Raw genomic sequence first — 46126 nt, forward strand, 5'->3', positions numbered from 1 at the left:
AACCTGGCGGCAGCCGGGGTGGACGGCACCGACGTGCTCATGGTGGGCAACAACACCGTGGAGGATCTCTCCTTCATGCACCTGGGGGCCGACGGCTACCTCGTGACCGACTGGCTGCTCGACCCGGTAGACTTCGACCTGGGCTCGGTGAAGCACGGCACCATGGCCGACTTCGCCGCCTTCGCCGCCGCCCTGCCCCCCTGCGCCCATCCGGCCGGGTCCGTGGAGACGGGGGCCATCGACCCGGCCGAGGCCGCGGCGGTGCTCGCCGCCAACGACGGCGGCACTCTGGACGGGGGCGACGCCGCGGCCCACGCCGCTGCGGCCACTGACGACGTGCTGGCCGCCCAGGCGCCCGGCTCTCGGGAGGTGTAGCCGTGGCACTGTTCGATTGCACCTGCGAGGCCACCTCCGGCCACGCCCGGGCCCTGGCCTACGAGACGGCCCACGGCACCTTCCACACCCCCATGTTCATGCCCGTGGGCACCTCGGCCACGGTAAAGGGCGTCACCACCGACCAGCTGCGCGCTCTGGGCAGCCAGGTGGTGCTCGCCAACACCTATCATTTGGCCATGCGCCCCGGGGCCGACCTGGTGGAAGAGGCCGGCGGTATCCACCGCTTCATGAACTACGACGGCCCCATGCTCACCGATTCCGGCGGCTTCCAGGTGTTCAGCCTGGCCGACACCGTGAAGCTGTCCGATGACGGCGTCACCTTCAAATCCATCTACGACGGGTCCAACATCCACTGGACGCCCGAGGAGAACATGGTCATCCAGCAGAAGATCGGCGCCGACATCGCCATGCAGCTGGACCAGTGCGCCCCCTACCCAGCCGAGCGCGCGTTCGTGGCGAAGGCCGTGGACTACTCGAGCGCCTGGGCGCGCCGCTGCCTGGCGGCCCACACGCGCCCCGACCAGACCCTGTTCGGCATCGTCCAGGGCGGCATGCACCTCGACCTGCGCCTGGAATCTATCCGCCGGCTGCGGGAGATCGAGGACGAGTCGCTGGCGGCCGGAGGCCGGCGCTTCGGCGGCTTCGGCATCGGGGGCTACTCGGTCGGTGAGGATCACGAGGTGATGTTCGAGACCTTGGGCGATGTGGCCCGGGCCTGCCCCGAAGATCGCCCCCGCTACCTCATGGGCGTGGGCAACCCCACCACGCTGGTGCGCGCCGTGCGCGAGGGCGTGGACATGTTCGACTGCGTGCTGCCCACCCGCACGGCCCGCATGGGCACGGCGTTCTCCAGCACGGGGCGCATGAACATGCGCAACGCGAAGTTCGCCCGTGACTTTACGCCGCTCGATCCCGCCTGCACCTGCCCCACCTGCACCAACTACACCCGCGCCTACATCCGCCACCTGGTGAAGCAGAACGAGATGCTCGGCGCCATGCTGCTGTCGGTGCACAACCTGCACTTCCTGCTGGACCTGATGCGCCGGGCCCGCGAGGCGGTGCTGGCCGATGCCTACGAGGACTTCTACCAGGCGTGGATGAACTCGCCGGCCGCCGCCGACTACTAGGCGGGGTAGCAGGGCCGAAAGCATTTGCACCCCTGCGGGCAGCCTCCCGCGCCCCTTCCCCACTCCCGCTTCGCCGCCAACCAGGGGGCGAAATAGGGTGTCCGCAATCAGCATACCGCGGAAGTCGCGGCTGCGCTCAGGGATACCGCGAGGGAGGGTCTTCCACCGTCCCGACCCATTCCGCTCCTCAAGCGTCAATAGCACCCCGTTTCCCCACCTCGGGAAACGGGGCGCTATTCCGTTCTATACCACCTTTCCGTCAATGAGGTGCCGTGATTTTCCATCCGTTTCGTTACAGCTTGTCAACAAGTACCCACGGGAAGGAAACGAGTGCGGCCGAACGCTGACAGCCCCATTACGAGACGTTAAACTGAACTCAATGTCACGGGCTCGCACACCGCCAGAGATGAAGGGGAAGCAGGCAGCGGTCCGCGGCGACGACCTTCGACGCAGTCTGAAAGGACTTGATGATTATGACCGCAACGCTTGCCGATCAGTTGGCCCCCTACGGGATCGACTACGTGGACGCCATGGACCGCTTCGGCGACAACGCCGACCTCTACGAGCGCCTGGCCCTGAAGTACCTGGACGACGAACACCTCGTGGCCCTCAAGGCCGCCATGGAGGCCGCCGACTACTCCGAGGGCTACAGCCAGGCCCACGCGCTCAAGGGCGTGGCCGGCAACCTCTCCTTCAAGGACCTGTTCCAGTGCGCGGCGCTGGTGTCCGACGCTCTCTACGCCGGCGAGTACGAGGCCGCCGCGGCGCACATGCCCGAGGTGGAGCGCACCCACGAGCTCGTCATCAAGGGCCTCGCCGCCTGGCAGAACAACCAGCTGTAAGCCGTTTCGCGAACAGAGCGCGAGAATCAAGAGGGGCCGGCGAAGCGAATCGCCGGCCCCTCTTGCGTTGCGGGAGAAATTCTCCCCTACAGCTCCACGCGCTCGAACATGTCGGGGCCGGCGCCGCAGATGGGGCAGCGGTAGTCGGCGGGCAGGCCGTCGGGATAGCCCTCCTCCACGTAGCCGCAGAGCATGCAGCGCCAGGCGACGCGCTTGCCGGCCTCGGCGCCAGCAGCACCCTCCCCCGTCGCGGGCGTGGCCGGAACCTCGTCGCCGCCGTTGTAGGTGGCAGCCTTCGGCGGCGTCTTGCCGCCCTTCACCGCATGGTAGTGGGCGTAGGTCAGCGCCGAGCCCTCGGCCAGTACGTCGGCCTCTTCCACCACGCCCACGAACAAGTAGTGGCTGCCCACGTCGATGGTCTCAGTGAGACGCACCGAGAAGCGGGCCAGAGCGTGATCGAGCACGTAGGGAATCTCGGCGCCGTCCTCGCGGTAGCTACAGAACGAGAACTTGTCGGTATCGAGCGAGCTGTGGAACCCGAAGGCGCCGATGAGCTCCATAGGGGCCTCCTCGGCCAGCACCGTAGCGGCGAAGCGTCCAGAGGCGATCACGCCGGCCGTGGTGGCGTTCTCCTTGTTGAGGGACACCGCCAGCGTCGGCGGCTCACTGGCCACCTGCACGAGCGTGTTCACCACGCAGCCGCAGCGCCGCTCCCCCTCCCGAGCCGTAATGAGGTACAACCCCGAGGACAACGAGCGAAATGCCTTGCGATCAATCATGGAAGTTCCTTTCCCCCTGGCGCACTGGTCTGTGTCGGAAATCATTGTAAGTCACGACCCGCAGCCCGTGCGCCGAAGATAGGGGCAGTTGCCAATTCGTTGGGGCGCCTCGCAAGAACGCCCCAACGAATCGCACGGGAATTCGCTACCCGCAGTTGCTGCACACGCGCTTCTTGCCCGACTGGGCAATAGTGCCGCTGAGAATGCTCTTCGAGCGCTTGAGCGAGACGCAATCCCTCGTGGTGTGGTAAACCTCGCCGCCGGCCACCCAGTAAACGGTGCGGGCCACGTTGGGCCGCTCCGCGCTCACGGGACCGGTGGTCTTATAGGTAGTCGGATCGAAATAATAGCGCTTCCCGCCGATGACATGCCAGCCCGACAGAGCGCGACCGTTGCCGTCGAAGTAGCTCTTCGTACCATCCTTCCAGCTAATCCAGCCCTTCTGCATGACGCTCTTGCCGTCGAAGTAGTACCAGTAGCCGCCAATGGTCTGGCTCCAGCGCAGACTCTGGGCGGTCGAAGGGCTGAAGTAGTACTTCACGCCGTTGAAGCTGCGCCAGCCGGTGAGGGCGCGGCCGTCCCAGTCGAAGAAGCTCTTCGAGCCGTTGCTCCAGGTGACCCAGCCCCGCTTCATGCGGGAGGCGCTGTCGAAGTAGTACCACTGGCCGCCCAGCTTCTGGCTCCAGCGCAGGCTCATGGCCGTGGCTGGGTCGAAGTAGTACTTCACGCCGTTGAAGCTGCGCCAGCCGGTGAGGGCGTGGCCGTCCCAGTCGAAGTAGCTCTTCGAGCCGTTGCCCCAGGTGACCCAGCCCCGCTTCATACGGGAGGCGCTGTCGAAGTAGTACCACTGACCGCCCAGCTTCTGGCTCCAGCGCTTGGAGATACCCGTCGCCTCATCGAAGTAGTACTTCACGCCGTTGAAGCTGCGCCAGCCGAGAAGGGCGGCGGCATGGCCCTTAGCATCGGGGTGGAAGTAGCTCTTGGTACCGTCCTTCCAGGTGACCCAGCCCTTCTGCATGACGCTCTTGCCATCGAAGTAGTACCACTGGCCGTCGATCTTCTGGCTCCAGCGCTTGGAGATGGCCGTGGCCGGGTCGAAGTAGTACTTCACGCCGTTGAAGCTGCGCCAGCCGGTGAGGGCGTGGCCATCCCAGTCGAAGTAGCTCTTGGTGCCGTTCTTCCAGGTGACCCAACCGGTCTGCATGGCGCCGGAACCGTCGAAGTAGTACCACTGGTCGTCGATCTTCTGGCTCCACTTCACTGGCTGCCCATCGCCGCCGTAATAGCGCGTAACGCCCCGGTCGGTGCGCCACCCGGAGAACTTCTTATCCCGAGCTGCAGCCACGGCCTTGGCCGCATCGACGACACCGTAGCCGGACTCGACATCCTTGCCCGCAGTGTTCACGTCTTTCGCCGTCTCGCACAGCACCGTGCGCACGTCCGCAGCGCAGAAGTCGGGGCGAGCGGCGCGCACGAGGGCGGCACTCGCAGCCACGACAGGACAGGCCATGGAGGTGCCGCTCAGGTAGCCATAGCCGTTCGTCACTTTGTCGTCTTCCAGAACGGTGCTGAGAATGTGCTCGCCCGGTGCCGCGATGTCGCACCAGGAACCGTAATTGGAGAAGTCGGAGCGCATGTAGCCGTCCGTCTCCCACGTCTTGCTCCCATAGGTCGGAGAGTTGGGGGGAATGCATCCGCGCTTCGACACGCTGATGACGCCGATGGCGTCATCGCAGGCAGCCGGATAACTCGGCACAGCCGTGTCCTCGTTACCGGCTGCGCACACGAGCACCATATCTTCATCGCGCGTCAGCTCCGTGCACACCTCGTTCATGAAGTCGGCCAGATCTCCCGTGCTCTCGATGAATCCCAAGCTCATATTCACGACTTGACACCCGATGTCGCGAGCGTATTCCAAGCCCACGAGCACGTCGTAGAGGGTCGCGTTGGGCTCCAAGCTCCCATTCACATATACGTTCTCGGAGAAGATATCCACCGCCACCAGATCGACGAGCTTGTTGGCGTTCGCCGTCGCGCCACCACTCGCCACCCCCAAGGAACCGCCGTTGTTCGCCTGGGCGGCGATGATGCCGGCTACGTGGGTGCCATGGGTGCTCGGAATCGCCATAGAGGCACTGCCGTTCGTGTAGCCGTCGCCACGCAGGGGCCTGAGATCATAGCGGCTGTGATCGGCCGCCAGCCATACTACCTCTCGGCTCAGGGAGCGGTTGACCGTATTCGCCAGATCGGGATGGCTCAGGGACGCGCCCGTATCGAGCACTGCCACCCTTACCGGAGCATTCGTACCGCGGTTCGGGAGCGCCTCCCACGCCTCGGAGGCCCGGACGGCATCGAGATACCACTGATCAGCGGCATAGGGATCCTTGGCGCTGGCCATGGCCGGAGCGGCATTGGCCTCTTCAACGCCGGAGCCCTTCTCGAAGAGCCGGGCAACGTAATTGGGCACTGCGTATTTGACGCCCTCCTGGGCCTGAACCTCCGCCACAGCCTCCTCTACCGAGGTGCCGTCGTCGATCTCGATGAGGACCGCCTCGCCGCTGGCGAAGGACACCGCATCCGAGCCCCCATCGGCGCCGAGCAGCCCAGCCACAGCCGCACGCTGGCCCGCAGAGGCCCCGCGCTCGTACATGACAACGATCTGGTCGGCGCGGAAATCCGAGGACTCGCCATCGGCAGAGGCCACAATCGCCGCGGGATCCATCGCGTCGCCATCGGCGACAGGCTGCCCGTCGGCCTCATCCGCCACCGCCGCCTCGTCCGGCACGTCGGAAGCCGTCGGGGAATCGCCATCAGCCGAAACGGCACCCTCGCCCTCGGCACCCTCGGCGCCATCGACCGGCGAGGCATCCCGCTCCTCGTCGGGAACGGCCTCCGTTGCAGCCCCCTCTTCGGCGGCCCGCTTCTCGGCGATGGTCACCGGTGGCTCATCGGCGGCGGCCGAAGCGGCCCCGAGGGCCCAACCTCCCGGCACGCTGCACGCCAACGTTGCCGCCAGCAAACAGGACAATCCCGCGCGCGCCGCGCGCGCCAGGGTGAAACTGCTTCGTTCCATGGGACGCTCTCCTCACTCCCGTCATGCCTCATCGGCACCAAACGGTGCGGGACATCCCCCATCGCCCCATCCCGTGAAGCCGATCTCCTCAAGACATCATTTTACTGCATGCACGGGGAAAATACCGCGGCAACGGACCCTTATCTCGTGCCCAGGTGGAAACGTGCGCCAGGACGCACCTAGGCGAAATAGGCCCGAACCGTCTCGATGACCTTCGCGCGGTCGGCCTCGTCCATGGCGTAGTACATGGGCAGGCGCACCAAACGCTCGCTCACCTCGGTCGTGTGCACGTCCTCGCCGTCGAAGCGGCCGAAACGCGCCCCGGCCGGAGCGCTGTGCAGGGGCACGTAATGGAAGCACGCCTGCACGCCCCGATCCTTCAGGAAGGCGATGAAGGCAGTGCGGTCGGTGAGCGAGGGCAACAGCAAGTAGTACATATGGGCGTTCTGGACGCAATCCTCGGGAACGACCGGGCGCTGCACCTTGCCCGCCGCCTCCAAGGACGCGAAGGCCTCGTGGTAGGCGCGCCAGGTGGCCATGCGATCGTCGTAGATGGCATCGGCTGCTTCCAGCTGCCCCCACAGGTAGGCGGCATTCAGGTCGCCGGGCAGATAGCTGGAGCCCTTGTCCACCCAGGTGTACTTGTCCACCTGCCCGCGCAGGAAGCGAGAGCGGTTGGTGCCCTTCTCGCGGATGATGTCGGCGCGCTCGCGATAGGCCGGGTTGTTGACGAGCACAGCGCCCCCCTCGCCCATGGAGTAGTTCTTCGTCTCATGGAAGGAGTAGCAGCCGAAATCGCCAATGGTACCGAGGGCACGGCCCTTGTAGCTGCTCATGACACCCTGGGCGGCATCTTCCACCACCAGCAGGTTATGGCGGCGGGCAATGGCCATGATGGCGTCCATGTCGCAGCCCACCCCAGCGTAGTGCACCGGCACGATGACCCGGGTCCGCTCGGTGATGGCCGCCTCGATAGCGGCCGGATCGATGTTCTTCGTATCGGGCAGAATATCCACGAACACGAGGCTGGCCCCCATGAGCACGAAGGCCGTCGCCGTGGAAGAGAAGGTGAAGCTCGGCAGAATGACCTCGTCGCCCGGCCGCAGGTCGCAGAGCATGGCCGCCATCTCCAGGGCCGTCGTGCCGCTCGTCGTCAGCAGCACCTTTTCGGCGCCGGTGCGTTCCTCGAGCCATGCCTGGCACTGCTTGGTGAAGGGGCCGTCGCCGCATATCTTATGGTTCACCTCCGCTGCCTGGCGCACGTATTCCATCTCGGTGCCCACGCAGGGAGGAACGTTAAAATCGATCATCGGACAAGCTCCTTTTCAGATACACCCTCTCGGCCCGACCGCGCCTTTCGACGACGGGCCCACCCTATCTCGAACGCGGCAATGAACGCCAGCGCGGCCCCTGAGCACAGAAGCCCCGCATCGAGCCCCGGCGTTCGGTACGAAAACCGGATCTCGTGACGCCCGCCATCGGCCTCGACGGCCATGAAGCCGACGTTCGCCCTCAGTATCTCAACGGGCTTCCCGTCCATTGTAGCGCTCCAGCCTGCCGAATAGGGAACGGATACGAAGACGTAGCGGGAATTTCCCTGATTTTCATCGGCGACGGCATCGTCTGCGGCCGACAGCGTTACGTCCATGGCGTTGTCCTCGAAAGCGATGGCGGCGGCGTTCTCGCCCTGAAGCTGCGCCGCATTGCCAGCCATGGCCGCCACCGACTGGGTATCGGCATAGAAATCGGCGAACTCATAGGCCCCCACCGCCCCGAAAGTCACGGTGAGCGTCGTCACCGGCTCGGCGCCAAAACCCAGGTTCACCGCCCAGTCCTCCTTGCCCGCGTACTTGGGGCTCGCGCTCGTGACCATCTCGAAGGAGCGCTCCCGCTCGCCGTCGCCCACGGTTACCCAAGCGGTGCGGCCGGGCGTGAACGAGGGATCCTCTGGCAGGTCGTCCACGGTAGTGGCAGGGTTTTCCGTCAACTGCCCCACGGCCGCAGCGGAAAGGGAATGGAAGCGGAACCCCTCGAAGCAGAGGTAGGTCTCGCAGTCGGGGCACCCCGCCAGGGTGAAGGTGGCCGTAGCCCCCTTCTTCGCCGCAAGGAAGCGCCCCTCCTGAACCGTCACCCCGTCGCTGGCGGCCAGGGTCAAGGTCTCGCGCCGGGTCTCCAGGGCCGGTGCCTCCCCCTCGGCCTCGTCCACCCCCAGCACGAGGGCCCGGGTCAGCAGCTCCTGGCGCTGCACGAGATCGAGGCCGTCGTAGACGGCCTGGGAGACCGCCGTGTCGTAGGTGAAGGCCAACGGGAGGGCTCGATCGGTCTCATAGAGCGCGTAGGTGAGCCCGTTGTGGGCGCGGCCGAGATCGGCCACTTTCTCGTAGCCCTCGGGCAGCAAATCGACCGCCTCCGAGGAGGAGATGTAGTACTTGGCCCCGAGCACATAATCGAGGGCGGCCCGCTCACGGGTGCCGTCGAACATCGTGCTCTTCACGTCATCGGACAGCCCCAGGGACTGGCGGAAGTCGTCTACCGCCTGGTTGTAGAAGCTCGAGTAGAAGTCCATGCCCTTGTAGCCGTGGACGAAGCTCCCGTTGCGCCCGTGGGTCGTGTCGGTGCGATTGATGCGGTAGTCGCCGTCCACGGTCTCCAGGACCGGGGCTAGATCGAGCTGCTCGCGGGTGGAGAGCCCGTGCCCCGCCCGAAGGAACTCCTGGTAATAGGAGCTCCCCAGCGGGCTCAGGAACAGCCCCACGTGCACCGTGGCATTGGCCACAAGGGCCAGGGCCAGCAGGAGGCAGAGGGACCGGGAGCGCAGCAGGGGCGGCAGTGCCCGATCGGCAAAAGCCACCCCCGCGCGACGGCATCGGGCCGCCCACAGCGCCAGGGCCCCGAAGATCACCGCGAACATGGCCACCACGGCCAGGGAGAGCAGCGTGGGCTCGACCCAGGCATATCCAAGGGCCCACACGGCCACGAGGGCGGCCAGAATGCCGAGCCGCCTCCACTGGCGCACCGAGAGCCGCGGCACCGCCGGCACGAGGAGCACCACGGCATAGGCGGCACAGAAGCCGAGGATCAGCTCCCAGCGGTCCGTCGGGTACCCGAAGCCGTTCATGACCGAGCCCACCTTCGCGAGCAGCGCGCCCCCAAGGCACAGGGCCGCACCGCAGCCCCAGGCCCTCCGCTCGCGCTCGTCCATGGCACCGCGGGCCACCGCCAGGGCCAGCAGGGCGATCACCGGCACGGCGCCCAGCACCGAGGCATTCTGGGCCGTATGGTTTCCCAACAGCACGCTGGTGAAGCTTCCGTAGAAATCCGGCGTCTGGAAGAAGGGGATCTCGCGCACAATGCCCACGCGTCCCATGGAGGTCAGCGTGATGAACATCGGGATGGTAGAGAAACCCACCACGGCGAACGCGGCCACCAGGCACAGAGCGAACCTCCCCACGAGCCGAGCGAAATCGGCCACGGATCGCGCCCGGGGATAGGCAAAGTAGGCAATCAGGCAGTAGAAGAGCAGGAAGAGACAGGCCATGTAGCCGAAGTAGAGGGAGTACACGAAGATACCCGCCATGGACGCGACGAACAGCAGCGGGTTCTTGCCCGCGAACAGCTTGTCGGCCCCCATGAACACAAGGGGCAGCAGCACGGCGAAATCAACGAAATTCGGGTGGCGCAGCACACCCCAGAACAGCACGTAACCGCAGAGCACATAGGAGAGCGCCCCCACAAGAGTGGGCCCCTTGCCCTTGCCGCGGCTGAAGCAGTACAGCGAGAAGGTCAGCGCCGCCAAATAGAATCGCAGGAACGTGAGGAAGCCGTAGAAGTACTCGGCCAGCGCCGGCGGGCAGAACACGGAGAGCAGGTTGAGCGGCTCGTTGGAATTGCCCGAGGCCGAGACGAGCCAATCGGCCCCGAAACCCAGGTTGAAGGAGTACAGGGGCACCGAGGGCTCCCCTGCAAGCACCGAGGCGACAATGCCGCGCAGCCACTCCCCCTCCGCCACCATGAACGGGAAGTACAGCAAGCGCCCATCGGTCTCCCAAATCAGGGACCGACCGGCCACCACGAGCACCAGTACCACCCCAAGGAAGGCCACGGCGCAGGCAGCCAAGAGCCCCAGGCTGTAGCGCCCCTTCCCCGCCGTTTCCGAGAGGGACCGGGCGAAGGGAGCCTTCGGTGCGCCCTCCGTCTCCGTCGTCTTCCGTGCCATACACTCATCCGTTCCGCGCCTGCTGGCGCCTGACAAAAAGAAACCGGGAGATCGCGTCGATCTCCCGGAGTGCAGTGACCTTGCTGCTCTTCCCGAGGGAATCCCTAATAGGATACCACGCGCGTGCCCCGGGGAATATTGTTGTAGATCCAACGGGCGCATTCAATATCGAGGCGCACGCAGCCGTGGGAAGCCGAGATGCCCAAACGGCCGTCCTGGATACGGGACATGCTGCCCGGCTGATACAGCACCGAGTGGAACAGGTAATTGCCGTAGAACTGGGTCCAGTACCAGCAGGTGTAGCCCGAGCCGAACGACAGACCGCGAGAACCCACCGTATAGGTACCCTTCACCGTCGGCGAACCGGGCGCACCCGTGGTGCAGCTCCAATACCACACCGGCTCCCAGTTGTAGCTGCTGCCGCGGAACACACCCACCTTGTGGGTGCTGCTGTTCACCATGATGATGTAGTTAGTGTTGCTGTAATAATTCTGGGCCTTGTTCCACATGGCCAGCTGGCCGGCCGGGAGCACAACGGGCTTCGTGCTCGTCTCGCCGTTGCTGTCGAAAGTGTAGCGATAACCGCCGATCACCTGGGAGCCAAAGGCCTGACGGCCACTCTCGTAGAAATAGGACCACTTCTGCACGCCACTCCACTTTAGCCAACCGGTGTGCATCTGGTAATCGGAGTCGAAGTAGTACCAGTGGCCGCCGATCTTCTGGTGCCAGCGAACGGCCTTCCCGTCCGACCAATTGAAGTAGTACCAGGCGCCGCCCGACTGCACCCAGCCGCCCGTCTCGCGGCCCTGGGCATCGTAGTAGCTCTTGGTGCCGTCCTTCCAGGTAACGATCCCCTTCACCATCTGCGAGGACGAGTTGAAGTAATACCAGCGGCCGCCCAGCTTCTGGCTCCAGCGCAGGCTCATGGCCGTGGCCGGGTCGAAGTAGTACTTCACGCCGTTGAAGCTGCGCCAGCCGGTGAGGGCCCTGCCGTCCCAGTCGAAGAAGCTCTTGGTGCCGTTCTTCCACGTGACCCAGCCCTTGACCATCTTCGAGTCGGAGTCGAAGTAGTACCAGGACCCGCCCAGCTTCTGGCTCCAGCGCAGGCTCATGGCCGTGGCCGGGTCGAAGTAGTACTTCACGCCGTTGAAGCTGCGCCAGCCGGTGAGGGCCCTGCCGTCCCAGTCGAAGAAGCTCTTGGTGCCGTTCTTCCACGTGACCCAGCCCTTGACCATCTTCGAGTCGGAGTCGAAGTAGTACCAGGACCCGCCCAGCTTCTGGCTCCAGCGCAGGCTCATGGCCGTGGCCGGGTCGAAGTAGTACTTCACGCCGTTGAAGCTGCGCCAGCCGGTGAGGGCGCGGCCGTCCCAGTCGAAGAAGCTCTTGGTGCCGTTGCCCCAGATGGCCCAGCCCGTCCGCATACGGCAGTCATCGCCGAACCAGTACCACGCCCCATCAATCTTCTGACGCCCGCTCACTGCCAGACCATCGCTACCGAAATAATAGCGCTCACCGCTTTCGGTCACCCACGCGGAGGCCGCATAGGTGCCGTCCTCGTACCGGTATCGAAACGACGCCCCTTCCGGCTGCAGGCCCGGCGCGGGCTCGTCGGCATCGTCATCGGCGATGCCTGCGTCATCAACGCCATTGCCGGCATCGGTCGTCGGAGCCACCGCGGGCAGAGCCGGCTCCAGATCGGCCGCAGGCCGATCCGCATCAGGGCCAGCCTCGTCGTCCACGCCTTCGGGAGCCGGCGGTTCGGGCGCCTCCTGGGCGACGTCGCCGCCCGCAGAATCCTCGGCGAGGCCATCGGCCGCCAGAGCGTCCTCGACGGCAACCGGCGCCGGCGATGCGGCAGCCTCTTCCCCGTCGGCCTCCGCGGCCTGGGCCGCCGCAGGAACCGATAGGCAGAGCAGGGCGGCCAAAAGAAGGCTCACGCCCGTTCGCGACAAGGGCGCCGCAATGCTACGTTCCCATTTCTCCATACTGATACATCCTCCTGCATCGTCTCTCGATAATGCACCAGTATACCCCTCGGCAGGGAAAATGGCACCCCTGACAAGGCCTAACGGCTAGGTAAAACGCGGCACGAGAAACGTAAGCCCCGCCTGCTGCTGGTTCACACCCGCCCAGGCGTAGATGGCCCCCATCTGGGTGCCGATCTTCGCAGCCCAATCTCGATCGGTGGCGTACTGGTGGCTCACCGAGCCGTAGCGCGCATACTCGTTGTAGTTCCACCGCATCTTGTACAGCGTGTTCTGGCCGAACCCGTTGTTGAGGTAATTGGTGGCTATCCAGCGGGCCGCGCCATCGATGGCCTTCTCGGGACTGTCCCACCCGTTCTTGATGGCCAGGGCCCGACCGCCCGACAGCGGACTGGAATCGTAGGCGCCGATGCCGTAGAAGTTGTAGTACGTCCCCTTCGGCCACACCTTACCGCCCACGAGTGTCTTGCCATCGTAAGCGTAGCCCTTGGCGAGGGTGGAAGTACCCCAGCCGCTTTCCAGCAGCGCATGGGCCAGCAGGTACACCTCGTTCACCCCATAGCGGCGCGCGGCATCGATGAAGGCCTGGCCCATGCCGGCCAGCTTGCCCGAGCGTCCATTGGCTGTGGAGGCGATGAACGAGTTCAGCTGAGAGGCGGATACCCTCCCGGAGTACCCGCGATTGAGCTGTGCGAACTGGTAGTAGTTCCGGTCTCCCGCCTTGTACGTACTCGGTGTCATGGAGGAGGTGACCTGGGCCAGACTGTAGCCCAGAGACGTCGGGCAGGCCTTGTGCTCCTTGGCTGCCATGCTGGCGAGAGAGACATTGGCGGCCTCGGCCTTGGTATCGGACGCCGTGCTCTGCAATTCCGACTTGTCATTGAAGAAATAGGGCTGCCCGTCAATGGTGTGCAGGCCCCGCAACGACTGGCCGTTGGAGGGATCGAAGTAATAGGTCTTGCCGCCGATGACCTGCCATTCCATAAGCGCGCGCCCCTGGGCATCGAAGTAGCTCTTCGAGCCGTCGGCCTTCCAGGTGACCCAGCCGGTCACCATCTCGGAGTCGCCGTTGAAGTAATAGAGCGACCCGTCGATCCACTGGCTCCAGCGCAGGCTCTTGCCGTCGGACCAGTCGAAGTAGTAGCGCTTCCCGTTCACTGTCTGCCAACCGCCCTGGAGTTTCCCGTCGGCGGCATAGTAGCTCTTGCGCCCGTCGGCGTGCCAGGTGAGCAGTCCCTTGTACATGAAGCTATCGCTGCTGAAGTAATACCACGAGCCGTCGATCTTCTGGCTGTAACGCCGGGAGATGCCCGTGGCCGGGTCGAAGTAGCACTTGCGCCCCTGGAAGCTGCGCCAGCCGAGGAGAGCCTTGCCGTCCCAGTCGAAGAAGCTCTTGGTGCCGTCCTTCCAGGTGATCCAGCCGGTCTGCATGACGCTGTCGCCGTTGAAGTAGTACCACGAGCCGTCGATCTTCTGGCTCCAGCGCTTGGAAATGCCGTTGGCGGGGTTGAAATAGCACTTCTTCCCGCCAATGGTCTGCCACCCCAGCCACGCGCGCCCGGAACTGGGATCGAAGTAGCTCTTCGTTCCATCGGCGCTCCAAGTGACCCAGCCGGTCTTCATCTGGGACTCGCCGTTGAAGTAGAACCAGTTCCCGTTGATCTTTTGGCTCCAGCGCAGACTTATACCGTTGGAGGGATTGAAGTAGTACCACTCCCCATCTATCTCGTGCCAGCCAGTCAGCGCGGCGGCGCGGCCATCGTCCCCTTGCTGGAAATAGCTCTTGGTGCCGTCGGCACTCCACGTGACCCAGCCGGTCTGCATCCGGCATTGGCCGTCGAAGTAATACCACTTCCCATCGATCTTCTGGCTCCACTTCACCGCCTTGCCGTTGGAGCCGTAATAGTAAGCGTAGCCGTTCATCCAGGCCCAGGTGTTCGGTTCGCCGGTCAGCTCCACCTCCTGGGGCTTGCTGGCGAAGGACACGTAGGAGAAGTTCACGTCGCAGTACTTCCGGTACTGGCCGTTCACCTTGCCGATGGAGGTGAACTGCCAGATGTCGGTGTTGGCGATGCCGCAGGACGAGGCCCCGTAGGAATAGCGGGCCACCCAGCGCGACCACCCGTTGCGCTTCATGACGTCGGCCTTGAACACGTCGGCCGTGAGCACGTTGTTGTACCAGTCCTGGTTGGCGTAGATACCCACCTGGTAGCCGGCGGCGCGGATGGCGTTGCAGTAGGCTGTGGCGATCTTGCCGATCATATCCTTGCCGAGCTTGCGCTGGTTGGCGTCTTCCATATCCAGGTACACCGGCAGCGCGAGATCGGAAGGTTTGATGCCCGCGTCCTTCAGCTGGGCGAGGGTCTGTTCCACCTCCTTCGCCGCCGAGTAGGTGGCACCAGTGAGATAACGGGCCCGGGAGTACACATAGACACCCACCTTGATGCCGGCGGCACGGGCCCCCTGGATATTGCGCTTGAACCACGGATCCACGAAGAACTTGCCGTTGGTACCGCCGTCGCCGATGCGGATGATGGCAAAGGTGATGCCGTCGGCCTTCATCTTGGCCCAGTCGATGGCCTTGTAGGTGCCGCCGCTCTCGTTGTTGTAATAGGAGATGTCGACGCCCACCTCTTTGGCGCCGGGCACCTGGATCTTCTGGAAGGGGTCGGAGGGGTCCACCCGGTAGCTGTACCAGCCCACCCCGTCGCTCTTCGACCACGTGGACCGCTCGCCGTTCGCATCGGGAAAGGCGTCGATGGGGGCGATGCCAGCCGCTTCGTTCCACTCGAGGAGCACGTTGTTGGGTACGCCGTCGGTGACGCGCCAGCTCTGGGCCAGGTCGTCGGCCTCTTCCTCGGCCGCCGGCTCTTCGGCTATCTCTTCCGAGGAGACAGCTGGTTCGGCCACGGCATACCCGTTCGCGCCGGCATCATCGGCCTCCGCGGGTGGCACTCCCGCATCCTCGGGATCGTCAAGCTCGTCCTTCTCGGGCAGAGACGGCTGAGCGGAGTCGTCGGGCGCGGACTCGCTCACCCCGGGCGCGGCTCCTGTGTCCGGCACGTCGGCCACCGCCTCGTCGGACCCCCCTACTTCGGGCGCGGGAGGGTCGACCGCCTCGATGTCATCAATCTCGGCATCGAAGTCGTCGCCGAGGGCCGGAGATACGGGCGCGAGGCTGGCGGCAAGGGCTACCGCGAGAACAGAAGAACTCGACTTCGCCCAATACCCCTTGTGCACAGCGGGCTTGGCATGCTTCGCGCGCTGAGCGACCGACCGATAGACCATGGTGAAACCTCCTCGAGTACGGCTCGTCGGACTTCTACTCCCTTCCAAGGGAATCTAATACAGTACAATATCCTTCAGAATTGCAAGCAGCTTCTTCCCGTACTGTCTATCGGCCGCCCACGTACCGCTCAAATTGGCCACATAGGGCGCGCACCCTCTCTTCACGTAGTGAAAGCGAGAGTCGACACAGGGGTTGTTGAGTTCGGCGGTCGAACCATACGCCTTCAGGTGCTGGGCCTGAGCCCGAAGCCCGGTGCGAACATCGGGAAACACTTCGCCGCGCACACCGTTGCCAGTAGCGCCAAGGCCGCCGAAATTGCATTGCTCCGCTTTAACGTCGCCGCCAAATTGCAGATAGCCCGTCTCGTGCATCACCTGGCTGTAGAGAACCTCCGGCCTTACCCCCTCGGAGACCGCCTCATCGTAGATGATCCCACAGAACTGCTGCAGGGTGGCAGCCCCCTTAGAGGCGTACGAATCTGCGGGGTAGGAACGGCCCGAGGCCTGGAAGTGGCGAACCATGAGGGCCACTGTCGTTTTGGGAGCCCCCATGATGGCCTCGCGAATACGTCCATCGGACTCAAATTCATAGACTACCCCGTCGATCATCTGGGTGCCATGCACCATGGCCCCATTGTCGCGCGGGTCGAAATAGCTCCTCGAGCCGTCGTTGTTCCACGTGATCCAGCCGGTCTGGCGCACCCCCTCCCCGTCGAAATAGTACTCTTTGCCGTCAATCACCCGGCTCCATCGCACGCTTATGCCGTTCGCCGGGTTGAAATAGAACTTCTTCCCGTTGAGGCTGGCCCAGCCGAGCAGCGCCGGTGCCCGACCCGAGGAGTCGGCCTGGAAATAGCTTTTCGTTCCATCTTTCCAGGTGATCCAGCCCTTCTGCATGACGCTCTTTCCGTCGAAGTAGTACCACGAGCCGTCGATTTTCTGGCTCCAGCGCTTTGAGATGCCGGTGGCCCGGTCGAAGTAGTACTTCACGCCGTTGAAGCTGCGCCAGCCGAGCAGCGCCCTGCCATCCCAGTCGAAGAAGCTCTTGGTGCCGTCCTTCCAGGTGATCCAGCCGGTCTGCATAACGCCGGACCCATTGAAGTAGTACCACGAGCCGTCGATTTTCTGGCTCCAGCGCAGGCTCTTGCCGTCGGACCAGTCGAAGTAGTAGCGCTTCCCGTTCACCGTCTGCCAGCCGCCCTGCAGCTTCCCGTCTGAGGCGTAGTAGCTCCTGCGACCGTCCGAGGACCACGTCAGCAGACCCTTGTGCATGACGCTGTCACCGTCGAAGTAGTACCACGAGCCGTCGATTTTCTGGCTCCAGCGCTTTGAGATGCCGGTGGCCCGGTCGAAGTAGTACTTCACGCCGTTGAAGCTGCGCCAGCCGAGCAGCGCCCTGCCATCCCAGTCGAAGAAGCTCTTGGTTCCGTCCTTCCAGGTGATCCAGCCCGTCTGCATGACGCCGGACCCATTGAAGTAGTACCAGGAGCCGCCTATCTTCTGACTCCACTTCAGCGCATACCCGTCGGAGCCGAAGTAATACTGGCGCCCGCCCTCTTTGATCCACTGGCTCTTAGCATCAATACCGTCGCCCCTGAGGTAGCGGTAGCCTTTTCCGTCGTAGTAGACTCCGCCTTTGCCCTTGATCGTTCCGGCCGCAATGGCCTCGATAATGCCCTGAGCATCGGCCTCTCCCAACTTCTTGAGGAAGGCGGCGCTTTTCATCTTCACCGCTTCACCGGGATTGGTGATGAAGGCGTGCTCGATGATGATGCCGGGAATGCCGTTCTTGCGAGCGCCATTGATAACCGAATAATAGTCGGCAACGCTCCCATCGCTGTACTTCGATCCGTTGGCCGAATCCTTCGTCTTCACCCCGCGATTCTTCAGGCCGAGGGCGGCGAGCTTGGCCACCACCTTTTTGCCCAAATCGTAGCCGGCCTCATGGGTATCGTAGTTGTAGCTGCTATCGTTGGGAACCCACACCTCGCAGCCTTCCGCCGCCGGAGTGGCGGAATTGATGTGAATGCTCACGAAAACCGAGGCCTTAGCAGCGACGGCCTTCTGCACGCGCTCGGAAAGGCCCACATACACGTCAGAAGAGCGCGTCATGAACACGTTGACGCCGTTCCGCTGAAGCGCCGCCTGGCAGTACTTCGCAATGGAGAGGTTGATGTCCTTCTCTTTGAGCCCGTTGGCAACCGCACCCGAGTCGCTGCCGCCGTGACCCGGATCAAGGGCCACCATGATGTTGGAGGAGGCGCGGGGAGTCGCGGCCAACCGGGCGGAGGCGGCCATCGGAGCCGCGGCCCGGGCGACAGCCCCCTCCTCGAGAGCGTCCTCAATCACATTCTCGGTCTCAACGTCGGCCTCCAGCTGGCCGCTGCCGTCAAGGGACAAGGCCGTCACCTCAATGGCACCCCCCGCAGGCCCCTGAACTTCAAAGGCGTAAGCATCGGCAGAGAACTCCTCGCGAAACTCCGCGTCGCAGCCCTCGATTGCATAGGCGAAGCCCGTAATCTGATATTCGCCCGACTCGAGATTCTCCAGCTCGAAGAGGGCGGCGTTGCCGTCCACGGCCGACGCGGCAACCTCATGATCGCCCGTCAAGGTGAAATAGCGCAGCACGGCGTGGGTGAGGGAGAACCCCTCATCGGAGAGAGCCACGACGATGTTCTGGACCGACCCGACCGCGGGGGACTGCTCGTCGATGTAAACGAATCCCAGCAGGGGCTTCTCAACCTGTCCGCCCTCCGGCTCACCGGAAAGCGCCGTCGCGTCCTCAGACTCCTCCTCGGAAGAACCCTCGGAGACACCAGCGGCATCGGAGAGGGCCCCAGGCCGCCCATTCTCCGCCTCGGAAGAAGCGGCGGAAGCGTCTCCAGCGGCCTCAGAAGACCCCTCGCCGGGCTCTTTACTGCTCGGCTCGCCCTGGCAGACAGCCTCCCCCTCTTCCCCGACCGGCTGCTTTCCCGCAGTCTCCCCCTCGGCCAGCGCCTCACGTTCGTCCGACAGCTCCCCTTGCGCCGACGGCGCATCCGGCAGGACCTCGGCGAAAGCCACCGAGGGCACAGACGAGAGGCCCAGCAGAACCGCCAGGGCCACAGCCGTCATCTTACGAAGATAGGAAGAAGTCACTCCAACAAACATGCTCTCGCTCCTACTGCCATTGATGTTACGTTATCGAGCGTCAACCACCGGTTAACCTAGTGTCAACTTTGGGTAAAACGGCATATTAGCATGCCTCGGCAAACAATTAAACCTGATCGAGAGGGTATTCCGTGAGCGCGTCACCAAACCCCCACGCTCGCAGACAACTCTTGATCGTTTAGGGGGAAACCCGCGCACATCCCCATAAAACCCGAAAAATGCAATAGACTATATACTAAAGGTATTTGCAGGCTGTTTTAAGGAGCCCACGAACATGGCAGACCAGTTCAACCACATCATCGTCACCGGCGGGGCCGGGTTCATCGGATCGAACTTCGTCCACTGGATGCTCGACAACCAGCCCGACACCCGCGTCACGGTGCTCGACGCCCTCACCTACGCGGGCAACCGCGAGAACCTGGCCGGCTGCGACCCCGAACGCGTGACCTTCGTGCACGGGAACATCTGCGATGCCGACCTGGTGGGCCGCCTGTTCGCCGATGCCGATGCCTGCGTGCACTTCGCCGCCGAGAGCCACAACGACAACTCCATCGCCGATCCCACCCCCTTCCTGCGCACCAACGTGGAGGGCACCTTCACGCTGCTGCAGGCCGCCCGCGACCACGGCGTACGCTTCCACCACATCTCTACCGACGAGGTGTACGGCGACCTGGCGCTGGACGATCCGGCCCGCTTCACCGAGGAAACGCCGTACCGCCCCTCGAGCCCCTACAGCTCCACCAAGGCGGCCTCGGACATGCTCGTGCGGGCGTGGCACCGCACTTACGGCGTGCCGGCGACCATCTCCAACTGCTCGAACAACTACGGCCCCTACCAGCACATCGAGAAGTTCATTCCCCGACAGATCACGAACATCCTCTGTGGCGCGCGCCCCAAGCTCTACGGCGACGGCCTGAACGTGCGCGACTGGATTCACACCGAGGACCACTCCTCGGCCGTGTGGGCCATCCTCACCGCGGGCCGTCTCGGCGAGACCTACCTCATCGGCGCCGACGGCGAGCGTAATAACATCGACGTGCTGCGTGCCATCCTGGCGGCCATGGGCCGCGACGCCGACGACTTCGACTGGGTGCGCGACCGCCCCGGCCACGACCGCCGCTACGCCATCGACTCCGCGAAGCTGCGCCGCGAGCTGGGCTGGCAGCCCAAGCACACCGACTTCGCCGAGGGGCTGGCCGACACCATCGCCTGGTACACCGCCAACGAGGACTGGTGGCGCCCGGCCAAGGAGGCCACCGAGGCCAAATACCGCGCCCAGGGCCAGTAGAAGCAGGACGAACCCGCACCGCGATTCAACACCCCAGCAACACAGAAGGAGCTCACTTTCATGACCACCGATCAGCACCGCCTCGTTATCCTGGGATCCATGGACGAGTTCGTCGACCTCGTAAAACGCGCCCGTGCCCGCGGCATCTACACCATCGTCTGCGACGGCTACGAGAACGGGCCGGCCAAGGCCCATGCGGACAAGGCCTACTTGGAAGACGTGCGCCACACCGACGCCATTGCCGACATCTGCCGCGATGAGCGGGCCGACGGCATCATCGCCTCGTTCTCCGACCTGCTCGCCGAGTGCATGATCGACATCGCCGACGCGGCGGGGCTTCCCGCCTACCTCAAGCCCGAAGGCGAGCGGTACCTGCGGGAGAAGCCCCTCATGAAGCAGATGTTCGCCGAGCTGGCCATTCCCTCGCCGCGTTACGAGAAGATCCACCTCGACACGCTGGAGGACGACTTCGCCGCTATGACGTTCCCCTGCGTCGTTAAGCCGGTGAACGGCTACGGCTCCCACGGCGTGTTCGTTGCCAGCTCTCTGGACGAGGTGCGGGAGCGCTTTGCCGACACGGCGGCTCAATCGTCATTCGATTACCTCATGGCCGAAGAGTACAACGACGGTCGGGAATTCAACATCATGACCTGGATCGTAGACGGCGAAGCCCACATCATCAGCATCGCCGACCGCGAGAAGGTGCCCTTTGAAAAGGGAGAGATACCCCAAGTGGTGCGCTGCGCCTACCCGAGCCCCCTCACCCGCGCGCTGCACGATGAGGCTGCGGCCATAGCCACCAAGATCGCCCGCTACGTCGGTCTTGAGAACGGCCCTCTGTGCATGCAGGCCTTCTACCGAGAGGGCGAAGGCCTCGCCCTTTGCGAAGCCGCCGGGCGCATCTTCGGCTACGAGCACGAGCTCGTAGCCCTCGCGAGCGGCCTTTCCATCGAAGAGTTGCTGCTCGACCTGGTGTACGAGCCCGAAGCGGCCAAGGCCCGCGTTCTCGCCCATAGCCCGCTCCTTCCCCGCCATGCCGCCGGCCTGTACTTTCACGGGCACGATGGGGAGGTAGCCGACATCTCCGCTATGGATGCCTTGGGCGAGCTGCCCCAGGTGGTGGAGTACCTTCCCTTCTACCAGCCTGGCGAGGCCATCTCCCATGCCACCGGGGCCAAGCCCTATGTGACGCGCTACTACGTAACGGGGGCTGACCGCCAGGAGGTTGATGCCGTAACCGAGAAGATCTTCTCGGAGGCGTCGGTGCGCGATCCCGAGGGCCGCGAGTTGCTGCTGAAAGCCCCGGAAGGCACTTGCTAGCCATGGGTGCACCCAAAGCCCCCAACAAGCGCGCTGTCACGCTCATCGCGCTGCACCTGCTCTTGCTGGTGTACTCGCTCTCGGGCATTTTCAGCAAGAACGCGGCTCACGAGCCCTTCATGAGCCTGCCGTTCATCCTGCTGTACGGGGGCATGCTCGTCATCCTGTTCATCTACGCCATCGGCTGGCAGCAGATATTGAAGCGCCTCTCCCTCTCGGCGGCCTTCGCCAACAAGGCGGTCACGGTGGTCTGGGGCATGGTATGGGGGTTCTTCATCTTCGGCGAGGCCATCTCGGCCCTAAACCTGCTGGGAGCGGCCCTCGTCATAGGGGGCGTGGTGCTCTACGCCCAGGCCGATGCCGAGGAACAGCGTCCCGGCGATCCCGTTGACGGCGACGCGTGGATCGCGCCCGGCGATGCCCCGAGAAAGGAGGCGTGAGCCCATGCTCGAGCTCTACATCGGCATCTACCTGCTCGGAGTGCTCATCTCATCTGTATCCCAGGTGCTCCTGAAGAAGGCCGCCTTGAAGACCTACGATTCCCCGATCAAGGAGTATTTGAACCCGCTTGTCATCACCGCCTACGCCTTCTTCTTCGGCGCCACGCTCATGACCATCCTCGCCTACAAGGTGGTGCCGCTGTCCATGGGTGCCATCCTGGAGGCCACGGCCTATCTGTACATCACGTTCTTCGGCGTGACCATCTTCAAGGAGAAGATCGGCAAGAAGAAGGCCTGCGCTCTGGCGCTTATCATTGCCGGCATCGTCATCTACGCCCTCGGGACGCCCCAATGACGGCGCCCCGCATCCCCGACTCCCGAGAAAGGCACCCTATGCTGGTTTCCATTGTCATTCCCTGCTATTACTCCGAGAAGATGATCGGCACCGTGGTCGAGCAGACTCGCGCTGAGCTCGAGGCCGCCGGCTACGACTACGAGTTTATCCTCGTGAACGACGGCTCGACCGACGGCACCTTCGCGGCCATCGGGGAGCTCTGCTCCGAAGATGACCGCATTGTGGGAATCAACTGCGCCAAGAACTCCGGGCAGCACAACGCCATCATGGCCGGTCTGCGGCAAACTCGCGGCGACCTTATCCTGCTCATGGACGACGACATGCAGACCCATCCCTCCCAGTGCGTGAAGCTGCTGGACTCCATGGCCGACGGCAGCGACATCGTTTTCGCCTGCTGGGATGAGCACAAAGAGGCTTGGTGGCGCGAGCTGGGCTCCAAGTTCACCATCTGGTCCATGCGCGTGCTCACCGACCGTCCCAAGGAGATCTATTCCAGCAACTTCGTCGTCTTTCGGCGGCACATCCGCGACGAGGTCGTGCGCTACCAGGGGCCCTACGTCTACATTCAGGGCCTTCTGTTCCGAGCCACGGCCAACATCAAGAACGAGAAGGTCGTCCACTACGAACGGGCCCAGGGCACCTCGGGCTACAGCCTGAAGTCCCTCATCCGCCTGTGGTCCACCGTGCTGAACTTCTCCATGGTGCCCCTGCGCATGGCGGCCATTGTCGGTGCGGCCCTCGGCGTCATCGGCCTTGCCTCGGCGCTCGTCATTTTCATCATGCGCCTGCTCGATCCGGGCATGCAGGCCGGCTGGCCCTCGCTCATGGCCACCATGCTCACCTGCTCGGGCCTCATCATATTGTTCCTGGGCATCATTGGCGAATACCTCGGCCGCATGTTCATGACCATCAACAACGCGCCCCAGTACGTGCTGAAGGAGACCATCGACCATCGCACTCTTACCGAGTAGCCAAGCCCACCCCTAACAGAACGGAGCATTCCCATGAGAAAGAAAATCGTCATCTTCGGCGCCGGCGGCACGCTGGGCCTCTACCTTGTCGACCATCTGGCCAACCTCCTGCCGGCCGACGAGTGGGAGGTCGTCGCCAGCGGCCGGTCCGACATCCGGTTCTTCGACCGCTATGCCCCCCTCGTGCGCTACGTGCGGGCCGACATCACCGATGAGGCCTCCCTCGCGAACCTGCCTCAGGAGGACGTGTACGCCGTTGTGCACTTCGCCGGCGCCCTTCCCGCCTACATGGAGGGCTACGATCCGCGGCGCTACGTGGATGCCAACGTCATGGGCACGCTGAACGTGCTGGAGTACGCCCGCACCGCCGGTGCCGACCGCGTGCTCTACACTCAGACCATCTCCGATTACACCGGCTACTTCGGCGAGCTCGTGGAACTGGCCGATGATATGCCCCGCAAGCCGGCCATGACCGGCGACCACGCGGTCTACGCCATCACCAAGATCGCCGCCGAGGAGCTGTGCTGGCACTACCGCGCCGCCTACGACATGGGCTTTTTCGCCTTCCGCCTGCCGAACATCTACTGCTTCATGCACGACAGCAAGACCCTCTACCACGACGGCAAGCCCGCCGTGAGCTCCTACCGCCTCATGATCGACAAGGCGCGGGCCGGCGAGCCGTTGGAGATCTGGGGCGATCCGGCCAAGGGCATGGATCTCATCTACGTGAAGGACTTCTGCCAGATGATCGAGAAGGCCCTGTTCGCCCCCAAGGAGGCCAGCGGCACCTACAACGTGGGCACCGGCGTGCTCACCTCCCTGGAAGATCAGGTGCACAACATCGTCGAGGTGTTCTGCGAGCCCGATGCCGTCTCCGAAATCAGCTATCGCCCGGAGAAGCACGACTGCGTGAACTACTTCATGAACGTGGATAAGGCCCGGGCCAACCTCGGCTACGAGCCGGCCTACCCGCCGGTGAAAATGCTCCAGGACTACAAGGCGGAACTGGAAGCGGACCGCTTCGCCGACTTCTTCACCGAGCGCTACGAGGGACGGTAGATCATGGCGCTCCCCATCGACTTCACCACCCTGCGCACCCCCTGCTACGTCTTCGACGAGGCGGAGCTGCGGCGGAACTTCGCCGACTTCCGCCGCGCCCTGGCCGCCCACTGGTCGCCGTGCTCGAACGTGGCCTACTCGGTGAAGACCAACCCCCTCCCGTGGGTGCTCGAGGTGGCCCGGGAAGAGGGGTGCTACGCCGAGGTGGTCTCCAACGAAGAGTACGCCCGGGCCCTGGCCTGCGGCTTTCCTCCGGAGCAGATCGTGTTCAACGGGCCCATCAAGGGCCGCGAATGGCTCTTCTACGCCCTGGAGGCCGGCTCCTACGTGAACCTGGATTCCCAGCGGGAGCTGACCTGGACCTGCGAGTATGCCGCCACGGGCAAGCGGGCCCGGGTGGGCCTGCGGGCGAACATCCTGCTCGAGAAGCACTGCCCCGGCGAGACTCTCTCCGACGACCGCCACGGCCGCTTCGGATTCTCCTACGAGGGCGGTGAGCTGGCCCGGGCCCTGGAAGTGCTCCGCGCCGCAGAGAACGTGGAGGTGCGCGGCCTGCACATGCACGTGACCACGCTCAGCCGCTCCCAGAAGGTCTACCGCACCCTGGCCGACTTCGCGGCCGAGATCATCCGCAGCTACGGCCTTGAGCTCGACTGGTTCGACATCGGCGGCGGCTTCTACGGGGGCGGCCCGGCCAACGAGGGCGCCTACGACGAATATGTGCGCACCATCCGCGAGGCCATAGGAGACGCCTGCGATCCGGCGCGCACCGAGCTGTTGGTGGAGCCGGGCGGCGCGGTGGTGTGCACGCCGGGCTATTACGCCGGCCGCGTCATCGACGTGAAGGATATCGTGGACGAGCACTACGTGGTCACCGAGCTCTCGCGCATCAACATCGACCACGAGATGAAGAAGACCTCCTACGTGCACGAGATGCTCACCGACGCGACCGAGAGCCTGCCGCGGCAGATCATCTGCGGTTACACCTGCATGGACAGCGACCGTTTGTTTACCGCCGTGGACGAGCCGGCCCTGTCCCCGGGCGACATGGTGGTGATCCGCTACGCAGGGGCCTACTCCTTGAGCTTCACGCCCCAGTTCTTCATCGAGTACCCGCCGGCGGTGTACTCCGTGGCCGACGGCGTGGCCACCTTGCGCCGCGAACCCTGGGACGAGCAGCCGCCTAAGAGCTAAACATTACCTTCAAGCATAACTTTTTTCTCCGGGTGCTAGAATTCAACCATCACATCGCATGGGGAGACCAGGCTCTCCCCATGCGTTTTGGAGACAACGTGAGAGGTGGTTTATGGAATTCTCGGCCCTTGATCTGACATTTGACGTGTGTATCATGTCAGCGCTGCTCGTCCTCGGAAAGATCATCCGAACCCACGTTCCGCTCCTGCAGAACCTGTTCATCCCCTCGGCGCTCATCGCCGGCTTCATCGGCATCATTCTCGGCCCCTTCTGCCTGAACTGGGTGCCGCTCAGCTCCCAAGCCTCGAGCTATGCCGGTATCCTCATCGCCGTGCTGTTCGCCACCATGTATTTGGGCCGGCGCAGCGAGGGCAGCTTTAAGGATATGTTCCGCCGAGTGGGCGATACCTTCATGCTCAACGGAGCCGCGGAGATCCTGCAATACGGCGTGGCCCTCGTGCTCGGCGGCATTCTCATCGCAACGGTGTTCCAGGGCGTGACCGCGTGGTTCCCCATCTTCATGCCCGGCGGCTTTGTGGGCGGCCACGGCACGGCCGCCGCCATCGGCTCGGTGTTCGAGGAGGGGGGCTGGGCCGAGGCAACCACCGTGGGCCAAACCTTCGCCACCTTCGGGTTGCTCGGCGGCATCATCAGCGGCATTATCGCCATCAATTATTGCGCCAACCGCGGTTGGACCACCGAGATTCGCAAGGTGAAGGATATGCCCGAGGAGGTGCGCGTCGGCCTGGTTCCCGAGAAGGATCGCACCCCCATGGGCGAGAACACCGTAAACCCCATGTCCATCGATCCTCTGGCCTGGCACCTCGCCCTGGTAATGGTCGCCGTGGGCGGTGCCTATCTCATCAACGAGGGGCTGAAGATCCTGTTCCCCCAAGTGTCGGTCCCCGTCTACGGCATCGCCCTGGTGGTGGGCGTCATCTTGTTCGCCCTGCTGAAGCTTATCAAGCTCGATAGCTACGTGGACACCCGCGTGGTGTCCCGCATCGGCAGCTGCGCCACCGACTACCTCGTTGCCTTCGGCGTGGCCACCATCAACATCAATGTCGTGATGCAGTACTGGGCCATCATCCTCGTCCTGTGCATTCTCGGCTTCGTGCTCGTGGCACTGTACTTCTTCATCATCTCGCGCCATCTCTTCTCCGACCACTGGGTGGAGCGCGGCATCTTCATCTGGGGCTGGTCCACGGGCGTCATGAGCATCGCCGTGCTCCTGCTCCGCGTCGTCGATCCCGAGTTCCGCACTTCCGCCCTGGAGGACTCCGGATTCGCCTGGATCTTCGTGTCGTTCATCGATATCGCCCTCGTCACCTTCCTGCCCATGTTCGTCATGCAGGGCCTGGGCATTGCCGCCGGTGCCGTGTGCTGCCTCATCGCCGCCGCCATGCTCGTGGCTACGGCGTTTATCTATGGGTGGCGCAACAGCCAGGGCACAAAGGTGTTCCCCAAGCAGTAGGCTGAGTCGATACACAGAAAAGAGCCCGCGCCTGATGACTCAAGCGCGGGCTCTTCTTTTTTGAACCTCAGCCTATTCCGAAAGGGCCGCCCCGCCGAGGAGGATGCGGTTCTCGGCCACGCGGAACAGATGCTGGCCGTAGGCGGTCTTGCCGTGGCGTTCGGCCGCGTCCAGAAGCACCTCGCGGGTGATCCAGCCGTTGTTGTAGGCGATCTCCTCCAGGGATGCGATCTGAAGGCCCTGGTTGTCCTCCACGGCCTTCACGAATTCGGAGGCCTTGTACAGGCTCGGGATGGTGCCCGTGTCGAGCCAGGCCGAACCGCGGTGCAGTACCTTCACTTCCAGGCTGCCGTCCTCCAGGTACATGCGGTTCACATCGGTGATCTCCAGCTCGCCGCGGTCGGAGGGCACCACGCTCTTGGCGAACTCCACCGCCCGGCTATCGTAGAAGTACAGGCCCGTGACGGCGTAGTTCGACTTCGGGTGATCCGGCTTCTCCTCGATGGATAGCGCGCGACCGGCCTCGTCGAACTCCACCACGCCGAAGCGCTCCGGATCGTCCACGTAGTAGCCGAACACCGTGGCGCCGCACTCCCGCGCGGCGGCCTGGCGCAGCAGCCCCGACAGGCCGCCGCCGTAGAAGATGTTATCGCCCAGAATGAGGGCGCAGCCATCGCCATCGAGGAACTCCTCACCGATGATGAGGGCCTGGGCCAAACCGTCCGGCGAGGGCTGCACGGCATAGGACATGTTCACGCCGAACGACGAGCCGTCCTTGAGCAGCTCCTGGAAATTGGGCAGATCGGCCGGCGTTGAGATGAGCAGGATGTCGCGAATGCCCGCCAACATGAGGATGGACAGCGGGTAGTACACCATGGGCTTGTCGTACACGGGCAGCAGCTGCTTCGACGTGACCTTCGTCAGCGGGTACAGGCGCGTGCCGGAGCCGCCTGCCAGAATAATGCCTTTCACGTTAACCTCGTTCCTTGCCGTCGGTTGGCGTATCTGTGCTGAATCGTACCACAAGAAGAGGGTCGGAGCCCTTCTCTTTCAAGGGAACCTCGTCTATGATCGCGGCCGTCGCGCGATCGTCGTAATGCTCGTGCAGGTAGCTCGTGATCTGCTCGATAGCCTGCTTCCGTCGCGTAACGAAATAGGTATCCGGCCGGTCTACGAGGGCCCTCAGGGGATTGGGAACCCCCAGGTCCTCGGTATGAGCCCGAACCAAAGGCGAGCCCTGGGTCCAACCTCCCGCGAACACCGCCGAATCCATGAGCTTCTTCGGCGGTAGATGGCGGTACTTGAGTTCCTTCTCCACCTGGGTGAAGGTGGTGGTATCCCACACATAGACCACCCCAGGTTCGGAGAAGCGGTTGATCAGCGCGTTGTCCTCCACAAAGGCGCTCTCCTTGGCGAACTGGTCAATGCGCTCGACATTGAAGGCCGGCCCCCACTTCACCCCGAGCCCCACCGCGCAGAGCACCGCGAAGAGCACACCGAGGGCAACCGAGGCCGTGACGCGGCCCTGGGGCAGTGGCCGCTCGCCCGTCGGGGCGGGCAGCGAGCCACGCAACAGAATAACGGCGCAGGGCAAGAGCGAGAACAGCCACACAGCGTACTCCACGCGGGCCGGAAGGCGGCCCGTATAGCGGAACAGCACGCAAGCGGCAAAGGCACCGACCAAGGAGAGCGCCGTCACCGCCAACACGCGCCGACGCCCCAGCAGCAGCACGGTAACGACCAGAAAGGCCAGAGACACCGTCAGCAGCGGAGACTTCACCAAATGGCGGCCTTCGGCCACGACCGAGGAAACGAAGCTGCGATCAGCGGCCGGCTCGCGGGCGATGGAGGAAACGGCCCCCAGCCGCTCGGCGGTGATATAGTCGGGATCGGCGGTGATCCAGTTCCGCATGAGCCAGTAGTCGCTCTCCGAGACGCCGATGGCGGCCAGTTCGTCTTTCATGGCCTCGTAGTCCCGCGTGGGATAATCCACCAAGCTGTAGCGCGCGTCGTTGTACTCCTGCCAAGGCGCCCAATGGGGGTCGCTCCACACCGCTCGATCATAGGCCAACGCCCCGCCCACGGCCAGCCCCACCACGGCGGCGCTGGCAAGGGCCCACACCAGCAGGCGTCGCAGCTCAGACCGGTGCCCGCGGCCGCAGCGCAGCAACAGTCCCGCGAAGGCCAGGGCCAGAAACGGTGCGGACAGAAGCAGCACGAGGGCCCGCCACATGAAACCGAGCACGACCAGAACAGTGCCCGCGGCACAGGGCGAGAGCTTCCGCCGGGCAATGCCGACGCAGAAGCAGACCTCGCCGGCCATCACGCAGAGGGCGGCCACCACGGTGAAGTTGCTGCCCAGGGTGCACTTGGGCATGATGAAATAGGCAATGAATCCCAGGCACACGAGGGCAGGACCCAGGGGAACATGGCGCAGCAGCAGGTAGCTCAGGGCGAAGAACGCCACGGCAACGGCCGCGCGCTCGATGACGAGAAACCAGTTGAGCTCGGGAATGGCCATGTTCAACTGGTAGATGATGCCATTGAGCACCGCATTGGTGAACAGGCACTGACCGCCATCGGGATACAGCCCCGAGAGGGCCAGGGAGATGCCCAGATCGTCATCGGGGCCCCGATAGTCGTCGTTCAGCACGAGCAGCCCGACCACGAGCAGGGTCAGTCCGAAGGCCGCCGCAAGGCACGGCCCCACCGGCCGGCCCTCAGATCCGCCACGGCCCCATGCCCCCACCGCGCCCCGGGCGCGTTCCCATACCGTATCTGTCATAATCTCGCTTCGATCGTGCACCAGGGTGCTCAGTGGACAATATCGTTTTATTGTACCCCAAAGCGCTGGCCTCCGTCAGGATTTTAGGAACGTCCGATCTTGCGCCTCACGGCACGCAGTGCCCGCCGCGCCAGGGAGGGCTCCGATGCCGGGGCCGTGGCCTCGGCAATGGCAAAGCGATTCTTCTCCGAGGCACCATAGGTTTCTTGAATCAGCGCAAGCCGCTCGCGGGAGTCTGCCGTCTCGGCCAAGCGATCGGCCAAGCGCACCAAGCCCGAATCATCCCGCCCAGGCGCCCCGGCGTAGACCCACCTCCGATCTTTGCACACCTGGGAGCGCTCCGTCTGCTCCGGAGTCCACCCGTGCACACAGGCACCATCGAAGAACACGCCACGACCGATCTGTCGCGCCGGATTACCGGCCCAGCTCGTGTTGGAGGCGATGGTCTTGCCCGCCACCACGGCCCCGCCGCCCACAATGCTGCCCGAACCGATGGTGGTGCCCTTCAGCACCATGGCCGACTGCCCGAGCCACACGTGATCGCCGATCACCACATCGCGGCTGGGGTTGATGCGCCGTCCGTCCTCGGCGCGGTATACCAGATGCGGATCGGCCGTGCGAATCCACACATCGAAGGAGATGAGACCGCGATCGCCGATGAGCACGCTGCGTCGCTCGGATACGATCAGGTGCAGCGGGCCATTGGTATAGGTGTCCGATCCGATGGCGAAGGTGCAACCCCCGTGCACGGCGGCGTCAAGGCGAAGGCCGCTGTTGCCTCCGGCGATGAAAACCACGGCACCCGGACCGGCGAACGTGAGTTTCGTACTCGTCAGCACGACCCCTTCGCCGCAACAGAGCACGCAGCCTCCTTGCTGCGCCTTTTCCGTCACCACAATTTGAGAGCCCGCCATATCCGGTGCCGTACCGATCAGCGTCGCACCATCCCCGGAAAAGAACTGCTCCACGTCCTCTTTCGCCTTCAAGACGATGTTCATGGCATCCCCCTATCCCTGGGCCGACGCGGGAGCGAGCGCCTGCTCTGTTGCCTGGGCGAGCAAATTCGGACTGCGCATGATGAAAATGATGTCGGAGACGCCCTCGTGATCGGCGAGGAACTCGTCGAGCGTCTCGCGATCATGGCGCGGATCGAGCACATAGGTCGTTCGATAGTGGGCAGCCAAGAGACGCTCCATGCAATTCGAATAGGAGTCGGCGACAATGAGCAGGTTGCGATCGGTATCGGCCTCTTCGTTCACAAGGGTGATCAGGCCGTAGTCGGTGTGGTAGTACTCGGCATAGCGACTCGTAAAGGCGTTGGGCCCCCAGGTGCCCCACTCGTAATTCTTATGGTGCACGAGGGAATCCATTGAGCCCTCAGCGCCGTCGATAGTCACCGAGAACTTCGGGAAATCGGCGAACTCATAGTCCAGGATATGGTCCTCATAGGCAGTCTCCAGACCGCGGCGGGCGAACGTCCCGCGGAAGGGAGGATCGTCATAGGTCACCAGGTCCTTCGGAGCGAGCGTATCGTCCCCGAAGCCGAGGGCGCCGGCCATACGCTCGTAGGCTTGGAAGGCGCCCAAGATGTTCCAGTGATGGTCAACTTTGTTCCAGCCCCGGGTGAATTCATCGAAGGTAACATTGCCCCCAATCCACTCGAAGGCACCGTCATGCTCCTCGAAGAGGTTCTCAGTACCCTCGTAGGTAAGGGCATTGGAAACGAGCTTAGCCGTCGGCGAGCCTTCGACGTTCATGGAGTCGGGGCCGAGATAGACAAAGACCCGTTGGTCGGGATGGCGCTTGCCAAAAGCATCCAGGCCATCGCGCACGCGACCGATGGCATCGCGCACGCTATCCGTGGCCTTCTCCGCCGTTTCCAGCAGACGCCCCTCGCTCGGCATCTTCACAATCGACGAGCCGTAGAAGGTCGGATAGCACTCCCATCCGAATAAGATGTTGGAAGCCTCGATGGCGCTGCGCTGCACCGCGGCATTCGCCAGAAGCGCCGTGGCCTTCAGAGGGACGCAGTTGCCCACGGCATCTTCGGCCGCCTCCTGGAACTCGCCGGAAGCAAAGCCCTCGACGCTGAAATGAGCCGCCGGATCGGCCTCGGTTAGGCCGCCGGACAGGTAAGCGGCATCAGCAGCGGTGAGCCACGAGGGAAGTGCTACCCCCCCCCATGAGGCTAATCCGATCAGGGCCGGCCCGCAGAAGAGCAGGCAGAGCACGCCCGAGAGCAGGATGTTCCTTGCCTTCACGACACTCCTTAGAACTGGAAGTAGATGAACGGGTTGTAGGAGCTAGAGACGATCGCCATGGCCGACAGCACGAACACGGCCACAAGCGCCACGTCCACCAGGGCATTCACCGCCGCGAGCACGCGGGCGCGACCCGGCGCCACGACGACGCCCTCGCAGAGGGCTTGGCAGGGAGGCACGGCGGAGTTGCCCTTGGCCGGCGCCGCCACGATGGAGCGGTGACTATCGCCCTCGGCCCAGGCCTCCAGCTTCTTGCGCAGATAGGGCGCCCAGGGCAGCGACCCCACGATGAAAATGGGAACGAGGGACACATAGCTCCACGACTGGAGCTCCCACAGGGTGGAGGTGCCGAGCCAACCGTAGGCACCGAAGAGGGCCGCCGTCCACTCGGCCACGTTGGAGAGCCCCGTCACGGCGAATAGGAGCCAGCCGAAGAAGAACAGCACCGCACACCAGATGTGGCTCACGAAGCCGGGCAGGCGGTCGAGCAGCCTCATGATGAAGAACTTCTCCAGCAGGATGAGTATGCCCCAATACAGGCCCCACAGCACGAAGTTCCAAGCCGCCCCATGCCAGATGCCCGTGAGCCCCCACACGATCATGGTGTTCACGATGAAGCGCGGAACCGACACGCGGTTGCCGCCGAGGGGGATGTACACATAGTCGCGGAAGAAGCCGCCCAGGGTCATGTGCCAGCGGCGCCAGAACTCTGTGGCCGACCGAGCGGTGTAGGGGTAGTTGAAGTTGCGCGGATAATCGAAGCCCATCATCTTGCCCATGCCGATGGCCATATCTGAATAGCCCGAGAAGTCGAAGTAGATCTGGAAGGTGTAGGCCGCCACGCCCGAGAAGCAACCGATGAAGCCGATCGTGGCGGCATCTTGGGCGAGCAGCGAGTCGGCGAGCACGCCGGCCGTATTGGCCAAGAGCACCTTCTTGCCCAGGCCCACACAGAACAGGCGCAGTCCCTGGGCAAAGCCGGCCAGAGTGGCGCGGCGATGGTCGATCTCGTATTCAATATCGGAGTAACGCACGATGGGCCCGGCCACCAGCTGCGGAAACATGGCAATATACATGCCCAGGTACAGGGGGTTCTTCTGCACCTTCACTTCGCCGCGGTACACGTCCACGATGTAGGTGAGCGCCTGCAAGGTGAAAAACGAGATGCCGATGGGCAGGGCCAGCTGCAGATCGGCCAGAAACTCCTCGCCCAAGACGGCGTTGATGTTCTGCGCGAGAAAGCCCTGGTACTTCCAGAAGCCGAGGATGGCCAGATTCGCCACCACGGCCAAACCGAGAAACAGCTTGCGCCAAGGGCCGCTGCGCAGACCGGCCCGAGAAATACAGAGAGCCAGAGCCCAGTTCATAAGGATGGAACCCACCATGAGCCACACGTACACCGGCTCTCCCCAAGCATAGAATACCAGGGAGAACACCAACAGCGCCACATTGCGTGCTGCCCGCCAGGGCATGGCGAAATACACCGCCAAGAACAGCGGGAAGAACGCGAAGAGGAAAATCGTACTCGAGAAAACCACCGAGCGCTCCTTGTTTCAAATGTTCACGGTACAATCGCATAGGGATGATACCGTAATCTGCGTCGCGCGACGCAGAGATTCTGCCGAAAACAAGGAGGCTCCCCCGCTGTGGAACTGAAGGGGTTCGATCTCCCAAATCGCACCGAACAGCTGCGCGAGCTGCTCGCCCGGGGCCGCGAAGCGCCCCGGGCGAGGCTATTGGGCGTCGTAGCGAATCTGCACCTGGTAGATGATCTTGTTCACCGTGTTCATCTCCTCGCGCTCCACTGCCGTGGGCGCAATGGTCACACCGAACTCCGTCTCGATGGCCACAAGCAGCTCGATGGCGGCCATGGAATCCAGCAGGCCCTCCTCGAACAGGTCCACGTCCCGCTCCTCGCGGATAACATCATCGTCGCAGATCTCCTCGATCAGCTCGAGCATGCGCTCTTCAACGGAATTCTCAGCCATGGATCAAACCTCCTACAACGGTGTGCATCTGTCCGGAAAAGATGGCCATGCCCAGCATGACCACGTTAATGGTAACAAACCATTGAACGACCTTGTACCAGTTCTCCTTCTTGTGCCGCTTATGGAAGGCGGACTTCTTCTGATAGACGTCGGTGGCGCCCATGAGCACGCCGTAGTAGGCGCCATAGACCAGGTAATCCACTGTCAATCCATGCCATGCGCCCATGAGCAGAAAATTCGCCATATAGCCGGCGCAAGCTGTGTGCAGACGATCCTTGAACAGCTTCCGCCGCGTGGCTGACTTCACCGCCCGCATGAACACAAAATCCCGCAACCAGGTGGACAGTGTCATATGCCACCGGTCCCAGAAATCGCGCACGTCGGTGGCCAGGAAGGGCGCGCGGAAATTGCGCGGCGTCTTGATGCCGAAGCAGTAGCTTGCCCCCATGGCCATGAGCGAGTAGCCAGCGAAATCGAAGAACAGGTAGAAGCCGTACATGTAGGCATCTTTCACCTGGGCGCCGAGCTCGGTCCACCAGGGCCCATCGCCCAAAGGCGCCGGCGTGAAGTAGTGGTGAAACACGGTGCCGAGCACTTTCTGGTACACCGCGCCCACGAGCAACAGCATGATGCCCCGGGCCAGCAGATCGGCGTACTCCGAGGCGGTGTAGGTGCGATTCGCGTCCTCGGCAAAGCGCCGGCTGCGATCGATGGGGCCAGAGGTGAACGGCGTGAAGAACACGAGGAAGTAGAGGTAGTCGGCGAAGTTCATATCCTCGATAAGGTCATCGCGAATCTCGATGATAACCTGCACGGCCTTGAAAGTGATATAGGATATGCCGAGAAAGCCCATGAGGTTATGGTCGAACACGGCGCCGATCTTGTAAACCACCAGCGGGGCAATGACCGCAACGAGGGCGCAGCGGAACTTCCACAGGGCCTTCTGCCCGCTCTTCCAGCTGGCAAGTTCCCAGAACGTGGCGGCGCAGGCAATGGCAAGGAAGGCCGCGAAGGCGAGCATGCCCTCCACGTTCTCGCCGAACAAGAGCAGCAGGAATGCGAGGGACGCCGCCAGGCCATAGTACTTGATGCGGTGGCCCGAAAAGCCGAGCACCGCCGCCGGCACGATGGCCACGGCGAGAAAGACGTAGAAAGCGGGGTCGATATAGAAATTCATGGTACGCGGCCGCCCTACGCCAAGGCCTTGCGATCGATCTTGCCGTTGACGTTCAGGGCGAACTCATCGTGGTAGACGATCTTCTTGGGCACCATGTACTCGGGAACCAACTCCTTGAGGGCGGCCTTGATGGACCGGGACGTGGCGAAGTCGCCCGGCACCGCCGGGTCGGCAAGGCGCACGTGAGCCACCAGATGGCTCACCTTTCCATCCCGCTCGGCGGCCAGCACCACGGCCTCCCCCACCGCAGGCACGCGCACGAGGGCCTGTTCCACATCGGCCAACTCCACCCGGAACCCGTTGAGCTTCACCTGGAAATCGAGGCGGCCGAGGCAGAAGAGGCGACCCTCCCCATCGAGATAGCCCTTGTCGCCGGTCTTATAGCAGCGCACCGGCGCGCCGTCCTCTCCCTCGATCTCGGAAAAGACCGCCTCGGTCAGATCAGGGCGCGCCCAATAGCCGGCCGACACCGTGTCACCGGCGAGGTAGATCTCCCCCACTTCCCCGCACGGCAGCACCGCGCCTGTCTCCGGATCGCGCACGATGGCGGCCATGGCGCCACCCAGATACCCGACCGGCAGCGGGTTCTCTTCCGTTGCCAGGACCTCGTCGACGACGATATCGGTGACAGCCTGGGTCTCGGTGGGACCGTAGGTGTTCAAGATGCGGGCAGACGGAAAGCGCTCGATAAGCTTCAGGGCCGTGGCATTGCGGAACACCTCGCCGCAGAGGATGACGTTGTCGAGCCGCGGCAGCAACTCCTCGTTGAAGGCGGGGTCGGCCAGGCACATCTCGATGAAGGAGGGTGTGGAGATCCACGTCGTCAGACCGCTGGCGGCCAGGGCGTCGAAGGCGGCCCGCATGGATTGCTCGTCCTCACTTTCCAAGGCGAACAAGGTGTAGCCCCGGGCGAGCCCCGCGATGATGTCGAAGAGGCTCACGTCGAAAGTGTAGGGCACGCGGTTGAAGCTCACGCCGTCTTCCCGAACCGGGAACAGGCCGGTGAAGTAATCCATGAAGGCATCTACGCAACGGGAGGGCATCTGCACACCCTTGGGACGCCCCGTAGAACCGGAGGTGAACAGCAGGTAGAAGGGCGTATCGCCATCGATCCAGCGCTCCCGACCCATCGAACGGCCCGCGGCGATGGCCGTCTGCACCGCCTCGGCTCCCACGACTGAGGCGGCTAGGGACTCATCGCCAGCAAAGCCCTCGTCTGCCAGGGAGATGACGAGGGGATGATCGATCTGGGCCAAGATGTCGTTCACTCGGTCAGCCGGATAGGCTATGTCCACGGGGGCATAGGTGAGCCCCGCCTTGGCTGCGGCGATGAAGCATACAAGCATGAGCGGCGACTTGTGCCCGTAAATCACCACGGGCTTTCCCGCGGGGGCCGTGTCAGCCAGATACGCCGCTAGGGCATCCGACCACGCATCCAGCTCGCCGTAGGTCAGACGATGGGAGCTACCCCCCCCCGTGCGCGAATTGAGAAATGCGAGGCGATCAGGATGGGCCGCCGCCTCCTTCACCAGCACTTCCAAAAACCTGCTCACGTCCACTCACCTTCCCGCCGCCCACGGGCGGCTTTTCTCTCTACGGCCACGCATCGGAGCCATCGCCCCACCACACCTCATGGGCACGGGTGATTCCCTAGAAGTTCTCGTACACTGGAGCGGCCGGCTCGCCGAACCCCGAATAAACGAGAAACCACACGAGTAGCGCCAGCAGAGCGGCAGCCGCAACGAACCACAGAAGGGCCCCCGCCCACGTATCGCTGAAGAAGATCTCTGCGATCTTGTCGGCCAGCTTCCTCACTTCTGACCCTCCTTCCCCATAAAGAACTCGTAAATGTCCCGGTTCACCTGCACCCAGCCGGTCCAACCGAAATGGGCCATATCGTAGAGGAAATAGGGATCATATTCATAGGGCGAGTAATCCACATAGGCCACGCCCCGTTTCTCGCAGATGGCCTTCATGCGGTCGTACCACAGGGCGCGCACCTCGGGAGTGTAATCGGTCTGGTCGATCATGGCGCCCTTCAAGGGCATGAGCACCACCAACGGCTCGATGCCCGTCTCCTCGCACACATCGAGGAACAGCTCGAAGTCCTCGAACTCCGTCTCCTGGTAAGGCTCGTCGGTAAATGTGAGCCACTCGTCCCATCCGTCGCGCCAGCTGTCGTAGCCGCCGTTCTCGTACCAGCTGTTGTAGATGCCCATCTCGTTGCTGGACGTCTGATCAGCCCCCTCGGCTTTCTCCTGGGCCAGCCATGCGTCCCAATCGGGAGCTTGGGCCTGACCAGCCGTGCGACCCTCGGGTACCGGACGGCTCCGATTCAGCTCGCGCTCTGGCGCGTTCCAATCGTCCTCCTCGTCGGAAAGCACAGCGTCCCAGTTCTTCGAGTCATCAAAGAACTCCTGGATACCGCTGTTGATGCGCTCGACGAGATTCTCACTCTTGGCCTCGCCGCCGTAAACCTCGGCCTCTTCCACGCCGTAGGCGATCATCTTCTCCTGGATCTTCGCCTTGGTCTCGTCGGTCACCTTGGGATTCGCCATGAGATCGGCATAGGCCTCGGGCGAGAAAGAAAGGCGGAAGCACTTGGCCGGGTTCTGATAGTCCATAAACCAGGTAATACCGCAGAAGAAGACCACCTTGTCATCGGGGATGTCCTCGGAGAGTGCGCCCACTTCGATGGCGTGCCACAGATCCTGGCAGTAGGGCTGTCCCAAAAGGAAGGTGTCCATGCCGTAGTTGTTGTTTCCGAAGAAGTTGGCGGGATGCGAGGAAACGGTGTCCGGGTACACCCAGCGAAACTCCGAGGTACCGAGAACTACCTTGCAATTGTCGCCTTGCGCATTGCGCTGCTTGATGGCGGCGCGCACATAATCGGGAGAATTCGAGCGGGCCTTCGCGGGCCAAATCTGATAGGGAGCGTCGGCGATCTTCTTCTCGAGGGCCGACGAAGATGCCGGGGCGCCCATGGCAATGGGCACGCAGATCAGGGCAATCGCCAGAACAACGGCGATAAGACGCTTCAAAGGGCAATCCTTTCACGGCGGCGGAGGGTCGCCCTCCGCTATTCTCAACGGCAATCGCAGGCAGCGGCCGAGGCCGTCGCGCGAGAGCCCGGCGCAATTCCGGGCAAGGAATATGATTGTAGCGAAGCGCCTTCAGCTAGAACCGAACTTCCGCGATCTTGCCCACATCGACACATCGGGCACACTCCGAGACCACAAGCCTTAACGAAGCATCCGATTCCGGCCGCTTGGTTGCTGCCTGCCTCGGGAAGCAGCACCCACCGCTCCCCATGAGAGCACGCACTCCGAATGCGCCGCCTAACGAGCGCGACCGTCAGCGCGGCGACGAGCGGACAGGGAGGCCGCAGCGTCGAAGATGCGCTTGCTGCTCTGGTAGTCTGAGAAGCCGAACATGGCATCGGCCCGCTTCTGGTACTCCGGCTCCAAGGCGCAGTCGCTCTCCATATAGCGGATGATGGCATCCACCGTGTCGTCGAGGGTACGGGTCACCGGGCCGAAGCCGTCGGTGTCGTAGTCGAAGTAGCTGTCCTCGCCGTAGGTGTGGCCGCCGCTGAACACCGAATCGTACTGGCTGTACACCACGGGCTTGCGCTGGTAGCCAAAGTCGAAGCCTACACCGGAATAATCGGTCACCATGAGGGCCGACTCACTCAGCACGCGCTCGTAGTCGGCCGACCCCTCCCCCACTGTGACCAGGGCGTTGCCCGTGAAGTCACCGGCCTGCTTCTCGAAGGCCGGGTGCACGTAGAACTCCGCCGTGTAGCCGCAGCGCTCCATAGCCGCCAACAGGCGCTCGTCGTTGATGAGGGCGTTGTAGAACTTCCAGAAGTCCGTGGACTTGAAGTGGTGCACGTACTCGCGGGTGCTCGTACCGGGAATGATCTTGCCGGCAATGTTCGAGCGCCACGTGGGCAGAAACGCGATCTTCTTCTGCGTTTGGGCGTTCCCGTAAGCATCGTAGCGGGCCATGCCCATGAGGGCCACCTCGCCCTCTTCGTAACCGTAGGCCTCGCCCAGAAGCGCCCGGCGTTCCATCTGGGTGCTCACCGAGAACAGCTTGATCTTCTTGGCCGGCTTGCCCAGCATGAAAGCCAAATCCCCGAAGAGCGTGCCGTGGGTCAGGTAAACGAAATCGTAATCCATCAGGTCCTTCACGAACACGAGCTCGGGCCCGTAGGGGTTCACCATGGCTTCCTCTGCCCGGGACGACACCACCACCGACGACAGGAGGAACAGCAGCTTGTAGCGGAACGTGGACGGATCGACCACCTTGCCGTAGGCCGCCACCGAGGCGTAGTCGGCGCTCGACTTCTCCAAGGCGAAATACATCTTCGCATCGCGGTAGCCGGACTGCTTCATGGCGTAGCGGTACACGTTCTCGGCGTTGTCCCCGGCCTTCCACTCCTTGTCGCCGAAGATCCAGATAGGCTTCTTGAACAGGGCACGGTGAGCGCGGTAGCACAGGCGCAGCCACACGTATTGCAGGCGCAGCGGCGCCGTCCCCTTCTTCGAGCGCAGAATCTCGGCCCATCGGCGAAGCTCCGAGGCAACGGCCATGGGCAGCGTGGCCCGATAAGTGCGCAACTGCTTGCCGATGTGCTTCACCATAACGTCGCCGAATCGATGGTAGTCCCGCTTCATGGATTGGCTGAACAATGCGAAGTTCCCGTAATGGGGCGTGAGGATGACCTCCTGGGCGCGGCCGCAGAACCGAACGCGGAACGAGTAGGAGCGCTCGGGTTCCAGCGGCACATCGAAGGTGAAGCGCATACCCGCACAGACCGCCTGCTTGTCCAGCATGCGCCGGTCGTCGGTGGGATACGGGGACACCCGGGCCGCAAAGCACTCGTCGCTCTTCTCGTCCCGCACGAATAGCTCGAAGGGCATGCCCAGGATATCGATATCGGTGGTGCCCTCGATATGGAGCACGTCGCCCGCAGGAGCGACCTCGTAGAGATAGCACGGAGCTTTCGCGTTCATGCTGACGAGCTGCATGCCGTCCAAAAGACCGCGGTCGCGATCGACCCACACCAGATCCTCGAATACGCCCACGCCGTACTTCAGACGGTACAGCACAAGCTTCTTCTCGCGGGTGAGCCAGCGCGCCGCGGCGATGACGCCTTCATCGGCCTGCACCACGATTTCGCGCACAGCGGCTGCCCACGCCTCGCCCTCCTCAGCCGTGAAGGCGTCGCTGGCCTTTCCAAGCAACTGCCAGCCGATGATGTAGAGGGCCACGGCCTGGGCGAAGGGCAGCACGCGACCGCGCGCCTCGCGCGATGCGGCGAGCATGCGGCGGCACACCTCCAGATTCTGCATGTGCTTGGCATAGGTGATGACCTGGCTGAGCGACGAGCCGTCCTGTCGCTTGCGGTACAGATACGAGCAGAAGGGAGTCACCCCGTAGGCGCATTTGTGCAGAATGACCCGGTTCACGAACAGCGTGTCCTCCGAGGTAGTCAAATCCTCGTCGAAGCGGATGTCCCCGATGGCCTTGCGCAAAAAGAAACAGTTGCCGATGGTGCTCTGGATATCGCAGGGGCGGTCGCCCAGACGCACGATGGAGTCCTTGTCCTTGGGGAAGCGGTAGGCCAGCGGATGGGTGTGATCTTCCCCCTCGAACAAGGTGAGCTCGCCGACGAGCACGTCCACATTGTTCTCCTGGTTGTCGAAGAACTCCAGGGCATGGGCGAACGACTCGCACGACCACTGGTCGTCGCTGTCCAGGCAGGTGACGATGCGGCCGCACGCGCGGTCCAGGCCGGCATTGCGAGCCGACGACACCCCGCTGTTGGGCTGCTGGTGGAACACGACGTTTGCCGGGAAGCGTTCTTGGAATGCGCGGCACACGGCGGCGCTGCCGTCAGTAGAACCGTCGTCCACGAGAACGACCTGGATGTTCTCCATCCCCACGGTTTGGGCGACCACCGATTCCAGGGTCTCCCCCAAATACTCTTCGGCGTTGTACACGGGAATCACGACGGAAATGGCAAATTCTGACACTCTTGTCCCTCCAGCTTGGGAATACGCTTCACGGAGCGCGGGCGACGCGGGCATGCCGCGGCGCGGGCACAGCCTTCATATAATAGCATAGGGCATCGGGGCTTCATTTTGCTCATTTGCCGTAGGCTCGGCCGCTTTCGGCCCGCAGGGGGCCTTTTGGTCTATCATGTAAGGTCAACTCTCATCGAGACACGCCCCTCGGGCGATAAAGGAGCTCACTGTGGAAATTACCGTTTTCGGAGCCGGAAACCTCGGACTGGCCTGCTGCGCCGTGCTCTCGCGGGACAACGCCGTGACGCTGTACACCACGCGCCCGCACCGCGAGCGGGAGTCGCTCACCTATACCTACGAGGGCGAGCCGGGCGACTCGGCGCCCTTCGCAGTCACCGACGACATGGCCCGCGCCTGCAAGGCCGACCTCATCCTGTGCACCTACCCGGCCTTCCTGCGCCAGCAGTTCGTGGCCGACGTGGAGCCCTTCGTGAAGGAGGGCTGCGCCATCGGCTTCGTGCCCGGCTACGGCGGCGTGGAGTACTTCTGCCAAGATCTCATCGCCCGCGGCGTCACCGTGTTCGGGCTGCAGCGCGTGCCCTACGTGTCGCGATCCAGCTGGGACGAGCGCAGCGCCGGCATCCTCTCGGCCAAGGACACGCTGTACGTGGCGGCCCTGCCCAAGGCGAAGACGCAGGAGATCGCCGCCCTTATGGAGAAGCTCTTCGACATTCCCACGGTGGCCCTGAGGGAGTTTCTGGCCGTCACGCTGGTGCCCTCCAACCCGCTTCTGCACACTTCGGGCGCCTATGGCGTCTTCAAAGACTACCAGCCGGGCGACACCTACCCCGAGCAGCTCATGTTCTACGAGCAGTGGAACGACGACACTTCGCGCTTCCTTCTGGCCTACGACGACGAGCTGCAGGCCATCTGCCGTGAGCTTGAGCCCCTCGACCTGTCCGAGGTGGTGTCGCTGCGAGAGTACTACGAATCCCCCGACGCCGAGGCCATGACCCGCAAGCTCAAGAGCATCCGCGCCTTCGAGGCCGTGAAGGTGCCCCTGACCCTTACCCCCGAGGGCGACTTCATGCCCAACTGGAACGACCGCATGTTCACCGAGGACTATCCCTTTGGCGTTGCCATCATCAAGGATATCGCCACCATGGTCGGCATCGACACCCCCGCCATCGACACCCTGCTTGATTTCTACCGCGCCCAGACCGGCATCGCCTACCTAGAGACCGACGGCTCCTCGGCCAAAGACGCCGCCACCAGCACCATGCCCCGCAATTTCGGCCTGAGCGACAAAGAGGCCTTCATCGAGTTCTACCAGTCGTAACCATCGCAAAGGAGTACAACCCATGGCATTTTACGTTGACGAGCACATCAAGAACACCGAGCGCGTTTTCCCCGACCAGGGGCGCTACGGCATGCTCCGTTACGACATGAACGAGAATCCCGAGGGGCTTCCCGCATGGTTCGTGGAAGAGGTGAAGGCCGAGATAACGCCGGAGTACCTGTCCATCTATCCCGAGCCGAACCGCTTCCTGACCAAGTACGCCGCCTATGTGGGCGTGCCCCGCGATTGCGTGACGGCCACCAACGGCACCGACCAGGCCATTCGCTACCTGTTGCAGACCTTCTGCGGCCAGGGCCACGAGGTGGTCACCGTGGCACCATCCTTCGAGATGTACTGGGTGAACTGCAACATCCTGGGTCTTACCCACGTGCCCGTGGCCTACAACGACGACCTGTCCTTCAACATGGGCAACCTCATCGATGCCATCGGGCCCAACACCGACATCGTCGTGCTGCTGAACCCCAACAACCCTGTGGGCGATGCTTTCAGCCGCGAGGACGTCATCGCCGCCATCGAGGCAGCCCGGGCCAACGATGCCGTGGTCATCATCGACGAAGCCTACCACTACTTCTACAAGAACACCTTCATCGATCTCACCCAGACCTACGACAACGTCATCGTCATGCGCACCTTCTCGAAGCTGTTCTCCCTGGCCGCCTGCCGCCTCGGCGTCATCATCTCCAACCCGGCCATCATCCACTACGTGGAGAACGCCAAACTCACCTTTGACGTGAACGCCCTGGCCCTGCTGTTCGGCGAGAAGATCCTCGATCATCCCGAGATCGCCGACGAGCTCATGGCCAAGGAACGCGAAGGCCGCAGCTGGACCATCGAGACTCTGACCGAGCGTGGTTACGAGGCGCGACCCTCCGAGGGCAACTTCGTGTTCATCCGCACGCATCGGCCCGCGCCCGAGGTGGCGGCCGACCTCGAGACCCGCGGCATCCTCGTGAAGTCGTGGAACTCCGGCATGCTCGCCGATTTCCTGCGCGTGTCCACCGGCTCCAAGGCCGCCATGGAGAAGTTCGTGGACGCCCTTCTGGAAGTGGACGCCGCCTAGAGCTACGCCCTGGACGGTGCGCGGCCCGAAAGGGAGCGCACCGTCCCTCCCCCTCCCGCACCACCCTCCCTCACAATCCAACCGCACCCAAGCGAAGGACCCAGCTGTGAAGAAAGTCATCACCTACGGCACGTTCGACCTGCTGCACCACGGACACGTCAACCTCCTGCGCCGCGCCAAGGAGCTCGGCGACTACCTTATCGTGGGCGTTACCTCATCGGACTTCGATAAGAACCGCGGCAAGATCAACGTGAAGCAGTCGCTGATGGACCGCATCGAGGCCGTGAAGGCCACAGGTATCGCCGACGAGGTGATTCCCGAAGAGTACTACGGCCAGAAGATCGACGACATCCGCAACTATGATGTGGACATCTTCGCCATCGGGTCGGACTGGCGAGGGCACTTCGACTACCTGGGCGAATACTGCAACGTGGTGTACCTTGACCGCACCGAGGGCATCTCCAGCACCCAGTTGCGCGAGAGGGGCCATCACATCGCCCTGGGCATTGTGGGCGCTTCCCGAGACATCGCTAAGTTCATCGACGAGAGCAAGTACGTGAGCGGCGTGGATATCGTCGGCGCCTTCCCCGACGGGGACGAGTTCGACCTGGAGGGCAAGACGACGCTGTTCGGCTCGCTCGACGAGCTTATCGAGGCAAGCGACGCCCTGTACGTAGCCAACGCCCCCGAACGGCGCTACACCACGGCCCGAGCCGGCCTGGAGGCGGGCAAGGACGTGCTGAGCGAGTCGCCCGTGGCGCTGGAGGCCGCCGAGGCCGAGGAACTGTTCTCCCTGGCCGCCGAGCGGAAGCTCGTGTTCCACGAGGCGGCCAAGACCGCCTACGCGCTCGCATTCTCGCGCCTGACGCTGAACGTGAAGAGCGGCATGATCGGCACCCCGGTGTCGGTGCGCGCCACCTGCACGAGCCAGGCCTTCGCGAGCCCGGCCGGCAGCCTCATCGGCTGGGGGCCCATCGCCTGCCTGCCCGTGTTCGAGATCCTAGGTACCGAATACGCCCACGCGAGCGCTGCGTCGCTCATGAGCCGCACCGACGGCACCGACGTGTTCACGAAGGTGGATTTCGTGTACCCCGGGGCTTGTGCCTCCATCGAAGTGGGCAGCGGCGTGAAGTCCGAGGGTGAGCTAGTCATCGCCGGCACCAAGGGCTACATCTACGTTCCCTCCCCCTGGTGGAAGACCGATTACTTCGAGATTCGCTTCGAGGACTTCTCCAACAATAAGCGCTACTTCTACCAGTTGAACGGCGAGGGCATCCGCGACGAGATCTCGGTCTTCGCCAAGACCATCCAGGACGGCAAGAAGCCCAACCTGGACATCACCCCTGCCCACACCATAGCGCTCAGCCGCCTCATCGAGAGCTACCGCAACGGCCAGATGCCCGTTCACAGCCTCGGCACCGAATCCGAAGGCTGCGGCATCAGCTTCTTCCAGAATTAGGGGGCTCGAAGGCCGCCCCTAAGGCCTTGCGCCTCCCACCCGCGGGGGCACAAGGCCGCTCTGTTCCAGCAAGTCCAATTCGATGGCCAACCGCTGCCAGAGGACCTGCTCATCGAAGACCACGCCTATATTATAGGCCCGGTATCCTCTACCAAGAAGTTCTTGCACCATCTTTGCGCTATTCAGACCATAGTCCGAATAAACTAGATAGAGAACGTCTTCTTCTGCATCTGGAAGATCCGCGCTCTCGACAGAACCCGTCAAGCGAACCCCGAGCGCGCCACGCTCTGAATCGGCACGAACCAGGCACCAACGATCGCTCGATTCCACCAGCATCCTAACCGTCTTTCGGGCTAGCGGACCCACAATATAAGACCAATCTGGGTCTTCCGTCTTCTCTAAGGCCTTTTTTACCTCCCTGCGCACACCAATGGCCTTCCACTTCGAGCGCATCTCGGGAATATTGGCGCTGTTGGTCACTAGAAGCGCGAAAGGGACAATCGCCGATATACCCAACAAAGCGCCGAGAGACATAAGTACAAGGCCGATGAACGGCCATTCTAGGTATAGCGATGATGCACCGAAAACGATCGTCGCCGCTATCAAGCAGGCCACGAGCACGGCCAACTGCTCGAACAGAACGGGGACATACCGCCCAGTGCTCTTGCGAGCAAGATATCTGGAGCAATACCTTCTGATGTTGGCACGACCTTGAGCAGACAGGGGCTTTTGAGCTCCATCGGCTTCGACATCGGCAACAACTGCCTGGATATGCTCTTGTCCCTTGATGCCGCCTAAGCCGGATACAGCAGCTCCAACAAAAGATTTGATAAATGAAAATACCGTGCTTCCTGCCAGACCAATCAACAGAGTTAGCACTCCTGCAGACAGTATATCTGGCGTTGAATAATTTCTAATCAAATCAATGATCTCTTTTCCAATCATAACAATTACCTTTCTCGTCACGCCGCCTACAACAGGCATTTAATCAATGAGCGCGCCCGAGCACCATGTGCTCGGGCGCGCCTCCACGCAGACAGCCCA

Annotated in this window: 32 protein-coding genes and 1 pseudogene; 14 read left to right on the forward strand and 19 right to left on the reverse strand. The window is 63.2% G+C overall.

Annotated features, from left to right (window positions below; translation table 11 throughout):
- The 3 genes and pseudogenes from ACTOXK_RS06505 to ACTOXK_RS06515 form a co-directional block, all read left to right on the forward strand.
- Window positions 1-375, forward strand: a pseudogene (locus ACTOXK_RS06505) (hypothetical protein); the annotation flags it as partial.
- A gap of 2 nt (window positions 376-377) precedes the next feature.
- Window positions 378-1523, forward strand: a complete 1146-nt coding sequence (gene tgt / locus ACTOXK_RS06510; protein ID WP_482276712.1) for a tRNA guanosine(34) transglycosylase Tgt — start codon at window positions 378-380, stop codon at window positions 1521-1523.
- Between the two features lie 473 nt (window positions 1524-1996).
- Window positions 1997-2365, forward strand: coding sequence for an Hpt domain-containing protein (locus ACTOXK_RS06515; protein WP_482276711.1), 369 nt, complete (start codon window positions 1997-1999; stop codon window positions 2363-2365).
- Window positions 2366-2451: 86 nt separating this feature from the next.
- Here the strand turns inward: ACTOXK_RS06515 and ACTOXK_RS06520 are convergent, their stop codons facing one another.
- From ACTOXK_RS06520 to ACTOXK_RS06550, 7 genes are all read right to left on the reverse strand, one after another.
- Window positions 2452-3144 (reverse strand): flavin reductase, encoded by a 693-nt coding sequence (locus ACTOXK_RS06520; protein WP_482276710.1) that lies wholly within the window; start codon window positions 3142-3144, stop codon window positions 2452-2454.
- A 145-nt stretch (window positions 3145-3289) separates the two neighbouring features.
- Window positions 3290-6217, reverse strand: coding sequence for a S8 family serine peptidase (locus tag ACTOXK_RS06525; RefSeq protein WP_482276708.1), 2928 nt, complete (start codon window positions 6215-6217; stop codon window positions 3290-3292).
- Between the two features lie 179 nt (window positions 6218-6396).
- Window positions 6397-7527 carry a dTDP-4-amino-4,6-dideoxygalactose transaminase gene (gene rffA / locus ACTOXK_RS06530; protein ID WP_482276707.1) on the reverse strand — a complete coding sequence of 377 codons (1131 nt, stop codon included), beginning with the start codon at window positions 7525-7527 and terminating at the stop codon, window positions 6397-6399.
- On the reverse strand, window positions 7524-10433 hold the full coding sequence (locus tag ACTOXK_RS06535) for a YfhO family protein (protein ID WP_482276706.1): 2910 nt from the start codon (window positions 10431-10433) through the stop codon (window positions 7524-7526). Before ACTOXK_RS06535 ends, rffA begins: the two co-directional genes overlap by 4 nt.
- 104 nt (window positions 10434-10537) lie before the next feature.
- Complete coding sequence (locus ACTOXK_RS06540; protein WP_482279879.1) at window positions 10538-12418, reverse strand: L,D-transpeptidase family protein; 1881 nt, start codon at window positions 12416-12418, stop codon at window positions 10538-10540.
- A gap of 87 nt (window positions 12419-12505) precedes the next feature.
- The gene (locus ACTOXK_RS06545; RefSeq protein ID WP_482276704.1) at window positions 12506-15706 is read right to left on the reverse strand and encodes a GH25 family lysozyme; all 3201 of its coding nucleotides are present in this window, start codon (window positions 15704-15706) and stop codon (window positions 12506-12508) included.
- A gap of 54 nt (window positions 15707-15760) precedes the next feature.
- Window positions 15761-18856 carry an N-acetylmuramoyl-L-alanine amidase gene (locus tag ACTOXK_RS06550; protein ID WP_482276703.1) on the reverse strand — a complete coding sequence of 1032 codons (3096 nt, stop codon included), beginning with the start codon at window positions 18854-18856 and terminating at the stop codon, window positions 15761-15763.
- Between the two features lie 274 nt (window positions 18857-19130).
- Between ACTOXK_RS06550 and rfbB the strand changes: the two genes are divergently transcribed.
- The 8 genes from rfbB (at window position 19131) to ACTOXK_RS06590 (ending at window position 26957) form a co-directional block, all read left to right on the forward strand.
- Window positions 19131-20144, forward strand: coding sequence for a dTDP-glucose 4,6-dehydratase (gene rfbB, locus ACTOXK_RS06555; RefSeq protein ID WP_482276702.1), 1014 nt, complete (start codon window positions 19131-19133; stop codon window positions 20142-20144).
- Window positions 20145-20204: 60 nt separating this feature from the next.
- On the forward strand, window positions 20205-21464 hold the full coding sequence (locus ACTOXK_RS06560; protein WP_482276701.1) for an ATP-grasp domain-containing protein: 1260 nt from the start codon (window positions 20205-20207) through the stop codon (window positions 21462-21464).
- A 2-nt stretch (window positions 21465-21466) separates the two neighbouring features.
- On the forward strand, window positions 21467-21904 hold the full coding sequence (locus ACTOXK_RS06565; RefSeq protein WP_482276700.1) for a transporter: 438 nt from the start codon (window positions 21467-21469) through the stop codon (window positions 21902-21904).
- A gap of 4 nt (window positions 21905-21908) precedes the next feature.
- Window positions 21909-22259 carry an EamA family transporter gene (locus tag ACTOXK_RS06570; RefSeq protein ID WP_482276699.1) on the forward strand — a complete coding sequence of 117 codons (351 nt, stop codon included), beginning with the start codon at window positions 21909-21911 and terminating at the stop codon, window positions 22257-22259.
- 38 nt (window positions 22260-22297) lie between these two features.
- A complete protein-coding gene (locus ACTOXK_RS06575; protein ID WP_482276698.1) occupies window positions 22298-23230 on the forward strand; it encodes a glycosyltransferase family 2 protein in 933 nt (310 codons plus the stop codon).
- Window positions 23231-23263: 33 nt separating this feature from the next.
- Window positions 23264-24289 (forward strand): NAD-dependent epimerase/dehydratase family protein, encoded by a 1026-nt coding sequence (locus ACTOXK_RS06580; protein ID WP_482276697.1) that lies wholly within the window; start codon window positions 23264-23266, stop codon window positions 24287-24289.
- A gap of 3 nt (window positions 24290-24292) precedes the next feature.
- Window positions 24293-25483, forward strand: coding sequence for a type III PLP-dependent enzyme domain-containing protein (locus tag ACTOXK_RS06585; RefSeq protein WP_482276696.1), 1191 nt, complete (start codon window positions 24293-24295; stop codon window positions 25481-25483).
- 112 nt (window positions 25484-25595) lie between these two features.
- Entirely contained in the window at window positions 25596-26957 is a 1362-nt protein-coding gene (locus tag ACTOXK_RS06590) for a sodium/glutamate symporter (protein WP_482276695.1), read from the forward strand.
- A gap of 72 nt (window positions 26958-27029) precedes the next feature.
- Here the strand turns inward: ACTOXK_RS06590 and rfbA are convergent, their stop codons facing one another.
- The 11 genes from rfbA to ACTOXK_RS06645 form a co-directional block, all read right to left on the reverse strand.
- Window positions 27030-27929, reverse strand: coding sequence for a glucose-1-phosphate thymidylyltransferase RfbA (rfbA, locus tag ACTOXK_RS06595; RefSeq protein WP_482276693.1), 900 nt, complete (start codon window positions 27927-27929; stop codon window positions 27030-27032).
- Window position 27930: 1 nt separating this feature from the next.
- A complete protein-coding gene (locus tag ACTOXK_RS06600; protein ID WP_482276692.1) occupies window positions 27931-29742 on the reverse strand; it encodes a hypothetical protein in 1812 nt (603 codons plus the stop codon).
- An 83-nt stretch (window positions 29743-29825) separates the two neighbouring features.
- Window positions 29826-30740, reverse strand: a complete 915-nt coding sequence (locus tag ACTOXK_RS06605; RefSeq protein WP_482276691.1) for an acyltransferase — start codon at window positions 30738-30740, stop codon at window positions 29826-29828.
- Window positions 30741-30749: 9 nt separating this feature from the next.
- Entirely contained in the window at window positions 30750-32003 is a 1254-nt protein-coding gene (locus ACTOXK_RS06610; protein ID WP_482276689.1) for a hypothetical protein, read from the reverse strand.
- Between the two features lie 8 nt (window positions 32004-32011).
- Entirely contained in the window at window positions 32012-33541 is a 1530-nt protein-coding gene (locus ACTOXK_RS06615; RefSeq protein ID WP_482276688.1) for an MBOAT family O-acyltransferase, read from the reverse strand.
- A 195-nt stretch (window positions 33542-33736) separates the two neighbouring features.
- Window positions 33737-33991 (reverse strand): D-alanine--poly(phosphoribitol) ligase subunit DltC, encoded by a 255-nt coding sequence (dltC, locus tag ACTOXK_RS06620; RefSeq protein ID WP_482279880.1) that lies wholly within the window; start codon window positions 33989-33991, stop codon window positions 33737-33739.
- Window positions 33984-35168 (reverse strand): D-alanyl-lipoteichoic acid biosynthesis protein DltB, encoded by a 1185-nt coding sequence (gene dltB, locus ACTOXK_RS06625; protein ID WP_482276686.1) that lies wholly within the window; start codon window positions 35166-35168, stop codon window positions 33984-33986. Before dltB ends, dltC begins: the two co-directional genes overlap by 8 nt.
- A gap of 14 nt (window positions 35169-35182) precedes the next feature.
- Window positions 35183-36721, reverse strand: coding sequence for an amino acid adenylation domain-containing protein (locus ACTOXK_RS06630; RefSeq protein ID WP_482276685.1), 1539 nt, complete (start codon window positions 36719-36721; stop codon window positions 35183-35185).
- A gap of 97 nt (window positions 36722-36818) precedes the next feature.
- Window positions 36819-36983, reverse strand: a complete 165-nt coding sequence (locus ACTOXK_RS06635; protein ID WP_482276684.1) for a hypothetical protein — start codon at window positions 36981-36983, stop codon at window positions 36819-36821.
- Window positions 36980-38209, reverse strand: coding sequence for a D-alanyl-lipoteichoic acid biosynthesis protein DltD (gene dltD / locus ACTOXK_RS06640; protein ID WP_482276683.1), 1230 nt, complete (start codon window positions 38207-38209; stop codon window positions 36980-36982). The genes ACTOXK_RS06635 and dltD overlap by 4 nt, the downstream gene beginning before the upstream one ends.
- Before the next feature lie 297 nt (window positions 38210-38506).
- Window positions 38507-41212, reverse strand: coding sequence for a bifunctional glycosyltransferase/CDP-glycerol:glycerophosphate glycerophosphotransferase (locus ACTOXK_RS06645; protein ID WP_482276682.1), 2706 nt, complete (start codon window positions 41210-41212; stop codon window positions 38507-38509).
- Between the two features lie 220 nt (window positions 41213-41432).
- On the opposite strand from ACTOXK_RS06645, the gene ACTOXK_RS06650 reads away from it, so the two are divergent.
- The 3 genes from ACTOXK_RS06650 to ACTOXK_RS06660 all read left to right on the forward strand — a co-directional run bounded on the left by ACTOXK_RS06650 (window position 41433) and on the right by ACTOXK_RS06660 (window position 45082).
- The gene (locus ACTOXK_RS06650) at window positions 41433-42542 is read left to right on the forward strand and encodes an NAD/NADP octopine/nopaline dehydrogenase family protein (RefSeq protein ID WP_482276681.1); all 1110 of its coding nucleotides are present in this window, start codon (window positions 41433-41435) and stop codon (window positions 42540-42542) included.
- Between the two features lie 22 nt (window positions 42543-42564).
- Window positions 42565-43623: a pyridoxal phosphate-dependent aminotransferase gene (locus tag ACTOXK_RS06655; RefSeq protein ID WP_482276680.1), complete on the forward strand. Its 1059-nt coding sequence runs from the start codon at window positions 42565-42567 to the stop codon at window positions 43621-43623.
- 106 nt (window positions 43624-43729) lie between these two features.
- A complete protein-coding gene (locus ACTOXK_RS06660; RefSeq protein WP_482276679.1) occupies window positions 43730-45082 on the forward strand; it encodes an adenylyltransferase/cytidyltransferase family protein in 1353 nt (450 codons plus the stop codon).
- A gap of 18 nt (window positions 45083-45100) precedes the next feature.
- On the opposite strand, the gene ACTOXK_RS06665 is transcribed toward ACTOXK_RS06660, so the two are convergent.
- A complete protein-coding gene (locus ACTOXK_RS06665) occupies window positions 45101-46027 on the reverse strand; it encodes a hypothetical protein (RefSeq protein WP_482276678.1) in 927 nt (308 codons plus the stop codon).
- Window positions 46028-46126 lie beyond the last annotated feature (99 nt).

The sequence above is a fragment of the Adlercreutzia sp. genome (genome assembly GCF_056795635.1).

Coding starts and splice junctions, on each gene's coding strand:
- ACTOXK_RS06540 (WP_482279879.1), bottom strand. CDS start 12,418: ATGGAGAAATGGGAACGTAGCATTGCGGCGCCCTTGTCGCGAACGGGC.
- ACTOXK_RS06560 (WP_482276701.1), top strand. CDS start 20,205: ATGACCACCGATCAGCACCGCCTCGTTATCCTGGGATCCATGGACGAG.
- ACTOXK_RS06535 (WP_482276706.1), bottom strand. CDS start 10,433: ATGGCACGGAAGACGACGGAGACGGAGGGCGCACCGAAGGCTCCCTTC.
- ACTOXK_RS06580 (WP_482276697.1), top strand. CDS start 23,264: ATGAGAAAGAAAATCGTCATCTTCGGCGCCGGCGGCACGCTGGGCCTC.
- ACTOXK_RS06605 (WP_482276691.1), bottom strand. CDS start 30,740: ATGAACATCGTCTTGAAGGCGAAAGAGGACGTGGAGCAGTTCTTTTCC.
- ACTOXK_RS06655 (WP_482276680.1), top strand. CDS start 42,565: ATGGCATTTTACGTTGACGAGCACATCAAGAACACCGAGCGCGTTTTC.
- ACTOXK_RS06600 (WP_482276692.1), bottom strand. CDS start 29,742: ATGACAGATACGGTATGGGAACGCGCCCGGGGCGCGGTGGGGGCATGG.
- ACTOXK_RS06665 (WP_482276678.1), bottom strand. CDS start 46,027: ATGATTGGAAAAGAGATCATTGATTTGATTAGAAATTATTCAACGCCA.
- ACTOXK_RS06520 (WP_482276710.1), bottom strand. CDS start 3,144: ATGATTGATCGCAAGGCATTTCGCTCGTTGTCCTCGGGGTTGTACCTC.
- ACTOXK_RS06550 (WP_482276703.1), bottom strand. CDS start 18,856: ATGTTTGTTGGAGTGACTTCTTCCTATCTTCGTAAGATGACGGCTGTG.
- ACTOXK_RS06585 (WP_482276696.1), top strand. CDS start 24,293: ATGGCGCTCCCCATCGACTTCACCACCCTGCGCACCCCCTGCTACGTC.
- ACTOXK_RS06575 (WP_482276698.1), top strand. CDS start 22,298: ATGCTGGTTTCCATTGTCATTCCCTGCTATTACTCCGAGAAGATGATC.
- dltB (WP_482276686.1), bottom strand. CDS start 35,168: ATGAATTTCTATATCGACCCCGCTTTCTACGTCTTTCTCGCCGTGGCC.
- rffA (WP_482276707.1), bottom strand. CDS start 7,527: ATGATCGATTTTAACGTTCCTCCCTGCGTGGGCACCGAGATGGAATAC.
- ACTOXK_RS06565 (WP_482276700.1), top strand. CDS start 21,467: ATGGGTGCACCCAAAGCCCCCAACAAGCGCGCTGTCACGCTCATCGCG.
- ACTOXK_RS06515 (WP_482276711.1), top strand. CDS start 1,997: ATGACCGCAACGCTTGCCGATCAGTTGGCCCCCTACGGGATCGACTAC.
- ACTOXK_RS06590 (WP_482276695.1), top strand. CDS start 25,596: ATGGAATTCTCGGCCCTTGATCTGACATTTGACGTGTGTATCATGTCA.
- dltC (WP_482279880.1), bottom strand. CDS start 33,991: ATGGCTGAGAATTCCGTTGAAGAGCGCATGCTCGAGCTGATCGAGGAG.
- ACTOXK_RS06525 (WP_482276708.1), bottom strand. CDS start 6,217: ATGGAACGAAGCAGTTTCACCCTGGCGCGCGCGGCGCGCGCGGGATTG.
- rfbB (WP_482276702.1), top strand. CDS start 19,131: ATGGCAGACCAGTTCAACCACATCATCGTCACCGGCGGGGCCGGGTTC.
- ACTOXK_RS06545 (WP_482276704.1), bottom strand. CDS start 15,706: ATGGTCTATCGGTCGGTCGCTCAGCGCGCGAAGCATGCCAAGCCCGCT.
- ACTOXK_RS06570 (WP_482276699.1), top strand. CDS start 21,909: ATGCTCGAGCTCTACATCGGCATCTACCTGCTCGGAGTGCTCATCTCA.